At 65.4% G+C, this 56,315-nt stretch carries 54 protein-coding genes (1 of these 54 running past the window's edge); 33 read left to right on the top strand and 21 right to left on the bottom strand.

The window, feature by feature from the left end; genetic code table 11:
* Positions 1-57, top strand: the 3' end of a protein-coding gene (locus tag AC1DV8_RS11860) for a TfoX/Sxy family protein (RefSeq protein ID WP_477149584.1). It extends 273 nt beyond the left edge of the window; the window shows 57 of its 330 coding nt (coding positions 274-330); its start codon lies beyond the left edge, outside the window; it ends in the stop codon at positions 55-57.
* The gene (locus tag AC1DV8_RS11855) at positions 54-398 is read left to right on the top strand and encodes a TfoX/Sxy family protein (protein WP_477149585.1); all 345 of its coding nucleotides are present in this window, start codon (positions 54-56) and stop codon (positions 396-398) included. The genes AC1DV8_RS11860 and AC1DV8_RS11855 overlap by 4 nt, the downstream gene beginning before the upstream one ends.
* 18 nt (positions 399-416) lie before the next feature.
* On the opposite strand, the gene fabF is transcribed toward AC1DV8_RS11855, so the two are convergent.
* Both fabF and AC1DV8_RS11845 read right to left on the bottom strand, forming a co-directional pair.
* Positions 417-1,688: a beta-ketoacyl-ACP synthase II gene (fabF, locus tag AC1DV8_RS11850; RefSeq protein ID WP_477157603.1), complete on the bottom strand. Its 1,272-nt coding sequence runs from the start codon at positions 1,686-1,688 to the stop codon at positions 417-419.
* Positions 1,689-1,750: 62 nt separating this feature from the next.
* Positions 1,751-2,245 carry a MarR family winged helix-turn-helix transcriptional regulator gene (locus AC1DV8_RS11845; protein WP_477157602.1) on the bottom strand — a complete coding sequence of 165 codons (495 nt, stop codon included), beginning with the start codon at positions 2,243-2,245 and terminating at the stop codon, positions 1,751-1,753.
* Between the two features lie 354 nt (positions 2,246-2,599).
* Here AC1DV8_RS11845 and AC1DV8_RS11840 point away from each other — a divergent pair, with 354 nt between their 5' ends.
* From AC1DV8_RS11840 to AC1DV8_RS11820, 5 genes are all read left to right on the top strand, one after another.
* On the top strand, positions 2,600-3,814 hold the full coding sequence (locus AC1DV8_RS11840; protein WP_477149588.1) for an NADP-dependent isocitrate dehydrogenase: 1,215 nt from the start codon (positions 2,600-2,602) through the stop codon (positions 3,812-3,814).
* 20 nt (positions 3,815-3,834) lie between these two features.
* Positions 3,835-4,791, top strand: coding sequence for a glycosyltransferase family 8 protein (locus AC1DV8_RS11835; protein ID WP_477149589.1), 957 nt, complete (start codon positions 3,835-3,837; stop codon positions 4,789-4,791).
* A 119-nt stretch (positions 4,792-4,910) separates the two neighbouring features.
* The gene (locus tag AC1DV8_RS11830; protein WP_477157601.1) at positions 4,911-5,312 is read left to right on the top strand and encodes a DUF6855 family protein; all 402 of its coding nucleotides are present in this window, start codon (positions 4,911-4,913) and stop codon (positions 5,310-5,312) included.
* A 129-nt stretch (positions 5,313-5,441) separates the two neighbouring features.
* Positions 5,442-6,419 (top strand): DMT family transporter, encoded by a 978-nt coding sequence (locus AC1DV8_RS11825; RefSeq protein ID WP_477157600.1) that lies wholly within the window; start codon positions 5,442-5,444, stop codon positions 6,417-6,419.
* Positions 6,420-7,379, top strand: coding sequence for a DMT family transporter (locus AC1DV8_RS11820; protein WP_477157599.1), 960 nt, complete (start codon positions 6,420-6,422; stop codon positions 7,377-7,379).
* Here the strand turns inward: AC1DV8_RS11820 and alaS are convergent.
* Together alaS and recA are read right to left on the bottom strand one after the other, a co-directional pair.
* On the bottom strand, positions 7,376-10,018 hold the full coding sequence (gene alaS / locus AC1DV8_RS11815; protein ID WP_477157598.1) for an alanine--tRNA ligase: 2,643 nt from the start codon (positions 10,016-10,018) through the stop codon (positions 7,376-7,378). The two genes, AC1DV8_RS11820 and alaS, sit on opposite strands and share 4 nt — an antisense overlap.
* 435 nt (positions 10,019-10,453) lie before the next feature.
* On the bottom strand, positions 10,454-11,533 hold the full coding sequence (recA, locus tag AC1DV8_RS11810) for a recombinase RecA (protein ID WP_477157597.1): 1,080 nt from the start codon (positions 11,531-11,533) through the stop codon (positions 10,454-10,456).
* A 254-nt stretch (positions 11,534-11,787) separates the two neighbouring features.
* Between recA and araD1 the strand changes: the two genes are divergently transcribed.
* The 5 genes from araD1 to AC1DV8_RS11785 all read left to right on the top strand — a co-directional run bounded on the left by araD1 (position 11,788) and on the right by AC1DV8_RS11785 (position 19,676).
* A complete protein-coding gene (gene araD1 / locus AC1DV8_RS11805) occupies positions 11,788-12,780 on the top strand; it encodes an AraD1 family protein (protein ID WP_477157596.1) in 993 nt (330 codons plus the stop codon).
* A 267-nt stretch (positions 12,781-13,047) separates the two neighbouring features.
* Positions 13,048-15,147, top strand: coding sequence for a calcium-binding protein (locus AC1DV8_RS11800; protein ID WP_477157595.1), 2,100 nt, complete (start codon positions 13,048-13,050; stop codon positions 15,145-15,147).
* A gap of 235 nt (positions 15,148-15,382) precedes the next feature.
* Complete coding sequence (locus AC1DV8_RS11795) at positions 15,383-17,101, top strand: type I secretion system permease/ATPase (protein ID WP_477157594.1); 1,719 nt, start codon at positions 15,383-15,385, stop codon at positions 17,099-17,101.
* Positions 17,094-18,392: an HlyD family type I secretion periplasmic adaptor subunit gene (locus AC1DV8_RS11790; protein ID WP_477157593.1), complete on the top strand. Its 1,299-nt coding sequence runs from the start codon at positions 17,094-17,096 to the stop codon at positions 18,390-18,392. The genes AC1DV8_RS11795 and AC1DV8_RS11790 overlap by 8 nt, the downstream gene beginning before the upstream one ends.
* A 237-nt stretch (positions 18,393-18,629) precedes the next feature.
* Positions 18,630-19,676, top strand: a complete 1,047-nt coding sequence (locus tag AC1DV8_RS11785) for an aldo/keto reductase (RefSeq protein ID WP_477157592.1) — start codon at positions 18,630-18,632, stop codon at positions 19,674-19,676.
* On the opposite strand, the gene AC1DV8_RS11780 is transcribed toward AC1DV8_RS11785, so the two are convergent.
* From AC1DV8_RS11780 to flgB, 8 genes are all read right to left on the bottom strand, one after another.
* Positions 19,673-20,887: a class I SAM-dependent methyltransferase gene (locus AC1DV8_RS11780; protein WP_477157591.1), complete on the bottom strand. Its 1,215-nt coding sequence runs from the start codon at positions 20,885-20,887 to the stop codon at positions 19,673-19,675. The two genes, AC1DV8_RS11785 and AC1DV8_RS11780, sit on opposite strands and share 4 nt — an antisense overlap.
* A gap of 7 nt (positions 20,888-20,894) precedes the next feature.
* The gene (gene cckA, locus AC1DV8_RS11775) at positions 20,895-23,459 is read right to left on the bottom strand and encodes a cell cycle histidine kinase CckA (protein WP_477157590.1); all 2,565 of its coding nucleotides are present in this window, start codon (positions 23,457-23,459) and stop codon (positions 20,895-20,897) included.
* A gap of 146 nt (positions 23,460-23,605) precedes the next feature.
* Positions 23,606-24,694, bottom strand: a complete 1,089-nt coding sequence (gene flhB / locus AC1DV8_RS11770; RefSeq protein WP_477157589.1) for a flagellar biosynthesis protein FlhB — start codon at positions 24,692-24,694, stop codon at positions 23,606-23,608.
* Entirely contained in the window at positions 24,695-25,465 is a 771-nt protein-coding gene (gene fliR, locus AC1DV8_RS11765; RefSeq protein ID WP_477157588.1) for a flagellar biosynthetic protein FliR, read from the bottom strand.
* A 2-nt stretch (positions 25,466-25,467) separates the two neighbouring features.
* Positions 25,468-25,734 (bottom strand): flagellar biosynthesis protein FliQ, encoded by a 267-nt coding sequence (gene fliQ, locus AC1DV8_RS11760; protein WP_477149604.1) that lies wholly within the window; start codon positions 25,732-25,734, stop codon positions 25,468-25,470.
* Positions 25,735-25,763: 29 nt separating this feature from the next.
* Complete coding sequence (gene fliE, locus AC1DV8_RS11755) at positions 25,764-26,090, bottom strand: flagellar hook-basal body complex protein FliE (protein ID WP_477149605.1); 327 nt, start codon at positions 26,088-26,090, stop codon at positions 25,764-25,766.
* Between the two features lie 23 nt (positions 26,091-26,113).
* Positions 26,114-26,527 (bottom strand): flagellar basal body rod protein FlgC, encoded by a 414-nt coding sequence (flgC, locus tag AC1DV8_RS11750; RefSeq protein ID WP_477157587.1) that lies wholly within the window; start codon positions 26,525-26,527, stop codon positions 26,114-26,116.
* Positions 26,528-26,530: 3 nt separating this feature from the next.
* On the bottom strand, positions 26,531-26,929 hold the full coding sequence (flgB, locus tag AC1DV8_RS11745) for a flagellar basal body rod protein FlgB (RefSeq protein ID WP_477149607.1): 399 nt from the start codon (positions 26,927-26,929) through the stop codon (positions 26,531-26,533).
* A gap of 190 nt (positions 26,930-27,119) precedes the next feature.
* On the opposite strand from flgB, the gene AC1DV8_RS11740 reads away from it, so the two are divergent.
* Entirely contained in the window at positions 27,120-27,737 is a 618-nt protein-coding gene (locus AC1DV8_RS11740; RefSeq protein ID WP_477149608.1) for a hypothetical protein, read from the top strand.
* Complete coding sequence (fliP, locus tag AC1DV8_RS11735; protein ID WP_477149609.1) at positions 27,688-28,482, top strand: flagellar type III secretion system pore protein FliP; 795 nt, start codon at positions 27,688-27,690, stop codon at positions 28,480-28,482. Before AC1DV8_RS11740 ends, fliP begins: the two co-directional genes overlap by 50 nt.
* Here the strand turns inward: fliP and AC1DV8_RS11730 are convergent.
* From AC1DV8_RS11730 to AC1DV8_RS11710, 5 genes are all read right to left on the bottom strand, one after another.
* Complete coding sequence (locus tag AC1DV8_RS11730) at positions 28,479-31,853, bottom strand: hypothetical protein (RefSeq protein ID WP_477157586.1); 3,375 nt, start codon at positions 31,851-31,853, stop codon at positions 28,479-28,481. The genes fliP and AC1DV8_RS11730 overlap by 4 nt on opposite strands.
* A 114-nt stretch (positions 31,854-31,967) precedes the next feature.
* Positions 31,968-32,972, bottom strand: coding sequence for a MotE family protein (locus AC1DV8_RS11725; protein ID WP_477157585.1), 1,005 nt, complete (start codon positions 32,970-32,972; stop codon positions 31,968-31,970).
* The gene (locus AC1DV8_RS11720) at positions 32,972-33,403 is read right to left on the bottom strand and encodes a DUF6468 domain-containing protein (protein ID WP_477149612.1); all 432 of its coding nucleotides are present in this window, start codon (positions 33,401-33,403) and stop codon (positions 32,972-32,974) included. The genes AC1DV8_RS11725 and AC1DV8_RS11720 overlap by 1 nt, the downstream gene beginning before the upstream one ends.
* On the bottom strand, positions 33,403-34,560 hold the full coding sequence (fliM, locus tag AC1DV8_RS11715; RefSeq protein WP_477157584.1) for a flagellar motor switch protein FliM: 1,158 nt from the start codon (positions 34,558-34,560) through the stop codon (positions 33,403-33,405). Before fliM ends, AC1DV8_RS11720 begins: the two co-directional genes overlap by 1 nt.
* A complete protein-coding gene (locus AC1DV8_RS11710) occupies positions 34,560-35,051 on the bottom strand; it encodes a flagellar basal body-associated FliL family protein (protein ID WP_477157583.1) in 492 nt (163 codons plus the stop codon). Before AC1DV8_RS11710 ends, fliM begins: the two co-directional genes overlap by 1 nt.
* A 276-nt stretch (positions 35,052-35,327) precedes the next feature.
* Here AC1DV8_RS11710 and flgF point away from each other — a divergent pair, with 276 nt between their 5' ends.
* The 10 genes from flgF (at position 35,328) to AC1DV8_RS11660 (ending at position 46,716) form a co-directional block, all read left to right on the top strand.
* Positions 35,328-36,065: a flagellar basal-body rod protein FlgF gene (gene flgF / locus AC1DV8_RS11705; RefSeq protein ID WP_477157582.1), complete on the top strand. Its 738-nt coding sequence runs from the start codon at positions 35,328-35,330 to the stop codon at positions 36,063-36,065.
* A 14-nt stretch (positions 36,066-36,079) separates the two neighbouring features.
* A complete protein-coding gene (flgG, locus tag AC1DV8_RS11700; protein WP_477157581.1) occupies positions 36,080-36,865 on the top strand; it encodes a flagellar basal-body rod protein FlgG in 786 nt (261 codons plus the stop codon).
* Positions 36,866-36,879: 14 nt separating this feature from the next.
* On the top strand, positions 36,880-37,827 hold the full coding sequence (gene flgA, locus AC1DV8_RS11695; RefSeq protein WP_477157580.1) for a flagellar basal body P-ring formation chaperone FlgA: 948 nt from the start codon (positions 36,880-36,882) through the stop codon (positions 37,825-37,827).
* A 20-nt stretch (positions 37,828-37,847) separates the two neighbouring features.
* Entirely contained in the window at positions 37,848-38,588 is a 741-nt protein-coding gene (flgH, locus tag AC1DV8_RS11690) for a flagellar basal body L-ring protein FlgH (RefSeq protein WP_477157579.1), read from the top strand.
* A 198-nt stretch (positions 38,589-38,786) separates the two neighbouring features.
* On the top strand, positions 38,787-40,295 hold the full coding sequence (locus AC1DV8_RS11685; RefSeq protein ID WP_477157578.1) for a carboxypeptidase M32: 1,509 nt from the start codon (positions 38,787-38,789) through the stop codon (positions 40,293-40,295).
* Positions 40,296-40,309: 14 nt separating this feature from the next.
* Positions 40,310-41,938, top strand: a complete 1,629-nt coding sequence (locus AC1DV8_RS11680) for an MFS transporter (protein ID WP_477149620.1) — start codon at positions 40,310-40,312, stop codon at positions 41,936-41,938.
* A gap of 118 nt (positions 41,939-42,056) precedes the next feature.
* Positions 42,057-43,637, top strand: coding sequence for an ABC-F family ATP-binding cassette domain-containing protein (locus AC1DV8_RS11675; RefSeq protein ID WP_477149621.1), 1,581 nt, complete (start codon positions 42,057-42,059; stop codon positions 43,635-43,637).
* A gap of 120 nt (positions 43,638-43,757) precedes the next feature.
* Positions 43,758-44,735: an ABC transporter substrate-binding protein gene (locus AC1DV8_RS11670; protein ID WP_477149622.1), complete on the top strand. Its 978-nt coding sequence runs from the start codon at positions 43,758-43,760 to the stop codon at positions 44,733-44,735.
* 80 nt (positions 44,736-44,815) lie between these two features.
* Positions 44,816-45,946, top strand: a complete 1,131-nt coding sequence (locus AC1DV8_RS11665; protein ID WP_477149623.1) for an ABC transporter permease — start codon at positions 44,816-44,818, stop codon at positions 45,944-45,946.
* Positions 45,943-46,716, top strand: coding sequence for an ATP-binding cassette domain-containing protein (locus AC1DV8_RS11660; RefSeq protein ID WP_477157577.1), 774 nt, complete (start codon positions 45,943-45,945; stop codon positions 46,714-46,716). Before AC1DV8_RS11665 ends, AC1DV8_RS11660 begins: the two co-directional genes overlap by 4 nt.
* On the opposite strand, the gene AC1DV8_RS11655 is transcribed toward AC1DV8_RS11660, so the two are convergent.
* Positions 46,713-48,275, bottom strand: coding sequence for a Na+/H+ antiporter NhaC family protein (locus tag AC1DV8_RS11655; RefSeq protein ID WP_477157576.1), 1,563 nt, complete (start codon positions 48,273-48,275; stop codon positions 46,713-46,715). The two genes, AC1DV8_RS11660 and AC1DV8_RS11655, sit on opposite strands and share 4 nt — an antisense overlap.
* Before the next feature lie 228 nt (positions 48,276-48,503).
* Between AC1DV8_RS11655 and AC1DV8_RS11650 the strand changes: the two genes are divergently transcribed.
* A complete protein-coding gene (locus AC1DV8_RS11650) occupies positions 48,504-48,956 on the top strand; it encodes a hypothetical protein (RefSeq protein WP_477157575.1) in 453 nt (150 codons plus the stop codon).
* A 10-nt stretch (positions 48,957-48,966) separates the two neighbouring features.
* Positions 48,967-49,551, top strand: coding sequence for an SH3 domain-containing protein (locus AC1DV8_RS11645; RefSeq protein WP_477157574.1), 585 nt, complete (start codon positions 48,967-48,969; stop codon positions 49,549-49,551).
* Positions 49,552-49,598: 47 nt separating this feature from the next.
* Here the strand turns inward: AC1DV8_RS11645 and AC1DV8_RS11640 are convergent, their stop codons facing one another.
* Positions 49,599-50,570: an alpha/beta hydrolase gene (locus AC1DV8_RS11640; RefSeq protein WP_477157573.1), complete on the bottom strand. Its 972-nt coding sequence runs from the start codon at positions 50,568-50,570 to the stop codon at positions 49,599-49,601.
* Between the two features lie 156 nt (positions 50,571-50,726).
* Between AC1DV8_RS11640 and AC1DV8_RS11635 the strand changes: the two genes are divergently transcribed.
* Positions 50,727-51,377 carry a TetR/AcrR family transcriptional regulator gene (locus AC1DV8_RS11635; RefSeq protein ID WP_477157572.1) on the top strand — a complete coding sequence of 217 codons (651 nt, stop codon included), beginning with the start codon at positions 50,727-50,729 and terminating at the stop codon, positions 51,375-51,377.
* On the top strand, positions 51,374-51,883 hold the full coding sequence (locus AC1DV8_RS11630) for a GFA family protein (protein ID WP_477157571.1): 510 nt from the start codon (positions 51,374-51,376) through the stop codon (positions 51,881-51,883). The genes AC1DV8_RS11635 and AC1DV8_RS11630 overlap by 4 nt, the downstream gene beginning before the upstream one ends.
* Before the next feature lie 67 nt (positions 51,884-51,950).
* On the opposite strand, the gene dksA is transcribed toward AC1DV8_RS11630, so the two are convergent.
* Positions 51,951-52,364 carry an RNA polymerase-binding protein DksA gene (gene dksA, locus AC1DV8_RS11625; protein WP_055882371.1) on the bottom strand — a complete coding sequence of 138 codons (414 nt, stop codon included), beginning with the start codon at positions 52,362-52,364 and terminating at the stop codon, positions 51,951-51,953.
* A gap of 115 nt (positions 52,365-52,479) precedes the next feature.
* The gene (locus tag AC1DV8_RS11620) at positions 52,480-52,896 is read right to left on the bottom strand and encodes a flagellar assembly protein FliX (RefSeq protein WP_477157570.1); all 417 of its coding nucleotides are present in this window, start codon (positions 52,894-52,896) and stop codon (positions 52,480-52,482) included.
* Between the two features lie 268 nt (positions 52,897-53,164).
* On the opposite strand from AC1DV8_RS11620, the gene AC1DV8_RS11615 reads away from it, so the two are divergent.
* The 5 genes from AC1DV8_RS11615 to AC1DV8_RS11595 form a co-directional block, all read left to right on the top strand.
* Complete coding sequence (locus AC1DV8_RS11615; protein WP_477149745.1) at positions 53,165-54,250, top strand: flagellar basal body P-ring protein FlgI; 1,086 nt, start codon at positions 53,165-53,167, stop codon at positions 54,248-54,250.
* Positions 54,250-54,606, top strand: a complete 357-nt coding sequence (locus AC1DV8_RS11610) for a rod-binding protein (protein ID WP_477157569.1) — start codon at positions 54,250-54,252, stop codon at positions 54,604-54,606. The genes AC1DV8_RS11615 and AC1DV8_RS11610 overlap by 1 nt, the downstream gene beginning before the upstream one ends.
* On the top strand, positions 54,607-55,080 hold the full coding sequence (locus AC1DV8_RS11605) for a hypothetical protein (protein ID WP_477157568.1): 474 nt from the start codon (positions 54,607-54,609) through the stop codon (positions 55,078-55,080).
* A 98-nt stretch (positions 55,081-55,178) separates the two neighbouring features.
* On the top strand, positions 55,179-55,502 hold the full coding sequence (locus AC1DV8_RS11600; RefSeq protein ID WP_477149634.1) for a hypothetical protein: 324 nt from the start codon (positions 55,179-55,181) through the stop codon (positions 55,500-55,502).
* Positions 55,503-55,752: 250 nt separating this feature from the next.
* The coding region (locus tag AC1DV8_RS11595; RefSeq protein ID WP_477157567.1) for a flagellin N-terminal helical domain-containing protein at positions 55,753-56,315 on the top strand (563 nt) is incomplete at its 3' end.

The raw sequence follows: 56,315 nt of genomic DNA, 5'->3' as shown, positions 1-56,315 counted from the left end.
CTCGGTGGCTGGATCGCCTACGCCATGCAATTCGCGGAGACCCTGCCCCCGAAATGAAATCCACCTCGACTACCATGACCCACCTCGCCGAGCGCATCCGCGACATCCTCGACGGCGATCCGCGCATCACCGAGAAGACCATGTTCGGCGGCCTGACGTTCCTGCTCAACGGCCACATCCTGGTCGGCTGCAAGAAGGACGGCCGTATCCTGCTCAGCGTCGGCAAGGACAACAACGAAGCCGCCCTCGCCCGCCCCGGCGCCACGCAGATGATCCACGGCGACAAGGCGATGCGCGGCTTCATCTGGGTCGATGCCGACGCCATCGAGGACGACGACGACCTGCGCGACTGGGTGGAAACAGCCGAGCGCTGGGTCGCCGCCATGCCGGTGAAATAGCCCGGCGCCGCCTCCGATCTAGATCGCCGAGAACACCAGTGAGGCGTTCACTCCACCAAAGCCGAACCCGTTCGAAAGCACGTGCCGCAGCGCCTTCTTCTTGGCCACCTTCGGCACCAGGTCGAAGCGCTCGCCGACATCCGGATCATCGAGGTTGAGCGTCGCCGGAACGATGCCGTGCCGGATCGCCTCGATCGAATAGACCGCTTCGATCGCGCCTGCGGCGCCCATCAGGTGGCCGGTCGAGGACTTGGTCGAGGAGATCGCGAGATCCTTGCCGCGGTTGGAGAACAGCGCGCCAATGCCGGCCAGTTCTGCCGCGTCACCCACCCCGGTCGAGGTGGAATGCGCGTTGATGTAGTCGATTTCGCCGGTCGAGAGCCCGGCCATCCTCAGCGCATTGGCCATTGCCACCTGCGCTCCCGCGCCAGTCGGCTCGCCGGAGGTGAGATGATAGGCATCCGCCGACGTCCCGTAACCGGAGAGTATCGCGAGCGGCGTCGCGCCGCGCGCCACGGCGTGGCTCAGCCGCTCGATCACCAGCACCGCCGCACCCTCGGCCAGCACGAAGCCGTCGCGCCGGCGGTCGAATGGCCGCGACGCTGCCTGTGGATCGTCGTTGAACGCGGTCGCCAGCGCCCGTGCCGCGCCGAACCCGCCCACCGAGATCATGTCCACCGATCCCTCGGCGCCCCCGACCACCGCCACTTCGGCCTCGCCCGTCAGGATCAGCCGCATACCGTCGCCGATCGCCTGGGCCGACGCCGCGCAGGCGGTGACCGGCGCCCCGATCGGCCCCTTGAAGCCGTAATTGATCGAGATCCATCCCGCTGCCAGGTTCGGCAGGAACGCCGGCACGGTGAACGGTGACAGCCGCCGCGGCCCCTTCTCGACGATCGTTTCGACCGCATGTGCCATCACCGGCGAGCCGCCGACGCCCGAGCCGATGATCGTTGCCGTCGCCGCCTGCTCTTCCGGTGTCGTCGGGTGCCAGCCAGCCTGGTCCAGCGCTTCCTGTGCCGCCACCAGTCCGTACTGGATGAACAGCCCCATCTTCTTGATATCCTTGGCGTCAATCGCCACCAGCGGATCGAAACCCTCCGGATCATCAGCCTTCTCAGGCACCAGCCCGGCGATCTTGGCGCCGTAGTCGGTTACGTCGAACCGGGTATTTGGCCCGATCCCACTCCGCCCTTCGATCAATCGAGTCCAATTGACGTCTACGCCAACCCCTAGAGGACTGACGGCGCCCATGCCGGTGACGACGATCGGATCAGCTTGAGAGGTCATCGGGTTCTCCGTTCAAGTGTAGATACACGGGCAGCGCCGGAACCGGCCCGCCTAAAGGGAAATCAAACGGCGGCAAGCCGCTTCAGCGTCTTCAGTGTGTCGTCGAAGCCATCGGCGCCGAGTTCCTCGCGGATCTCCGCCTGCGCCTTGCGCCACAGCGGCAGCAAATCGTTGACCAGGGCCTGCCCTTTGTCGGTCAGCCCGCAGATCCGGCCGTTGCCGTGCTCCGCCGCCCGCGAACTGATCAGCCCCATCTTCTCCAGCCGGTCGAGGTTGCGCGTCAGCGTTGTGCGCTCGAACCCACGAGCCTCGGCAAGCTCGCTCACCGTCTGCTCGCCCGCCGCCACGATCGTCCCCAACAACGAGAACTGCGTCGACGTAATCCCGAATGGCCGAGCATAGGCATCATAGCGCCGGGTTATTGCCCGCGCCGCCATCCGGCTGTTCGAAACCATGCACTGGGTGAAATCATCCATGGGCGGATAGATAGTGTGTATATGCACGGTGTCAACTGATCCGGAAATCCGCACCAACTTATCCCCGTGCTCCTCACCCATGCGATCCTCTTCCCGTCACCCACACGGGCGCGGTCGCGTACGGACGGCTGGTGGGGCGACTTCGGTGCCGGGGGAGCCGTCTCCTGGCGGCCGCGGCTATGGGCACCCGTCCACCGTTTCCGTGCTTGGCGCACGGCGTGCGAACGCTTCCTCATGGTCCCCGCAAAAACTCCGAACAGTTCCGGCGTGGCGACGGCCTTTCATCTGCGGACTACCCGCGTGGTCGAAACCCACGCCGGAACCGCCCGACCACCTCAAATCCTGGAACCGAAAGGCCGCCGGGCGCTTCCGCTCGGCCGATTTCATGCTATTAGCCCCCGCATCATATTTTCCGCGCCGCTGAGGAGCTTACGCATGGCCAAGATCAAAGTTGCCAACCCGGTCGTCGATCTCGACGGCGACGAGATGACCCGCATCATCTGGCAGGCGATCAAGGACAAGCTGATCCTCCCCTACCTCGATCTCGACATCGAGTATTACGACCTCTCGGTGCAGAACCGCGACGCCACCAACGACCAGGTGACCGTCGATGCCGCCAACGCCATCAAGAAGCACGGCGTCGGCATCAAGTGCGCCACCATCACCCCCGACGAGCAGCGCGTCGAAGAGTTCAAGCTCAAGAAGATGTGGAAGTCGCCCAACGGCACCATCCGCAACATCCTCGGCGGCGTGATCTTCCGCGAGCCGATCATCTGCTCGAACGTGCCGCGCCTCGTCCCCGGCTGGACCCAGCCGATCATCGTCGGCCGTCACGCCTTCGGCGACCAGTACCGGGCCACCGATTTCACCTTCCCGGGCAAGGGCACGCTGACCATCAAGTTCACCGGCGACGACGGCAAGGTCATCGAGCACGAAGTGTTCCAGTCCCCCGGCGCCGGCGTCGCCATGGCGATGTACAACCTCGACGAGTCGATCCGCGATTTCGCGCACGCCTCGTTCAACTACGCCATCAACCGCAAGGTCCCCTGCTACCTCTCGACCAAGAACACCATCCTCAAGGCCTATGACGGGCGCTTCAAGGACATCTTCCAGGAGATCTTCGAGAGCGACTACAAGGCCAAGTTCGACGAGCTGAAGATCTGGTACGAGCACCGCCTGATCGACGACATGGTCGCCTCGGCGCTGAAGTGGTCCGGCGGCTATGTCTGGGCCTGCAAGAACTACGACGGCGACGTGCAGTCCGATATCGTGGCCCAGGGCTTCGGCTCGCTCGGCCTGATGACCTCGGTGCTGATGACCCCCGATGGCAAGATCGTCGAGGCCGAGGCCGCCCACGGCACCGTCACCCGCCACTACCGCCAGCACCAGCAGGGCAAGGAGACCTCGACCAACTCCATCGCCTCGATCTTCGCCTGGACGCGCGGCCTGCAGCACCGCGCCAAGCTCGACAACAATGCCGAACTGGCGAAGTTTGCGCTGACCCTCGAGAAGGTCTGCGTCGACACTGTCGAAGCGGGCCAGATGACTAAGGATCTCGCCCTGCTGGTCGGCCCGGACCAGAAATGGCTCTCGACCCTCGGCTTCCTCGACGCCATCGACGCCAACCTGCAGAAGGCCATGGCTGCCTGATCGGCGCCTGCGAAGCGACGATGACCAACCCAGCTCCGATCGTCGTCGCCAGTGCCGTCGATCGGAACTTCCTGCCCATGATCGAGGTCGTCGCGACCTCGATCGCCGCCACGGTAAAGACCGACCGTCCGGTTGAGTATCACGTGCTCTACATGGGCCCGGCTACCCGCCTGAGCCGGCGTCTCCGGGGCTGGCAACGTGGTGCCGTAACGATCCACCTGCACCCTTTCGCAAATCCCTGGGACCGCTTCGGCCGGGTGAGCGGTCTTCCGCCTTCGACGCTTGGCAGGTTCTCGCTGCCGGAAGTGCTGGCCGACAAATCCCGGGTCATCTACCTCGACAGCGACGTGGTCGTTGAAGCCGACCTTGCGGACCTCTTTGATGCTCCCCTCGATGGCAGGCCGGTCGGCGCCGTCATCGACCGCCACGTGATCGAGGAGGCCCTGAAGCCGGTTGCTGGCAAGGATCGGCACCGTGCCGATTTCTTTGCGTATCTGACAGACTTCCTCGAACTCGAAACCGAGCAGCAGATACGCGACTATCGTCAGGGCGGCGTCCTGCTGATGGACCTGGACGCAATGCGCGCGATGAACTTCGCTACCCAGATGGGCCAGGTGCTCGAGCAGAAGGCGCACGGTCTGCGCTATGCCGATCAGTGCGCGATCAACCACCTGCTGTCCGGCCAGATGGCAGTGCTTGATCCTCGCTGGAATGTGCTGGCGCACAGTATGACGCCGGACGAGTCAGTCTCTGTCCTCCCCGGTTTCGAAGACTATGTCGCCTTGCAATGGAGCCAGCCCTTCATTGTCCATTTCGCCGGCAAGAAACCGTGGCTCAGGCGGCGGATACCCGGCGCCGAGCTGTGGTGGCGGCGCGCCCGGGAGTCAGGTCGCGGTACACAATTCTACCTTGGTTATGTCCAGGAACGCGTGAAGCGACTCGTCGACCTCTCCAAGCGCAAGCTCTTGGGTACCTAGATAATTCCTGGTTGCGCCCGTGGTCCCGAACGGTCCGCTCCACCTCACCAAATTGTGCAGAGAAACTAACTCCCCTGTCGTCCGGCAAAGATATGCTCCGGTCAACGAGGGCAGGTGCGATGGCTGCAGGTACCAAAGACGATCCGTGGTTGCTCAAGACTCCACCCGGTTCGAGCGATATCACGCTCTATCGTGCGCCCGACGCGGTGCCGCCGGCGCTTGTCTGCGTCGCCGGGGGCACCGAACTCCGCTACCAGCTTCGCGCCATCGAAGACCTCCACGCCATGCTGAAACAGCACGGGGACTGGATGGAACTCGGCAACGCTGATGAACAGAAGGACGCCAAGCCCGGCACCGTGGAGGCTTGGGCCCGCTCACCCGACAATCCGGTCGGCGGCTGGTATGGGCTGAAGAAGGGCTTTCGCGGGCGTTTCGCCAACTACGTCACCCCGGTCCTCGAGGCCCTCGGACTGGTCGAACTGGAACACGGACCGCGCAACAACCGGGTGCGTGCAATCTAGTACGACTGCTCCAAAATAGAGACGAAATAATTAGCCGATGCGACCTTGGCGCCCATCGACGCCCCGATAAGCGCGTCGTATACGATCTGCCATACCAGCCGCGTCCCTCCCCCGTTTGGATATCCGAAGATGCCCTCCGGCGTCGCTTTTTCGCTCATTGCCTATCTGCTCTATTCCTGCTGCGACGCGATCATCAAAGGGTTCGGTACGAGCCTGTCGGTCTTCGAGATCGCCTTTTGGACGGCGCTGTTTTCCTTCCTTCCGGCCATCTTCACCAAGCCCAAGGGCGAGCACTGGCGGCAGTTCCACCACATGCGCCATCCGTGGCTGGTGCAGCTGCGCAGTGTCACCGGCGTCATCGGCAACCTCTGCATCATCTACGCCTTCACCCACATCCCGCTGGCCGAGGCCTATTCGATCGCCTTCCTCGCGCCGATCTTCGTGGTGGCGCTGTCGAGGACCATCCTCAAGGAAGACGTCACCTGGCAGCGCTGGCTGTTCCTCGGCGCCAGCTTCCTCGGCGTGCTCTTGGTGGTGCGGCCCGGCTTCCGCGACCTGCAACTGGGTCACCTGCTCGCCCTCGGCGCGGCGCTGATGGGCGGCATTACCACCACGACGCTGCGCAAGGTCGCGCCGGTCGAAAAGCGCGTCAGCCTGCTCGGCTGGCCGCTTGGCTACATCGTGCTGGTCAACGGCATCCTGATGCTGCCGACCTTCCACTGGCCGACGTGGGAAGAGTTCGCCCTGCTGCTGGCCATCGGCGCGCTCGGCGGCACCGGCAACATCTTGTTCATCGCCGCCACCCGCCGCGCCCCGGTGAGCCAGATCGCGCCGGCACAGTACAGCCAGATCGCCTGGGCGGTGGTCTTCGGCGCCATCTTCTTCCACGAGTTCCCCGACACCATCGCCTATTGCGGTCTGGTGGTCGTGGCCTTCGGCGGCATCCTCAACGTGATGTCGGACGAGACCCGCATTCGCATCTTCTCCCGCCTCTCGGTGTTCGGCCCGGCCAGTGCCATCTCCGAAGTCAGCGCGCCACTCGGCGACGACGCGAAGCTGCCGCGCCGCGGCGATGCGGACGAGCAAGCGCCGGCGACGGGCAAGTAGATGCTACGCAGCCTCACGCCCGCCTCGCTCGGGGTACTTTGCGCCCTCATCGCCTATGGCGTCTATTCCACCGCCGACGCCATGATCAAAGGCCTGGGCGCCGACCTCAGCGTGTTCGAGATCGGCCTCTTCACCACCGTGTTCTCGATCATCCCGGCGCTCTTCTCCAAGCCCAAGGCCGAACGCTGGCGCGATACGTTCAAATTCAGGCGCCCTTGGCTCATGGTGCTCATCGCTGTCTGCCGCACGGCGAGCTCGATGCTGATCACCTATTCGTTCGTCACCATCCCGTTGGCCGAGGCCTATTGCCTCGTCTTCCTGATCCCGGTGATGACCATCATCCTCTCGGTGTTCATCCTGGGCGAACGGGTCGCGCTCGATCGCTGGGCACTGGTGATCATCAGCTTTCTCGGCGTGCTGCTGGTGGTGCGTCCGGGCTTCCGCGAGCTAGAACTCGGCCACCTCACGGCGCTCGGCTGCGCGGTCAGCGCGGCCATCTCGGTCACCGCCATGCGGCTCATCTCGGGCGAGGAGCGCAAGGTCAGCCTGTTCGCGCTGCCCGGCCTCTTCACGCTCGCCGCCAACGCCATCGGGCTGGTGATCTTCGGCTTCGTCTGGCCCGGTTGGATGCTGCTCGGCGCGCTCCTGATCTGCGGCATTCTCGGCGGGATTGGCTACCTGCTGCAGATCGCCGCCGTGTCGCTCGCGCCGGCCAGCCGCGTCGCGCCGATGCAGTATAGCCAGGTGGTGTGGGCGCTGCTGTTCGGCGCGCTGTTCTTCGCCGAAGTGCCCGATGCGCTCGGGCTGGCGGGGCTCGGCGTCGTGGTTGCCGCCGGGCTTGCCAATGTGTTCAGCGATGGGGCACGGGCCCGCATCGCCGGCCGCTGGGCCGAGTATCGGGCGCGCCGGGACAACCCGTCGCCCGATACCTTCAAGGGCCCGGGACCGGACCCCGTCTAGAGCGCCGCGCGCACCGCAGCGATCGCCGCGTCGGCCTTGCCGCCATCCGGGCCGCCGCCCTGCGCCATGTCGGGGCGGCCGCCGCCGCCCTGCCCGCCGAGTGCCACGGTGGCGAACTTCACCAGTTCACCCGCCGCATACTTCCCGGTCAGGTCGTCGGTGACGCCAACGGCAACGGTGCCGCGGCCGTCCTCCCCCTTCAGCACAACCGTAACTACACCCGAACCGATCCGCTTCTTCTCGGTATCGACCAGGCCCTTCACGTCCTTCGGCGAAATGCCCTCGACGGCGCGACCGACGAAGGTGACACCATTGACGCTATCATCGGCTGCCGGGGCGCTGGCGCCCTGTCCACCGCCCAAGGCCAGCTTCTTGTTGGCGTCACTCAGCGCCCGCTCGGCCTTCTTGAAGTTGTCCTGCAGCGTCTCGATGCGCTCGAGCACTTCATGTGGGCCGGAGCGCAGCAGGTTCGCTGCGGTCTCGACGATCCGCACATTGTCGTTGCCGCGATGCCGCGCTGCCTTGCCGGTGACCGCCTCGATGCGGCGGACGCCGGCGGCGACGCCGCCTTCGGCCACTACCGAAATCAGCCCGATATCACCGGTGCGGCGCGCATGGGTGCCGCCGCAGAGTTCCACCGACCACCCGAGCCCGTTGCCCGTGGGGAGGCCCATCGACACGACGCGCACTTCGTCGCCGTACTTCTCGCCGAACAGCGCCCGGGCGCCCGACGACTTGGCGTCTTCGACGCTCATCAGCCGGGTTTCGACCGGAGTGTTCTGCAGCACGATATCGTTGGCGATGTCCTCGATCTCGGCAAGTTCCTGCGGCGAGATCGCCTTGGTGTGGACGAAGTCGAAACGCAGGCGGTCAGGCGCGACCAGCGAGCCGCGCTGCGCCACGTGATCGCCGAGCACGATGCGGAGCGCCTCGTGCAGCAGGTGTGTAGCCGAGTGGTTGGCGCGGATCGCTGTGCGGCGCCCATGGTCGACATGCAGCGCCAGGCCGAGGCCGCGCTTCAGCGTGCCCTCGTCGACCTTCACATGGTGCGCGAACACGCCGTGATGCTTGGTAGTCTCGGTGACGGTCACCGCCACGCCTTCGGCTACCAGCCGGCCGGTGTCGCCAACTTGGCCACCACTCTCGCCGTAGAACGGCGTCTGGTTGAGCACGACGAAGCCTTCGTCGCCGGCCTTGAGGCTGTCGACTTCCTTGCCGTCCTTCACCAGGGCGACGATCTCGCCCTCGGCGTCCTCGGTTTCGTAGCCGAGGAACTCCGATGGGCCGACCTTGTCGGCGATCGAGAACCACACTAGGTCGGTCGCGGCTTCGCCCGAACCGGCCCAGCTCTTCCGCGCCTCGGCCTTCTGCGCGGCCATCGCGGCATCGAAGCCGACGGTGTCGACGCTGATGCCACGGGTACGCAGCGCGTCCTGCGTCAGGTCGAGCGGGAAGCCGAACGTGTCGTAGAGCTTGAACGCGGTGCCGCCGGCCAGCACGCCGCCTTCGCCGAGGTCCTTGGTCTCGTCGGCGAGAATCTGCAGGCCGCGGCCGAGCGTCTTGAGGAACCGGTTCTCCTCGAGCTCGACGGTCTCGGTGATCATCGCCTCGCCGCGCACCAGCTCCGGATAGGCCTGGCCCATCTCGCGCACCAGCGTCGGCACGATCTTGTGGATCACCGGCTCGCTGGCGCCGAGCAGCGTCGCATGACGCATGGCACGGCGCATGATGCGGCGCAGCACGTAGCCGCGACCCTCGTTCGAGGGCAGCACACCTTCGGCGATCAGGAAGCTCATCGAGCGCAGGTGGTCGGCAATGACGCGGAGGCTCGCATTGCTGCTCTCGCCATTGAAGCCGATGGCCTGCTGCGCCGACGAAATCAGCGCCTTGAACAGGTCGATCTCATAATTGTTGTTGGTGCCCTGCATCACCGCGGCGACGCGCTCGAGCCCGGCGCCGGTATCGATCGAGGGACGCGGCAGCCCGGTGCGGGAGCCGTCAGCAGCCTGCTCGAACTGCATGAACACGAGGTTCCATATCTCGACGAAGCGATCGCCATCTTCCTCGGGCGAGCCCGGAGGGCCGCCCCAGTACTTGTCGCCGTGGTCGTAGAAGATCTCCGAGCACGGGCCGCACGGGCCGGTGTCGCCCATCTGCCAGAAGTTCGACTTGGCACCGAGCCGCACGATGCGCTCCTCAGGCAGCCCGGAGATCTTCTTCCAGAGTGCCATCGCCTCGTCGTCGTCCTGGTAGATCGTCGCGGTCAGCTTCTCCTTGGGCAGGCCCCACTCCTTGGTCAGGAGGTTCCAGGCCAGCTCGATTGCATGCTCCTTGAAGTAGTCGCCGAACGAGAAGTTGCCGAGCATCTCGAAGAAGGTGTGGTGCCGCGCGGTGAACCCGACATTGTCGAGGTCATTGTGCTTGCCGCCGGCACGCACGCATTTCTGCGAGGTGGTCGCCGTCGAATACGGGCGCTTCTCGACGCCGGTGAAGACGTTCTTGAACTGCACCATGCCGGCATTGGTGAACATCAGGGTCGGGTCATTCCGCGGCACCAGCGGGCTCGAGGCAACTTCCTCGTGACCGTTCTTGGCAAAGTAGCCCAAGAAGCTCGACCGGATATCGTTCACGCTCGTCATGACGGGTCTCTTACAGACAAATGGCGAGGCCGCGGCCCCGCCAAGAACAACAGGAAAGGCCTTCTATCGCGGGGGTCGCGGTTGTGTCCAGCGCAGGGGTTGCAGGATGCCACATATTGGCGGCCGAAGCCGCTTCAGCCATGCCCGCTTCCGCCACCGGCCGTCATCCCCGGCGAAAGCCGGGACCCAATGCTCCGGCCGTTCCACTCGCGCTGATCTGTCCCCTTGCTGTGATGGACCGGCGCGGCCCGTGCCAACCCAGCCGTCAGAGCAGTGGGTCCCGGCTTTCGCCGGGATGACGGCTGGTGGGTGGGTGAGATTGGGACACGAGTAGGGTCTAGCGGACGGCCCGTGGGTAGGCGGCAATGAGGCCAGTCCCAAATGAAGAAGGGCGCCACCTGGGCGCCCTTGAACTCGTTGTGCAGCGGGAACCGATCACGCCTCGCCGTCGTCAGCCTCATCGCCTTCGGGGCCGGCCAGGAGGGCTTCGGCCAGGACGCCGGAGCTCTCGCGGACGCCTTTTTCGATCTGGTCGGCGATCTGCGGGTTGTCCTTGAGGAACTGGCGGGAGTTCTCGCGCCCCTGCCCCAGCCGCTGGCTGTCGTAGGAGAACCAGGCGCCGGACTTCTCGACGAGGCCCGACTTCACGCCGAGATCGAGCAGTTCGCCAGTTTTCGAGATGCCTTCACCATACATGATGTCGAATTCGACCTGGCGGAACGGCGGGGCAAGCTTGTTCTTAACCACCTTGACGCGGGTCTGGTTGCCGATGACTTCCTCGCGCTCCTTGATCGCGCCGATACGGCGGATGTCGAGGCGGACCGAGGAATAGAACTTCAGCGCGTTGCCGCCCGTCGTGGTCTCGGGCGAGCCGTACATCACGCCGATCTTCATGCGGATCTGGTTGATGAAGATCACCATGGCCTTCGACTTCGAGATCGAGCCGGTGAGCTTGCGCATCGCCTGGCTCATCAGGCGGGCCTGCAGGCCCGGCATCGAATCGCCCATCTCGCCTTCGAGTTCGGCCTTCGGCGTCAGCGCGGCAACCGAGTCGACCACCAGAACGTCCACTGCGCCGGAGCGCACCAGCGTGTCGGCGATTTCCAGCGCCTGCTCGCCGGTATCGGGCTGCGAGATCAGCAGTTCGTCGACCTTCACCCCAAGCTTGCGGGCGTAGATCGGGTCGAGCGCATGCTCGGCGTCGATGAACGCGGCGATGCCGCCCTTCTTCTGGGCCTCGGCTACCACGTGCAGCGCCAGTGTCGTCTTGCCCGAGCTTTCCGGCCCGAACACTTCAACGATACGACCCTTGGGCAGCCCGCCAATGCCGAGCGCGATATCGAGCCCGAGCGAACCGGTGGAAATCGCTTCGACCTGGGCAATGGCGCCCTCGCCGAACCGCATCACCGTGCCCTTGCCAAAATTCCGCTCGATCTGGCTCAGCGCTGCAGCCAGCGCCTTGTCCTTATCCATCGATCCCTCAATAACCCGCAGTGGCGTCACAGCAGCAGCCATAACCGTCTCCCCTTATTCCACTTCGGTTCGCGCCGCGCAAACCGATATCTGTCCATCTAATGTACGCAGTTTGTTCTCATTTCGTTTCCAAAACGTCAAGGGGGTAAATTCGTTGTGCCTTACGCACCGATGCAGCCCGATTCGCGCCGTACGCCCCCTGGGCATCCGCAAGTGCGATCTACATCCAAAATCCAAATGCAATCGTCCGGCGCTCGCGCTATAGGGCGGCAACGAAAACCGAGAGAATGGGCTTCATGCATCTCATCCAGTTCGAGGACGACAAGGGCGCCCGGGCCGTCGGCGCTACCGAAGGCGGCGTGACCAGCGTCGTGACCGGAGCTACCAGCGTCTATGCGCTGGCCAGCGAAGCCGCCGAACGCGGCCTGTCGCTGCGCGCCGTGGTGATCGAGAAAGGCCTTGGCGCCAAGCTCGATCGCGAAGCGCTCGCCAAGGAAGGCCGGCTGCTGGCCCCTGTCGACCATCCCGATCCGGCGCACCTCTATGTCACCGGCACGGGCCTCACCCATCTCGGCTCGGCCTCGACCCGCGACGCCATGCACAAGTCGAACCAGCAGCAGGCCGAGGCGCCACTGACGGATTCGATGAAGATGTTCCGCATGGGCCTGGAGGGCGGCAAGCCCAAGTCGGGCGAGACCGGCGTGCAGCCGGAGTGGTTCTACAAGGGCAACGGCTACGTCGTAGCGGCGCCCGGCAAGCCCATCCCCTCGCCTGCCTTCGCCAAGGACGCCGGCGAAGAGCCCGAGATCGCCGGCATCTACTATATCGGCAAGGACGGGACGCCCTTCCGGCTCGGCTTTGCGCTCGGCAACGAGTTCTCCGACCATGTCACCGAGCGGGTGAACTACCTGTTCCTCGCGCATTCCAAGCTCCGCTGGTGCTCGTTTGGGCCGGAGCTGCGCGTCGGCGAGCTGCCGCGCAACGTCTCGGGCATGTCGCGCATCCTGCGCGACGGCAAGGTAGTGTGGGAAAAGCCGTTCCTCTCGGGTGAGGACAACATGAGCCACACCATCGCCAACCTCGAGTACCACCACTTCAAGTACGACCTGTTCCGCCAGCCGGGCGACATCCACGTCCACATGTTCGGCACCGCGACGCTGAGCTTTGCCGACGGCATCAAGACCGAACCCGGCGACGTGTTCGAGATCGAGGAAGCCCAGTTCGGTCTGCCGCTGCGCAACGCGGTGGCCTGGAACAAGGACCGGCCGGTGGAAATCCGCCAGCTCTAGGCGGCCCGACCGCCGATCGATGACTGCTTCAGAGCCGGGCCCAGTGCCCGGCTCTTGCATATCGGCAACTTTTCCACAGCGTGCACATTTCGGCCCCCTCACCGCCCAGATTGGCGGGCGAGGTTGGGCACGTGTTCCCTGCGGCTTTTGACGCAAATCTTATCGATCGGCCTCAGCCGGGGTTAGCGCCAAGCGGGAACACTGCCGTCGCGGTGCAAAAGGGAGGCATTCGCGTCCACTCCACTAGTTGCGAAAGGTACTCCCCCAATGATCACCGTTTCCGCCTCGACCTCTGCGGCCGAGTTGCAGGCCATTGTCAACTCAGCACCAGCCGGCGAAACCATCCTGCTGGGCGCCGGCGCCTTCGAGTTCGACCAGACCGTCGTCATCAACCGCGACGACATCACGGTGATGGGCACCGGATCGGGGGCGACGACCATCGACCTCGTCGGCAATGCCCGGGCCGGCGGCGCCTTCCAGGTGGGCGGCGTCATCGACGTGCCGAGCTACTCGGGCGCGTTCTCGCTGAGCGAGGCGGCGAGCAAGGGCTCGATGTACCTGCATATGGACGATGCGTCCGCGCTGCAGACCGGCGATCACCTGTGGATCGAGCTCGAGAACACCGACGCCTACCTCGACTCGATCGGCGACACCCAGTGGCGCGAAGACAAGCCGCTGCGTACGTCGATGGTCGAGGTCGCCTCGGTCAACGGCAACACCGTGCGGCTCACCAACGGGCTGGCCTTCGATTTCTCCACCATTGCCTCGGTGCAGAAGATCGAGGTGGCGGAGAACGTCAAGCTCGGCGGCTTCACCGTGCAATCGGGGTTGGCCGAACAGGATCCGGGCAATTTCAACAACGTCTCGTCGGCCTTTGATCGCTCGAACGTCATCTCGCTGTCGGCCACCAGCCACGTGAAGCTGTTCGACATCGACATCGAGAACGCCCCCTCCAACGGCTTCACTTTCTCGCAATCGATCTTCCTCGATGCCTCGAATCTCTCGGTCGATGGCGCGGTGAACAAGGGGGATGGCGGCAACGGTTATGCCTTCCAGCTCAAGGCGCTCTACGACAGCGGGCTGGTCGGGCTCGAGGCCTTCGACACCCGCCATGCCCTGCTGTTCGCCAGCTGGACCAGCGAGGCCAACAATTCCATCCAGGTGCGCGAGACCAACCGCGACATCAACTTTCACGGCGGCGACGACCATGACAACGTGGTCGAGGTGCTGAGCTCGGTACGCACGGCCCTCGAAGCCACGTACCTTTCGCCCACGCTGTTCGTGAACGACGAGGGCACCAGCTACGGTGCCCCCACCGACCGCGACGCCAACACCGTGACCTTCGCCAACGTCGCGGGTACGACCAAGGCCGAGATCATCGTCGCGGACGATTCCGGCGTCGAGTTCCATGCCAATTCCGGAGCCGACACGCTGATCGGCGGCGCCGGTTGCGACCGCCTGTACGCCGACAAGGGCGACGACCTGGTGGTTGCCTCGAAGGGCAACGATCTCATCGACGGCGGCCTCGGCACAGACGTCCTGTCCTATGCCGGCGATCGCGACGATTACACGCTCACCCGCGACCTCTCGGGCCGTTTCGTTGTCCACAAGGCCGGCGGCAGCTACGACATCATCGGCGGCATCGAGGCCTTCCGCTTCGCCGACGGCACCGTCGCCACGTCGACCCTCACCGACCTGCCGACCACCTATTTCGGCACCGACGACGCCGACCGGATCGTCATCAGTTCCGTCCACGACGTGGTGCTGTCCGGCGCCGGATATGACCGTATCATCTCCGCCAATACCTACGTCCTTGGCGCAGAGAACGAGGCGCTGGAGCTGACCGGCACCCGCGACGTCAACGGCTTCGGCAACGCGCTCAACAACAGCTTCACCGGCAACGACGCGGCCAACGAGCTCTTCGGTTTCGGCGGCAATGACCGCTTCTTCGGCCGTGCCGGGAACGACTACCTGTCGGGCGGCGATGGCGATGACGACCTCTACGGCCAGACCGGCAACGACCGGCTGTTCGGCGGCGACGGCATCGACCTGCTCAATGGGGGCTCGGGCGCTGACACATTCGTGTTCTCGGCCGGCCACGACACGGTCGAGGACTTCTCGCTCAAGTCTGGCGACCGGCTGGATATCGGGCTGACGGGCTTCTCGTCGCCTGCTGCGTTCCTCTCGGCATTCCGCGAGGCGGCGGCCAGTGGCGGCGACACCTATGACAGCCTCGGCATCGACGTCGACGGCAGTGGTTATCACGTCGAGATCCGCGTCGCCGATGCCCACGGCGATGCGCTCGCCATGGGGCTCAACGGCGCCACGCTCGATTCCCTTCTGGCATCGTCGGACTGGATCGTCTGACGCTGCCTCTCAATTCAGCACCGGGCGCCCCAAGTCCCGGCTGCTGAAAATTGCGGCACCAACCCCGCAATACCTAAGCCCCGGAACCCCCGTGTTCCGGGGTTTTTTCATTCCCGCCCAATCCCGGATATGCCGTTTCAGCATGGCTGCTATCCGAGGGCGCCGGTTCATGCATGGCTCCCGGGCACAGAGACTCCACGGCACTCGCCCAACCGGGCAGCGACGAGGTACCGAAATGTCGAACGGCGCCCGGCGCGAAAGCGTCGTCCGCGCCCTCCTGAGGCGCACCGGGTTCCCGCTGCTGGCGCTCGGCATCGTCAGCCTCTGCACCAACCTCCTGGTGCTGACCGGCCCGCTGTTCATGCTGCAGGTCTATGACCGCGTGCTGGCCAGCCGCTCCGTGCCGACGCTGGTGGCGCTGTTTGCGCTGGTCGCCGGGGTCTACGCCTTCCTCGCCCTGCTGGACCTCTTGCGCTCGCGCATGGCCTCGCGCTTTGCCGGCGCACTGGAGGCCTCGGTGGCCCCCGATGTGTTTCGCGCCTCGCTGCGAGCCGGACTGACGCCGTTGGGCGCAGCGCGCCCCGATGCCGTGCGCGATCTCGATAGCATCCGGCAGTACGTCGGCGGGTCCGGTCCGCTGGCGTTGTTCGATTTACCGTGGCTGCCGGTCTACCTGCTGATCGTCTTCCTGTTCCACCCTGCGTTGGGCTGGCTGGCGACGGGCGGCGCGTTGGTGGCGACCACGCTGCTGTTGATCAACGAGCGGCTCTCCGGGCGGCCGACGGCCGAGACCGCGGCGGCGCTGACCCGGCGCCAGTCGCTGGGAGAAGATGCCCGCGCCAACGCCGAACCCGTGTTCGCCATGGGCATGCTCGACGACGTAACGGAGCGTTGGCGGACCCGGTCAGAGGCGCTGTCGGCGGTGCAGAACCGGGCCGGCGATGTCGGCGCGCTCTACTCATCAGTAACGAAGTCGTTCCGCTTTCTCCTGCAATCGGCCGTGCTGGCGCTGGGCGCCTACCTCGTGATCCGCGGCGAGCTTTCGGCGGGGCTGATGATCGCTGCCTCGATCGTCACCTCGCGAGCCCTGGCGCCGGTTGAACAGGTGGTCGCGCAATGGCGTGGCCTCGCAGCCGCCCGTCAGGCCTTGCAGCGGACAGAAGTGCTGCTGGCGGCGCAGCCGGCGGAAGCGCCCCGCCTGAGCCTGCCCGACCCCCAATTCACCCTGCAGGTCCGCCAGTTCGCCACTGGACCAGTGTTGCAGGGACCTCCCCTTATCTCCGGCGTCAACTTCACCCTCGCCGCTGGTGAGGCGATGGGCGTGCTCGGCCTTTCCGGTTCGGGCAAGACCTCGCTGGCGCGTGGATTGGTCGGCATCTGGCCGGTGCTGCAGGGCGAGGTGCGGCTCGATGGCTCGGAACTGGCCCACTACGACCCGATGCAGATTGGCCGGCGGATCGGTTACCTGCCGCAGAGCGTGGGGCTGTTCGACGGCAGCGTTGCCGAGAACATCGCCCGGTTCCGGCCGGATGCCGACAGCGACGGCGTGCTGAAGGCGGCGCGGCTTGCCGGTGTGCACGAACTGATCACCGGCCTGCCCGATGGCTACGACACCCGCATCGGGGCTCGCGGCGCGGCTCTTTCCGCTGGCCAGCGCCAGCGCATCGGCCTCGCCCGGGCGCTCTACGGCGATCCGTTCCTCTTGGTGCTGGACGAGCCGAACGCCAATCTCGACTTCGCCGGCGACACCGCCCTGACCAATGCGCTCACGGCGGCAAAGCATCGGGGTGCGGTGGTGATCGTCATCGCCCACCGGCCGAGCGCCATCGCCGTCTGCGACAAGCTGATCTACGTGGTGAATGGGCGGCAGAGCGCCTTCGGCAGCAAGGACGAAGTGCTGCGGCAGGTCACCGCCCCTGCCCCACGCATCGAGGAGGTGCGGGTCCATGGCTGACCCGATCCGTAGCCTCCGGCGCCACGCCCTTGCCGGCCTCGGCGCCATCGCGCTGTTCATCGGCGCGCTTGGCGGTTGGGCCGGCACCACCGAGATCGCCGGCGCGGTAATCGCGCAGGGCACCGTGGTGCCGCTTGAAGGTACCAAGCGCGTGCAGCATCCCGAAGGCGGCGTGGTGGCGGCGATCCTGGTGAAGGACGGCGACCCGGTGACCGCGGGACAGCTGTTGCTGCAGCTCGACAGCACGACGGTCTCCGCCAACCTCGCGGTGATCGTCTCGCAGTTGAGCGCCGCCTTTGCCCTGGAAGCGCGGCTGACCGCCGAGAGTATTGGCAACGACCACCTGACGCTTCCCGCCAGCCTCGATAGCTGGCCGGATCGCGCGACCCTCGACCAACTGCTCGCCGCGCAGGAGGGACTGCGCCAGAGCCGTGCCGATGCGCAGGCCGGGCTCGCCACGCAACTCGAGGAGCAGATCGGGCAGCTCGGCGAGCAGATCGTCGGGCTGGAGGCGCAGCAGGCCGCGGTTACCCGGCAGGTCGCCATCCTCTCCGATGAAGTCGGCGACTCCGAGACGCTGTTCAAGGACGGCCTCGTCGAGGCGAGCCGGCTGAACAGCTCGAAGCGCGAGTTGGCGCGGCTCGAAGGCGAGGCGGGCAACCTCACCGCCGAGATCGCTTCGGCGCGAACCGCCATTGCCGGCAGCCGCGCCAAGATCGCCGAAAACACCGCCACCTTCCGCGCAGGCGTGCTGGAAGACCTGCGCGACGTCGGCCTGCAGATCGCCGAGCTGCTGCAGCAGAAGATCGCCGCCGAGGACCGGCTGGCGAAGCTCGAGATCCGGGCGCCGCAGGCCGGCATCGTGCACGAGTCGATCGTCCGCACGGTGGGCGGCGTGGTGTCGGCGGGCGAGACGCTGATGCAGGTGGTGCCGCGCTCCGACCGCCTCGCGCTGGAGGCGCGCGTCTCGCCGCTCGATGTCGACAAGCTGACGGTGGGCCAGGCGGCATCGGTGCGGCTGGTCGGGCTGGACGCGCGGACGACGCCGGAACTCGCCGCCAGCGTCGAATCCATCTCCCCCGATCTGTCGCGCGACCCGACGACGGGCGTCGCCTATTTCTCGATCCGCCTGAAGCTCGCGGAATCCGAACTGGCCCGCCTGCCGCACCAGCAACACCTCGTGCCCGGCATGCCGGCGGAGGCGTTTTTGCGGACGGCCGACCGCACGGTGCTGTCGTACTTGCTGGGGCCACTGGCGGCGCAGTTGAGCCATGCTTTCCGCGAGGATTGAACCTCCTGAAGCCAACCGCCCCCCACCCCTGTCCCTCCCCTGAACATGGGGAGGGAGACGCTCCCAGCTGCTCCGGTACTTTCGTCTCGCTCCGCTTCTTCCAGGGCAGGAGTCAGGGGTGGGGGTCCACGTGCAACGGCGCCACTTGGGGCTTGCCCTAAGCCCTTTGGCTGGTTTACCCGATGCCACTGACATGTCAGTGTCCGCCGCCGTTGGGCCCAGGGAGTAGAGCAGTAGATGAGCGCCACCAGTTTCAAGAAGCGCCAGGTCGGTCGCACCCGCCTCGAGTTGACCGAACTCGGCCTCGGCGGCGCGACGCTCGCCGGCATGATGGGCAACGAGGTCTCGGACGACCAGGCGCGTGCGCTGGTGACCGCCGCTCTTGATGCGGGCGTCGGTTACTATGATACGGCGCCTCACTATGGCGACGGGCGCTCCGAGCACCTGATGGGCGATGCCCTGCGCTACCGGCACGATGACGTCGCGATCTCCACGAAGGTGGGCCGCATGCTGCGGCCGGTGCGCTCGGAAGCGACGCGTTCGGTGCCGCGCGGCTGGACCTACCCGTTCCCGTTCGAGATTGCCTACGACTACACCTACGATGCCGTGATGCGCTCCTATGAGGACAGCCTACAGCGGCTGGGCCTTGGCCATGTCGAGATCCTGCTCGTCCACGACATCGGCACGAAATCCCACGGCGAAGAGGGCTACAAGAAGCACTGGGCCGACCTGGCCGGCGGCGGCTATCGGGCCCTCGACGAGCTGCGCCGCAACGGCGACATCAAGGCCATCGGCCTCGGGGTCAACGAAGTGCCGATCCTGCTGCAGTCCTTCGACATCGGCGATTGGGACGTGTTCCTGCTCGCCAACCGCTACAACCTGCTCGAGCAATCGCCGCTCGAAACGCTGTTCCCCACCTGCGCCGAGCGCGGGACGTCGGTGATCGCGGCAGGCCCCTTCGCCGCCGGCATCCTTGCGGGCCTCAACATTTGGGGACCCGACACCGGCCGCTACCAGGAAGCGCCGCCTCATATCGTCGAGAAGGTGAAGGCGCTCACCGCCCTCTGCGACGCCCACAAGATCCCGCTAGGGGCCGCCGCCCTCCAGTTCGGCGTCGCTCACCCGACGGTCGTCTCGGTGCTGACCGGCCCGAAATCCCCAGCCGAGCTCGACGGCATCCTCAAGTGGTGGAACACCCCCATCCCCGCCGCCTTCTGGGACGGTCTGGCCGACCAGAAACTGGTTGATCCGGGCACGCCGTTGCCGAACGGGCGGGTGGACTAAAGCCCCACCGCATCCTCGAGGTAGTGCCGGCGGATGCCAAAGAAATCCTTGGCGTCCGCCAGTTTCCTGAGCGGCGCCGCATCCTTGCCGCGCTTCGTTTTCGTCGCCACGATCAGCACGTTCTTGGGCGTATGCACGTCCGAGATGAACTCGAACACCTTGGTCGAGTAGCCGAAGTGCTCGAGGATCATGGCGCGCATCGCGTCGGTGACCATCTCGGCCTGGCGCTCGAGGAAGATGCCGTGGCGGGTGACGAAATCGAGCGCATTGCCGTGGTTCGAGGTCTCCATCTCGCGCCGGATCTGCTTGTGGCAGCACGGGGCGACGACGATCAGCTCCGAGCCGGCGGAGATGCCCTTGGCGATGGCGTCGTCCGTGGCGGTGTCGCAGGCGTGCAGCGCGATCAGCACATCGGTTCCGGCAGAGTCGAAATTCTCGATGGTGCCCTGTTCGAAGCTGAGATTGCCCACGCCGGTAGCTGAAGCAGTCTCGTTGCAGAATTTCACGAGATCGTCGCGGAATTCGACGCCAACCACCTCAGCCGAACGCTGCAAGTTCTGCCTCAGATAGTCGGCCACGGCGAAGGTCAGGTAGCCCTTGCCCGCCCCCATATCCACCACCCGCTTCAGCCTATCCTCCGGGATCGCCTTCAGCAGCGGCCCGAGGATTTCGACGTAACGGTTGATTTGCCGGAACTTGTCGCCGGCCGCCTTCAGCACCGTGCCATCGGCGCCGGTGACACCCAGTTCGGTGAGCCAAGCCTTGCCCGCAGCCGGGATCGGCCGGGCCTTGGCACGATCGTGCTCAAGCGAAGCCGGAGCCTTGCTGGTCGCCTCGGTCTGCTTCAGGCGGGGCGACTTGCCCTGGCTGTCGAATTGCAGGTCGAACGCCGTGGTGAACAGGAAGGCCTGGTGAAAGTCCTTTTCCATCAGCCGCTTGAGCTGGCCGATCGCGCCGGTAGGCGGATGGTTCTGCGTCAGGTCGCGGGTCTGGTGGTGGAAGGTGAAGCTGAACTTGATGTCGCCGCGAATGGTCGCGGGCTTGATGTCCACACTCTTCAGCGTCTCGTCTGCGCCGAACGGCAGGCGCAGCGCCAGGCGCACGAAGCTGCCATCGGCGACGGCGCTTTCGAGGGCGGCGAGGAACTGGTCGATCTTGGGGAGGCTGGTATCCATCACCGGCATATAGGCCGAGCCGGGCGAAAACGCCACCGCGGAGCTACTCCTGCCCCTGCTCCACCTTGCCGAGCACGTCCTTGACCTTGGTGTTGATCTGGTCGAGCGAGTACGGCTTGGGCAGGAACTCGACGCTCTGGTTGTCGGCAATGTCCTGCCGGACATTCTCCTCGGCATAGCCTGAAACGAAGATCACCTTCAGCTCAGGCATCCGCTCGCGCACCTTGGTGAGCAGCGTCGGGCCGTCCATCTCGGGCATCACCACGTCCGAGATCATCAGGTCGATCTTGTAGTCGAGCTCCTCCAGCACATCGAGCGCCTCGTCGCCGGAATCGGCCTCGAACACCTCATAGCCGGTAGTGCGAAGCGCGCGGGCGGAGAAGGCGCGCACGCTATCCTCGTCCTCGACGATGAGGATGCGCTCGTGGCCGGTGAGGTCCTTGACCTGTGCCACCACCTGCTTGACCGGCGTCTCGCCCTCGTTGGGGATGTAGCGCGGCAGGAAGATGCGGAAGGTCGTACCCTTGCCGACCACGGAGTCGGTGTAGATGAAGCCCGACGACTGCTTGACGATGCCATACACCGTCGAAAGGCCGAGGCCGGTGCCCTTGCCGAGTTCCTTGGTGGAGAAGAACGGCTCGAAGATCTTCTCGAGGATTTCCGGCGGCATGCCGGTGCCGGTGTCTTCCACCTCGATCAGCACGTAATCGGCCGGCGGCATGCCGGTATAGGTGAAGCCCTGCGCTTCCTGCTCGGTGACGTTGCGGGTGCGCAGCGTGATGGCACCGCCGTTCGGCATGGCGTCGCGGGCGTTGACCACGAGATTGACCACCACCTGCTCAAGCTGCACCAGGTCGGCCTTCACTGGCCAGACAGCGGCAGAGTGCTCGACGTCGAGGGTGATCTGTTCGCCGATCAGGCGCTTCAGCAGCACCGTCAGGTCGTCGAGGTGGCCCGGCACTTCCAGCACCTGCGGCCGCAGCGTCTGGCGGCGCGAGAACGCCAGCAGCTGCCGGGTTAGGCCGGCGGCGCGGTTGGCGCTGTTCTTGATCGACATCAGGTCGGCGAAGGACGGATCGCCCGGCTTGTGCTTCAAGAGCAGCAGGTCGGTGAAGCCGATGATGGCGGTCAGCACGTTGTTGAAGTCATGCGCGACGCCGCCGGCGAGCTGGCCGACGGCCTGCATCTTCTGGCCCTGCGCGAACTGCGCCTCGAGCTTGCGCTGCTCACTCATGTCAAGCGCGTACACATTGATCCGCTCGGCGGCGCCTTCGGCTTCCTCGGAGCTGGAGACGTAGAGGCGCACGGCGTGATCGCTGCCGCGCGTGAGCGTCGCGTCGACCGGTTCGATCTCGGAACGGCTAGCGAGCGCCGCGTTCACCGCCTTGGCGAAGGCCTCGCGGCTGCCCTCGGCGATGAGGTCGGCCATCGGTTCCATGTCGATGGACTTGTCGTTGCCCGACCAGTCGAAGATGCGGCTGAACGGCGCGTTGGTGCGGATGATCCGCCCTTCCTTGTCCAGCGTGGCGATCGCGAACGGGGTGTCGTTGAAGAAGCGCGAGAAGCGGACTTCCGAGGCGCGGAGGGCCTCTTCCTTGTCAGCGCCCTGACGGCGATCGAGCACCAGCGTGCGGGTCTCGCCGAGTTCACCGTCGGCGAGGCGGGCGGCGCGGTGCATCAGGCGTACCGGGAAGCTGGTGCCGTTGCGGCGGACGAGGTCGATATCGATGATCTCAGTGCGGATTTCGCCGTCGGAGCGGCCGCGCATCAGGAGGCTTGCGCCGTCGCCGCGCACGATGTCGTCGAGCCGGATGGCGGTGGATTCGAACTCCGCGAGGTCGTAGCCTAGCCAGTCGGCGAGGGTGGAGTTGAGGTACTGCACCCTGCCCTTGGCGTCGGCGGAGAAGAAGCCGGCCGGGGCGTGGTCGAGATAGTCGATGGCGCGCTGCAGCTCGAGGAAGGCGTTGTCCTGCCGCTCGCGGTCGCGGGTGATATCCTCCACGGTCCACAGCACCAGCGGTTTGCCGCCTTCGTCGATGGTGGGGAGCGCGCGCACGCCGACCCGGTACCAGAACGGCTTGGTCGAGCCGCCAACCGAGCCGCCGAGGCCGCCAATGATGCGGATGTCTTCGATGGCCGGGCGCCCATCACGGGCGGCACGGGCGAGGCGATAGACCGCCTCCGACGCCTCGGGCTCGCCGGCGAACAGCCGCGGCACCGAGACGGGAACGCCATCGGTGAGGCCGCCGGCGAACTCGCCGTAGTGGGCGTTGACGTAGCTGATCTTGCCTTCGCGATCGGTGACCAGCGCGCCGAACGGCAGGCTGTCGACCACGGCGCGGCTGAGGGTCTGGGTGTCCTCGCTGGCCGAGAAGCGGAACAGGCCCGCCGCGATGGCGAAGAGGCAGAAGACGCCGACGACAGCGAGCAGACCGAGGAACACCAGGATCAGGTCGGCAGGAATGCGATCGCCCATCGTCGCCAAGAGGATGGCGCCGGCGATGAAGAACGCCGCGAGCGCGACGACGCGCCACAACCCGGCGCTGCTGCGGCCGCGGTTCATCAGCGGGTTGGGATAGTTATCCTCGTCGAGCGGCAGAGGTGCCATGCGCTTGGTGGTGCCCCGGGGAAAAACGCGCCGAATCGGCCTTCTCAAGGTCTAGCAAAGCCACAAGTCGGTTGGGTAGCGACAAAGGTGTTATCCCCGATGCGCAGGGCAGATTTGTGGAGGATGCTCAAGCAACTCGCTTGCGGCTAGCCCGCCGGCTTCCAGCCGCCCTTGCCCTGCTTCAGCCGCAGCACGAACCCGATGACTTCGGCGACGGCCTTGAAGTGCTCGGCGGGGATGGTGTCGTCGATGTCCATCGAAGCGTAGAGCGCACGGGCGAGCGGTGGGTTCTCCACGATCGGCACGTCATGTTCCTTGGCCAGTTCGCGGATGCGGAAGGCGATGGCGTCGGCACCCTTGGCCACACATTGCGGAGCGGCCATGTCGCTGTCGTATTTCAGCGCCACCGCGAAGTGGGTCGGGTTGGTGATGACCACCGTCGCCTGCGGCACGGCGGCCATCATGCGCTTGCGGCTGCGCTCCATGCGGACCTGCCGGATGCGGCCTTTGACCTTGGGATCGCCTTCCTGCTGCTTGTATTCGTCGCGCGTCTCCTGAACCGTCATCTTCAGCCGGTTCCACCAGCGGCTGCGCTGGTAGACGTAATCGGCGATGGCAACGATGGTGACCACCGCCAGCACCGCGCCGAAGATGCTGAGGCTCAGGTCCATGAACTCGGCGGCGATCATCGCCGGCTCGAGCTGGATCATCATCTCGAGGCTGTCGATCTTGGGCGCCAGCACGAACCACAGGACGGCGGAGACCACAGCCAGCTTGATCAGGCCCTTGACGAAGTTGACCAGTGCTTCGGTCGAGAACAGGCGCCTGGCGCCCTCGAGCGGGTTGATCTTGGAGAATTTCGGCTTCAGCGGATCGAGCGAGAGCAGCGGCCGGTGCTGGATCAGGTTGGCAGTTATGCCAAAAGCCGCGATGACGATCGACGGCAGGATCGCCACCATCAGGATCGAGCCCGAGAGGTTCCCCCAGAACGACGCAAGCGCCTGGCTGCCGACCTCGAACTTCTCGGCGTTGCCGAGCAGCACCTTGAGGGTCTCGACGAGGCTGGCGCTGGTCGGCCCCGCCATCATGGCGAAGACCAAGGCGGAACCCGACAGGATGAACCAGTTGTTGACCTCCTGGCTCTTGACCACATCGCCCTTCTCGTGGGCGTCGCGCAGCTTCTTTTCCGAAGGATCTTCGGTTTTTGATGACTGTTCCGGGGCCTCGTCGCTCATCTAGCGAACGCCGCGCAGCATGGCGAGCACGCCCTCGAAGTGCATCAGATAGAGGCCCATCATCATGGTCAGCAGCAGCGCCATGAGGATTAGCCCGACGCCGACGGTCGCCGGCATGGCGATGAAGAACACCTGCAGTTGCGGCATCAGCCGGCTGAGGATGCCCATGCCCAGGTTGAACACCAGCCCGAACACGATGAAGGGCGCCGACATCTGTACCCCGATGACGAAGGCGCCCGCGACGGTATCGACGACCGTTTGCGCCGCGTCACCGAACATCAGCGGCTCCTTGGGGGTGAAGATCATGTAGCTGTCATGGATGGCCGACAGAGCCACGTGATGGAGGTCGGTAGCAAAGATCAGCGTGACGCCGAGGAAGCTGAGGAACGCGCCGATCAGCGCCCCCTGCATGCCGCCATTGGTGGGATCGGCGGCCTGTGCCACCGAGAGGCCCGACGAGGAAGCGATGACGGCGCCGGCAGTCTGCGTACCGGACACGGCGAGCCGCGCGATGGCGCCGAGGATCAGCCCGACGGCGATTTCGTGCATCACCACCACGACGATTTCGGGCAGATTGGTCGGCAACCCCGGCAGTTGGGCCGAGATCAGCGGATAGAGCACCGCCGACATGGCCAGCGCGAACCCCAGTCGCATGCGAGCCGGGATGGCGGTTTCGCCGAGCGCAGGGATCAACATCAACATGGCGCCGACGCGGGCGAAGATCAGCAAGTAGAAATAGGCCGTTTCGGGCAGCCAGTTGAGCGAGATCATCGTCAGCTGCCGGCGATGATCATGTCGGCGAGCTTGGTCATGTAGCCGCTGAGGATCGCGCCCATGAAGGGCAGCGCCAGGAGCATGGTGACGAAGATCGCAAGAATCTTGGGCACGAACACCAGCGTCATTTCCTGGATCTGGGTCAGGGCCTGGAACAGCGCAATGACCACGCCCACGACCAGCCCGACGATCATCATCGGTGCGGCAACGAGGATCATCACCCAGATGCCCTCACGGGCGAGATCGAGAACTGTGGCGCCGGTCATTCGCTACTCCTACCGCGAGTCGCGAACCGTCAGATCGGCATCCGCATGATTTCCTCATAAGCCGAGATCACCCGGTCGCGGACCGTGACCATGGTGTCCATGGCGAGTTCGGTCTGGCTGATGGCGGTGACCACGTCGACCATGTCGCCCTTGCCGTTGACCATCTCCATCGCCTTGGTGTCCGCGACCTTGCCGCTATCGACCACGCCTTGCACGGCCTGGCCGAGCATCTTGGCGAAGTCCTGCCCGCCCCCCAGGTCGGCGACCTGGTTGAGTAGCTGTGGCTTGCCGCCCTGCCCCATGAGCTTGGCCGCGTTCGAATAGGCAGCCGTGGCGGCGTTGATTGGAATGGCCATCTGGGAGGCTCCGGAAAGGCGCGTCAGCCGCGCAGGATATCGAGGGTGGAACCCAGCATCTGCCGGGTGACGGTGACGACGTTGAGGTTGGCCTCGTAGCTGCGCTGCGCCTCGCGCATGTCCATCGTCTCGATCAGCGAGTTGACGTTGGGATAGCGGACATAGCCGGTGGCGTCGGCGGCCGGGTGACCGGGCTCGTAGCGTGAGGTGAAGTCGGACTGGTCGTAGGCGATGCGGCCGATCTCGACCTTGGTGGCGCCGAGCTCGTTGTCCATCACCGCCTTGAAGGTCGGGATCTTGCGCCGGTAGGGGTCCTCGCCCGGCGTCTTGCCGGCAGAATCCGCGTTGGCGAGGTTTTCGGCGATGACCCGCATGCGGGCCGTCTGGGCGTGGAGGCCCGTCGCCGCGATCTTCAGGGACGAGAGAAAGTCGTTCATCGCTTAGGCCTGCTTGCCGAGGGCGGTTTTGATGAGCTTGACCGAGCGCGTATAGAGCGCGGTGATCGCCTGGTAGTCCATCTGGTTGCCGGCAACCTTCATCATCTCGTCCTCGAGCGTGACGCCGTTGCCTTCGGGGGTGATCTCGAAGCTGTTCATCGAGCGGGCACCGAACCCGTCCGAGTCGGTGCCGGCAACCGAGATGTGACCGGGCTGGGTCGCCACGGTCGCGATCTTGGTCGTCGACAGGTTCTTCATGTGCTCCTCGAAGCCATAGGCCTTGAGGTCGCGACCGCGGTAACCGGGCGTGTCGGCATTGGCGACATTTTCGGCGAGCAGGCTCTGGCGCGCCTGGTGCCACCGCATCTTTTCGCTGATGGCGTCGAGCAGTCCTAATTTCATGGTGAGGTGGGTCCGGAATCCCCTTAAGAACTGGGCAAATCCTGCCTACCAGACGTTAACGAGACATTAACCACGAGCTTCTTCACGGCCAGATGTCTCGCATTTTGCATAATCTTGGCGCATTACTCGGCAAGAAGTTCCACTGATTTGCGTTCGGATGGCCACCCCGAGCGGACAGGGAGTCGGCACCATGCAGTTCATGACGAGTTTGCTCGGGGAATCGGGGGGAACGATCGTTACTTCGGTGCTGGCGCTGGGCATCGTCCTGGTGCTGATCGTCCTCGGCCTGTGGGCCCTGAAACTCGTCACCCGTACGGGTACCGTGGTCGGCCGCGGCCGCAACCGGCGGCTCAGCGTCATCGACCACATGCAGGTCGACGCCAAGCGGCAGTTGCTGATCGTGCGCCGCGACAATGTCGAGCACCTGATCCTGACCGGCGGACCGCAGGATGTCGTCGTCGAAACCGGCATCCCGGTTGAGCGCCCACCCATGCCGGCGCATCGTCCGGCGCATCTCGAAATGCCGCCGCCGCCCACCCCCACGCTCACCAAGTCCGAAATCGAGAAGCTGCGCGAGTTCGTCCGCCCCGGCGGGGCGCGCAAATCGACCTCGCTGCGCCATACCGGCCTGCTGCGCCCCGTGAGCACCATGGAGCCCGCGGTGATTCCGATGCCGCCGATGACTGGGGATAACTCCGGCCGCGGCAAAGCCGACTCAGCTACAACGCCCGCAGGCATGGACAACGGGCGGGCTGCGCTTGGCGCTCAACGCAATCTCGGGGACGAACCCAAGGCGGAAACCCGGTAACCGCCCGGCGCTTCGGCGCGTCCTCACACTCGTCGCATTTTTCGCAGCCCTGATCCTCCCGGGTTTTGCCTTCGGGCAGGACATCTCGATCGATTTCGGCAACGATGCGACGATCACCGAACGGGCGGTTCAGCTCGTCGGGCTGATCACGTTGCTGTCGCTGGCCCCGTCGATCCTGGTAATGGTGACGAGCTTCACCCGCATCGTCGTGGTGCTGTCGCTGCTGCGGACCGCCATCGGGCTGCAGAGCGCGCCACCCAACTCGGTGATGGTCAGCCTGGCGCTGTTTCTCACCATCTTCGTGATGGGGCCGACGCTGCAGCAGAGCTACGACAACGGCATCGCGCCCCTGGTGGCAGGCACCATCCCCATCGAAGAGGCCTTCACCAGGGCTTCGGGGCCAGTGCACGACTTCATGGCCGCGAACGTTCGGCCCGCCGACCTGCAGTTGTTCTTCGACATGTCGTCGACGCCCCCGCCCGCCGACAGCGCCGCGATCCCGCTGCAGGTGCTGATCCCGGCCTTCATGATCTCCGAGTTGCGGCGCGCCTTCGAGATCGGGTTCCTGTTGTTCCTGCCCTTCGTCATCATCGACATGGTGGTGGCGTCGGTGCTGATGTCGATGGGCATGATGATGCTGCCGCCGGTGGTGATCTCACTGCCGTTCAAGCTGATCTTCTTCGTGCTGGTAGACGGCTGGCACCTCGTCGCCGGCTCGCTGATCCGCAGCTTCGTGAGTACCTAGGCCGCTCCGGGCGCCGACTTTTCGGGCACCATGGTCTCCGCGCTGCCGTAGAGCTCGCGGTACGAGGCGAGGAACGCATCGAGTGAATCTGCGCTCGCCACCTCACGGGCCACCTTGCGGAACTCCACCGACTGCGGGGCGATGTCGCGGGTGACGTATTCGAACAGCGGCCACTCGGCCGAGTTCGCCATCTGCTCGGCGAACTTCGAGCGGATGCGCGACAGGCCGAGTTCGTCGCCGGCGAGGACGAAACCGACGGCCGCCTTGACCACGCTCATGCGGGCCGGCTGCGGCAGTTGCGTGACCCCGGGAGCCGGCGCGTTCAGCACTTCCAGCAGTTCGGACGCCATGGCGTAGTTCTTCGACTTCCAGTAGCCGTCGACGCGCAGGATGTCGGCGTCCTTACCGTCGAGCTTGGAGATCAGGTCGAGCGCCAGCTCCTGCCGGCCGGCATCGATCAGCGCGCGGGATTCGAGGATGCGTCGCTGCCGCTCGAGCTGCGGCGGCAGGTCGGCGAGACGGGTGCGGTTGAGCACCCGGAGCGCGCTCTCGGGGTTGCGGTCGGCGATGCGGATCAGCGCCAGGTCGGCCGCGACCTGCGCCTGCGCCACCCCGGTGAGGCGGCTGTCGATCTGGTATTCGAGCAGGTCCGCCGCCTGCGTCAGCAGGTCGACTTTCACCAGCCGGCGGGCAAGATTGCGGATCATTTCGTCGCCGCGCGCACCGGGCGGCGTGAGCTGGCGGAAATCGTAGTAGAGCGACAGCGCGTCGAGATCGCTCAGGGTATCGGCGGCGCCGTTGAGGTAGAGATCCTCGAAGGTCGACTGGGCCTCGCTGAGCAAGGTGTCGGTCGAGGCGCTTTCGGGGAAACTGGCGGCAGCCTGCTTCACCGCATCGAAGCCGTCGCGATAGTCGCGGTTGGCGAAGTAGAGTTCGGCCAACAGCTTCTGCATGTCGGCTTCGAGCGCCGTCCCCCGCCACATCAGCGCTTCGGCGGAGAGCGTGTCCGTGGCCTTGGCGAGGTCGACCTTGCCTTCCTTGCGCAGCAGCAACAGCGTTCGGTAGACGGCCTCGGCGCGGGTCGGGCGGAAGTCGTAGGCGATCACCTGGCCATAAGTGTCGACGGCGTCCTGGTCGTGCCCTTCGAGCTCGGCAACGCGACCCTGCATCAGCTGGAAGTAGCTGACCTGCTCCGGGTCGAGCATCGGGAAATCGACCTCTGCGACTAGCCGCAGCGCCATTGGGGTATCGTTCGTTTCGACCGCCGCCCGCAGCGCCGCGAACAGGAACTTGATCTGCACCCAGGAGGGATAGGTGTCGGCGATGCCTTCGGCAGCCAGCGCATCTAGCCGCGCGCCGCGGAAATCGCCGGCGTCGGTGCGGGCGATGGCGCGCCACAGCAGAGCATCGCTCTCCTCGGGGAAAGTGCCGCTGTTGAGCGCCGACAAAGCGTCGCGCCAGCGTCCGGCCAGCGTATCGGCAATGGCGCGCACCAGCTTGGTCTTCTTGCGCAGGTCTTCGCTCTTTAACTCCGCATCGAGGACACCGAGCACGCCGATGGCCTCGTAGGAGAGATCGTTGCCGACATAGAGCTGCGCGAGGTCGAGCCGCGCCACATCCCTGAGGCGGCCTTCGGCACCGGCGGCCCGGGCCATGGCCTCTTCCTTGCGGGCGGTGAACTTTTCCGGGTTGTCCTCGCGCCAGACGCTGAGATCGAGATAGCTCTGGCGGAACTCCGGGGAATTGCCGGCATCGAGCTTGCGCGAGGTTTCGAGCGCCGAAAGCGTCAGGCCGGATTTGGCGGAGATCACCGCCACCTTCTCTTCGATCTCGACGTCGAGATCGTCGTTGCGCGGCTTGATCACCAGCCCATGGGCCGAGCGCAGCGCATCGAAATCGACGAACTGCAGGTTGCGGGTCAGGCCACGGGCCGGCGGCATGACGGTAACAACGCGGAGCGTGTCGCCGACAACGGGGTCGCGCAGCACGTGCACCTTGCCCGGGCGCTCGATGTCGGCGGTCATCTCGAACCGGCCTTCCTCGTCGCGCTCGCGGTCGAGCGTCATCGGCTCGGTAGCGCTGAGCAGCGCGTCGCCAAGCGACAGCACCCAGGCCCGGCCCTCTGATCCCAGCGTCGCCAGCCGGTCGACCGCCAGGTCCATGCGGACCACCTTGGTTTCACCAGCGCTGACCGTCTCGACGCTCGTGGCGATGCTCGACAGCGCATCGGAAGGCGGCGGGGCAACGACGGACTGCGGGGTGTCGAAGACCATCCACACCGTGTCCCCGCGGCGGAACACCGCCGCCGGGGTATCGGCATCGAACGGGAAGGCGACGCGGACGGTATTGCCAACCGTCGTCACCGACGGCGTCACCACGCCACGCGTGGTGGGATAGAGATCGGTCGTATCGTCCTTGCCGGTCTCGAGGCCGAGGCGCGCGGCGCGCCGCTCCTCCTGCTCGGCGGCGGCCACCTCGAGATCGAGGCGCGCCTGCTTGGCCTTCTCCTCGGCGGCGAGGGCTGCCTTAAGCCCCTCGGCCGGAGCGATATCCACGTCGATGACGAACTGGCGTGGCGACAGTTGGTAAAAGCGCGGCACCACGCCCTCGGCGACCGCGAAATCGATCACGGAGCCGGCGGGGCTGACGGCATTGGTGGCGCCTTTGAATTCCCCCGGGAGATCGGCCTTCAACGCGTAGAGATCGATGGGCACCGGCCAGTCGAAGCCGAGGGAACCTTTGGTCCCCTTCAGCGCGAACTTGGCCTTGGCATCGACGTTCCAGTCGAACTGGATGCGGAGGAAAGTCGGGTTGCGCCCGACTCGCACGGAGGCCACCGGCTTCAACGCCTTAGCCTCTTCTTCCTTGCGCTTCTGCTCGGCAAGCAGAGCGGCGCGCTGCGAACGATCCGCAAGCGCCGCGACCACTTCGGGCGGCAGGGACGGCGGAAGGCCGACCCAATTGGTGGGAAGCAGGTCGATATAGAGCTTCTCGCCGGCATCCATGCGGTTGATGTTGAAGGTGGTGCGCAGACCGATGCGGATGCCGCGCTGGTCCGGATCGACCCGCGCAATCGTCGCGTATTCGGGCATGGCGAGCGAGATGTCGGGAAGGAGGATGCTGATCGGCTGCTCGAACTCGATGGCGAGCACGCCGTTCTCGTACTTGACCTTGTACTTGGGCAGATCCATCCGGTCGGGGAAGGCGATGATCAGCCGGCCAAAACCCTTTTCGGGCGTGGCGAAGATCTGCGCCTTTTCCTGCGCCGATGCGAGGCTGGGCCACAGGCTGCAGGCGATCAAGAGCGCCAGCGCAACCCAGCGCCACGGGAACGCAAGCGTCCCTCGCCGATATGCGACCCGTGATGTCATGCCGGCTTCTGCCCGCCCTACACTCTTCTAGTGTGGCGAGCATAGGCAGGCGGGCTTAACGGGGGCCTAACCGGCACCGTCAGAAACGAGGAGAAATCGTGGCTTCAGCGGGAGTTACTGCCCGACGATCTGCGGCAGGCTGTTGAGGTCTTCGGCCGCGACGTCGAGGGTCGGCTCGGCCTCCTCGAGGGCCAGGCCGGACGTCAGGCTTTTCGCCTTCATCGGATCCATGCGGGCGAGGATCGGCGCCATCTTGCGCGGGTTCATGGCGCGCGCAACGCGCAGCAGCACCGGCATATCGAGCTGGTTGAAGATGGTCGCCGCTTCCTTGGGCTTCATCGTCTCGTACATGGCGACGATGCTGGTGAACTGCTCCTTCTCAGCAGACTTCTTCTCGTCGACCAGGGCATTGATCTTGGCCTCGATGGCCTTGAGCGTGGCGGTGCGCTCGTCCAGCCGCTTCTCGGCGGCCTGGACCAGCGCCATGCGCATATCGAGTTCCTTTTCGCGCGAGTCGAGGGCATCGCGGCGCTCGCCGAGCCGGCCCAGCAGGTCGGCCTCGCTACCGGCATCGACCGCCATCGGTGCCATCACGCCGGCGCTGTCCACCTCCATCGGCAGGGCGTCGCCGTGCTCGTTGACCGCGGCCGCGGGTGGGCATTCGAGGACGCCGGCATCGGCTGCCGGGGCGGCTTCTGCGGGCGGCTCCTGGCCGGCAGCTTCGGCGGGAGCGTCCGGCGGACAGGCGACTTCCACGGGGGCCGCGGCATGGTCCGCAGCAGCGGGCTCTTCAGTGGGTTCGGTGGCGGCTACTTCGGTACCGTGAGCGCCGCCCTCAGCCGCATCCTCGGGACCCAATGGCAGCACCGGCGCGCCGTCGTCGAGCGTCGGGCTGGTATCGGCCATCGTGGCGTCGGCTGGCAGCGCCATGGTCGGATCGGTGCCAGCTTCTGCCGTTGCCGCGCCACCGCTGTGCCCGCCACCAGCACCCCCGGCGGCAATCGCGCTGCCCGTGCCGGTCAGCACATAGCCGCCAGTCGTCACCAGCCCGATGCCCTTGAAGAGCAGGAGCGCGGTGGCGGCAGCTATGACGACCGGGAGCAGGCGCGGCGTCTTCATCAGGCTGCGTTGCCCCTGATCCGTGGGCGCATCGAGAGTTGCTGCAGCGCCGACTGCACCTTGTTGGGTTCATCGAGGCGATCGTCGAACGGCTGGGTGCCACGCGCGGCGCTTGTGATGCGGGCCAGCCGGTCCATGATCTGCTGGCCGGCACTGACATGGTTGGCGAGTTCGACCCCGAACCGCTCCGCCTCGCCCAACCGGCTTTCGAGCACCGTCTCGGCCTCCTGCGCTGTGTGCTTCAGCTCCTGGATCGCTGCGTTGGCGAGACCGGTGGCCTGCACCAGGTCGGCGACCATCTGCTTGAGCTCGCCGCGATCGGAGTGCAACCGCTTGAGGCGCTGGTTGAGGATCACGCAATATCCGATTGTCGTAGCCAGCAAAATCGTGACCAGCGTTTCGATCACGAGACCCAGTGGCAAACCGAACATCAGCGCCCCTCCCGTTTGTTTTCATCGATGGCCTCGAAGGCCGCCATCGTTACCTTCGGCCCGTTGAGCGGGCGCGACACGCGCACCGACACGTGGTTGCCGATATGCCCCATGATCGCTTCGGTGAGCTCGACATCGCCGCAGCGCAGACCGATCGGGTCGGAGGGCGTACGATCGAACATCACCGTGTCGCCCGGCTGCATCGTCAGCACCCGGCTCAGCGGCAGGTCCATTTCGTGGAGGATCGCGTCGACCTCGACGTCGGCAGCAAATATCTCGGTGGCGAGGTGGCCTTCCCAGATCGGATCGCGGCCGAACTTCTCGCCCATATACATCTGCAGCAACTGCTCGCGGATCGGCTCGATCGTCGCGTAGGGCAAGAGGATTTCGATCTTGCCGCCGCGATCGTCCATCTCGATGCGCAGTTCGATCAGGATCGCCGCATTGGCCGGGCGCGAGATAGCTGCGAAGCGCGGATTGGTCTCCAGCCGCTCGACCTTGAAGTTCACCTCGGTCACCGGCTCGAAGGCGCGGTGCGTGTCTTCGAGGATCACCTCGATCATCCGGCGGGCCAGCGCCATCTCGATGGTGGTGTACGGCCGGCCCTCGACGCGGATGGCGCCGCCGACCCGTCGACCGCCGAGCAGCACGTCGATCATCGAGTAGATCAGCGCCGAGTCGACGGTGAGCAGGCCATAGTTCTCCCATTCCTCCGCCTTGATCACCGAGAGGATCGCGGGCAGCGGGATGGAGTTGAGATAGTCGCCGAAACGCACCGAGGAGATCGAGTCGAGCGCGACTTCGACATTGTCGGAGGTGAAATTGCGGAGCGACGTCGTCGCCAGCCGGACCAGCCGGTCGAAGACGATTTCGAGCATCGGCAGGCGTTCGTAGCTGACCAGCGCCGAGTTGATGAGCGCCTGCACGCCGGTGAGTTCGGCGCCGCCGCCGGCATTGGGATCGAAACCGAGCAGGCTGTCGATCTCGTCCTGGTTCAGGACGCGATCGGCCGCGCCGGCATCGCCCTCGTTCTCGAGCATGGCCGCCCACTCGGCGCCCAGCTCGTCCTCGCCGCCTGCCGCAGGCGTCGCAGCCGAACTGCCGCCGTCGAGGCCCCAGTCGTCAGTGAGTTTGTCCTGCTCGCCCGGTCCGGCCATTACTGCACCAGGATTTCCTTGAAGAGGATCGAGTCGACCTGCGCCGGGAAGATCGCGATGTTGACGCGCCGGCGCAGCTCTTCCTTCAGCCGGTAGATGCCGGCCGAGCCTTCGAGATCGCTCTTGCGCAGTTCGCGCAGGTACACTTGGAAAGCGTCGACCACCTTGGCCATGCGCGGCTGGATCTCGGTCATCACCTCTTCATTGGCGACTTCGAGCGCCACGGTGAGCTTCATGAACTGCTCACGCTCGCCGTCGCCGCGCAGATTCACCGTCATGGTGGGCAGGTTGAAGATGAAGGTTTCGGGCACGGCCGCGAGGTGCGCCTCGGCGCTGGCATCCTTGGGGGCAGAGAACAGCAGGAAGTACGCAGCCGCACCGCCACCCAGCAGCACCACGGCCGCTACGATCATGGCGATCAGCATGATGGGCAGCTTCTTCTTTACGGGAGCGGCGACTTCGCCACCCTCGATATCGGCTTCAGCCGCCATGCCCCAAACCCCTGCCCCACCGAACGATTCCGGTCAGGATCGAGCTAATCGCCCGAGGGTTAACGATTAGTTACGAACTGACCCGAGGCGGCACAAATTGCCGGGCAGTTTTTGCCACACGTCGTGCCGGGTGGAGTGCTTTGCCGAGCTGGCTTTCAGGCTAACTTGTTGATTTTTCTAATGATCGCGACTTGGCATGGTTGCTGCACTGTTAACAGCGAGCCTGACGGCCTGGGGAGGTCGGACGGCTCTGGGACTTAACGGGGACTTGGCGCCATGGAAAATGCGCAGCTTATCGGCCTGTCGCGGCAGATTGCCTTGCAGCGGCAAATGGACGTGGTGGCGAACAACATCGCCAACATCAACACCACCGGCTTCAAATCCGAACAGCTGCTGTTCGAGGAATACCTGATGCCGGTCGCCAAGGACCGCGACTTCCCGACCCTCGACCAGCCGCTGAGCTACACCGAGGACTGGACCACCATCCACGACATGGCCGGTGGCGCCCTGGTGCAGACGGACAATCCGCTGGACGTGGCGCTGGACGGCGAAGGTTTCCTCGCCGTGGAGACCCCACAGGGCGAGCGCTACACCAAGTCCGGCTCTCTCGCGATCGATGCCACCGGCACACTGGTCGATCTCAACGGCAACCCGGTGCTCGGCAATGGCGGGCCGATCCAGTTCGCTGCCGGCGAGACCGACATCGCCATCGGCGAAGACGGCTCGATCTCGTCCAGCGCCGGCCAGAAGGGCCGCCTGCGCATCGTTGAGTTCGCCGACCCGCAGGCCACCGAGCGCGAAGGCAGCAACCTCTGGTCGGGCACCGATCCGATCGACGCGACTGCCACCCGCGTCCTGCAGGGCTCGATCGAAAAGTCCAACGTCAACGGCGTCGGCGAGATGACCGAGATGATCCGCGTGCAGCGCGCCTACGAGAGCGTCGCCTCGCTGATCTCCAAGCAAGACGACCAGCGCCGCACGGCGATCCAGAAACTCGGCACCCTCAACGGCTGATCGGAGCACATAAGATGAAAGCCCTCTACATCGCTTCGACCGGCATGGCTGCCCAGGAACGAAACGTCGAAATCATTTCCAACAACATCGCGAACATGCGCACCACCGGCTACAAGCGGGCGCGTGCGGAGTTCCAGGACCTGCTCTACCAGTCGCAGCGCCGCGCCGGCAGCTCGACCTCCGAGACGGGCACAATGGCGCCCGTCGGCATCGAGATCGGCTCGGGCGTCCGCACCGCTGCCACGCCGCGGGTGATGAGCCAGGGCACGGTGGCGCCGACCGAGAAGGAACTCGACGTCGCCATCCGCGGCGAGGGCTTCTTCGTGGTGCAGATGCCCGACGGCCGCACCGGCTACACCCGCGACGGCTCGTTCGAGCGCAGCCCGGAAGGCCAGCTGGTCAATGTCGACGGCTACGAGATCCAGCCCGGCATCACCATCCCGGGCAACGCCAACTCGGTCTCGATCAGCCCGGACGGCACCGTGGAAGTGTTCCTCGACAACGACACCACGCCGACCACCGTCGGCCAGCTGCAGCTGGCGCGCTTCGTCAACAAGGCGGGCCTTTCCTCTGCTGGCAACAACCTGTTCCTGGAAACCGCCTCGAGCGGCCCGGCGCAAGTCGGCACACCCAACCAGGACGGCATGGGCGACCTGCTGCAGGAATATCTCGAAAGCTCGAACGTCAACTCCGTCACCGAAATCGCCGACCTGATCGCCGCTCAGCGCGCCTACGAGATGAACGCCCGTGTCATCTCCGGTGCCGACGAGATGATGCAATCGGCAAGCCAGCTGCGCTGACTGGGAGAACCTAGATGCACAAGCTCATCCTCCCTGCCCTGATCTCCCTCCTCGCCAGCTCCACCGCCTTTGCGGCGCCGGTGCTCAAGGCGGAAGTCTCGGTCAACCATCCGGTCATCACCGTCGGCGACATGTTCGAGGACGCGGGGCTCTTCGCCGAGCGCGCGCTGTTCCGCGCGCCAGCACCGGGCACCACCGGCATCGTCAGCCTCGATGCCGTGCGTGCCGCGGCGGCCAAGGCGGGCGTCGGCGACTACAGCCAGGATGGCCTGCTCAATGTCCGCGTCGAGCGCCGCGCCGCGGTGGTCGATGCTACGACGCTCTCGGATCTCATCTCCGCCGACTTGGCACAGCGTGGGTTGCTGCCGGCCGGTGCCGAGCTTCACGCCCGCTTCGCCGATCCGGCGCTCAGCTTCAATGCCGAGGCAGTCGAAGCGCCGGTGACCCTGCTGGCGCTGCACTATCAGCCGGGCGCAGCGAGCTTTGTGGCCCGCTTCCAGATCGCCGGCGTCGAACTGCCGGTCGATGTATCAGGCAGCCTCGACATGCTGGTTGAGGTTCCGCACCTCGCCGCCTCGCTCAAGGCGGGCGCGGTACTCGGCCCCAACGATATCGAGATGAAGCGCGTGCCGCTGGACTACGCCGACCAGTCCGGCATCGAGAACCTCGACGACCTGATCGGCAAGCAGCTGCGCCGCAACTCGCGCGCCGGCGTGATGCTGAAGGCCGCCGACGTGACCGAGCCGCTGGCCGTGCACCGCAATACCCAGGTGACCGTGCTGCTGCGCACCGGTCCGATGACTCTCACGGTGGTCGGGCAGTCGCTAGCCGATGCCGTGGTCGGCCAGCCGGTGCAGGTGATGAACACCGTTACGCGCAAAATCCTCAACGGCGTCGCGACCGCCAACGGCGCGGTGGAGATCACCACCGCTGCCACGAAGCTTCAGGTCGCCGGGCTGTGATGGGCGAAAGGACAAACGAAATGAACCCGATGAAACTCTTCGCCGCTCTCGCCCTCACCGCGCTCCTCGCCGGGTGCTCGACCTTCGACCAGCTGGCTTTGGTGGGCGAGCAGCCGCGGCTGACCGCCATCGCCGATCCCACGGCACAGGCGGGCTACCGCCCGGTGCAGATGCCGATGCCGGAACCGGTGGTGGCCTCTTACCAGCCGAACTCGCTGTTCTCCAACGAAGCCCGCGGCTTCTTCAAGGACCAGCGCGCCCACAAGATCGGCGACATCCTGACGGTTATGGTCACCATCGACGACAGTGCCAAGATCTCCAACTCCACTGACCGCGAGCGTAACTCGTCATCGGAAGGCAGTGTCGGCGGTGTGCTGGGCTCGATCTTCGGCGGCAAGGTGCCGCTGGCCGATGTGCAGGCCTCGGGAAAGATCACGACATCGGGCGACATGGCCGACGGCGGCTCGGGCTCGGTGAACCGCAAGGAAAGCCTCGCCACCCAGGTCGCGGCGGTGGTGGTGCAGGTGCTGCCCAACGGCAACCTGGTGATCGAAGGCCGGCAGGAAGTGCGGGTGAATTTCGAGGTTCGCGAACTTATCGTCGCCGGTATCGTACGGCCGGAAGACATCCACGCCGACAACACCATTCCCTCGTCCAAGATCGCCGAAGCCCGCATCTCCTACGGCGGCCGCGGCCAGATCACTCAGGTGCAGCAGCCGCGCTACGGTCAGCAGATCGCCGACGCGATCCTGCCCTTCTAGTTCCCTTCCCCCCTCGCCGACCGCGCAATCCCCCATTGGTGCGATCGGCCCCGGCAGGTTCCAGAATAGAGCCCGCCATCAAGGGCGCAGTCTCCCCGGCTGCGCCCTTTCCCCATTCAAATGCAACGATCGTTTGGGCGTGACCTCTACGGTCCTATTCGCTACTCACTACTCGCCACTCGCATTTCGGAGACTCTGATGTCCGCCAATTCCGCCTTCTCCAAACTCGATGCCCTGAGCCGCAAGCTCGAAGCCATCGAGCACGCGCAGTCGATGCTGGGCGTCGACGAGGCGGTGATGATGCCGGTGGGCGGTGGCGAAAAGCGCGCCGAAACCATGGGAACGCTGGCGGGCATGTACCACGAGATGGCGACCGCGCCCGAGGTCGGCGACTGGCTGGGCGATGCCGAGGCCGAGCCGCTCGATGAGATGCAGACGCTCGCGATCCGTGAGTTCCGCCGCGTCCATACCAACATGACCTGCCTCTCGGCCGATTTCGTCCGCAAGCAAGTGAACGCCCGCATTCGCGCCGAGCAGCTCTGGCGCGAACTGCGGCCGACCGGCGACTGGGCGGGCTTTCTGCCGGCGTTCGAAGGGCTGGTGGCGACAGCGCGGGAAGAGGCGCAACTGCGCGCCGATGTACTGGGCCTGTCGCCTTACGACGCGCTGATGGAGCAGTACGACCCGGGCAACCGCGTTGCGGACGTGGCGCCGGTGTTCGCCGACCTCAAAACGTTCCTCAGGGATTTCGTCCCGGCCGCACTGGCGCATCAGGAAGAAAAACTGGCCAAGCGCCCGCTGAAGCCGCTGAACGCGCCGTTCGCCATAGATAAGCAGAAGGCCCTCGGCCTCGTGATGATGGAGGCCGTCGGCTTCGACTTCGAGCATGGCCGGCTGGACGTCTCGCACCACCCGTTCTGCGGCGGCGTGCCGACCGACATCCGCATGACCACCCGCTACACCGAGGCCGAGTTCCTTACCTCGCTGATGGGCATCCTGCACGAGACCGGGCACGGCCTCTACGAGCAGGGATTGCCGAAGGAATGGACGCACTGGCCGGTCGGCCGGGCGCGCGGCATGGCGATGCACGAGAGCCAGAGCCTGTTCGTCGAAAAGCAGATCGCCCGCTCGCCCGAGTTCTGGGAATGGGCCATGGCGCACGTGCGCGAGAAGCTCGGTGAGGAAGCGATTGCCGGCTGGGATCTGGAGGACGTGCTGGCGCATGTCCACTTCATCGAGCGCGGCCTAATCCGCGTCGACGCCGACGAGGCCACCTACCCGCTGCACGTCATCCTGCGCTTCGAGATGGAGCAGGACCTGATCGGCGGCAAGCTCGCGCCCAAGGATGTGCCGGAGGCCTGGGACGCCAAGATGCGTGAGTACCTGGGTCTCTCGACCATCGACAATATGAAGGATGGCCCGATGCAGGACGTGCACTGGCCGTCGGGCGCCATCGGCTATTTCCCGAGCTACACGCTGGGCGCCATCATCGCGGCACAGCTGTGGAGCGCCATCGAGCGCGACCAGCCCAGCGCCCGCGAGGACATGCGCAACGGCCGCTTCGTCGGCATCAACGACTGGCGGCGGGAGAAGATCTGGAGCCAGGCGAGCAAGTACTCGACCCCGGACCTGCTGCAGCGCGCGACCGGCGAGAAACTGAACTCCAAGCACTTCCAGGAGCACCTGACGCGCCGCTATCTGGGCTGATCGGGAGGACGGCTATGGCCAAGGATCGACAATCGGTCCTGCAGCCTCTGCAGCACGGCACATTCCGGAATATCTGGATCGCCAACCTCGTCTCGAGCTTCGGCGCCCTGATCCAGGGCGTCGGCGCGGCCTGGATGATGACGGCGCTGACCAACTCGGTTGATCTGGTGGCGCTGGTGCAGGCTTCGACCTCGCTGCCGATCATGCTGTTCTCGCTGCTCGGCGGGGCCATTGCCGACAACTTCCCGCGCCGCCGGGTGATGCTGGCGGCGCAGTTCTTCATGCTGGCGGTGTCGGCGCTGCTGACCATCACCGCGCTGATGGGGCTGATCACCCCGTGGCTGCTGCTGACCTTCACCTTCCTCATCGGCTGCGGCACGGCCATGAACAACCCCTCCTGGCAAGCCTCGGTGGGCGACCTGGTGCCGCGCTCCAGCGTCGGCTCGGCGGTGGCGCTCAACTCCATCGGCTTCAACCTGTCGCGTAGCCTCGGCCCGGCGGTCGGCGGCATCATCGTGGCCGTCGCAGGAGCGGCAGCGGCGTTTGCGGTGAACCTCTTCAGCTATCTCGGGCTGCTGTTTGTGCTGTTGCGCTGGAAGCCGGCACCGACCCCGGCCGGCCTGCCCCGTGAGGCGGTTGGCGCGGCGATGTTTGCCGGCGTTCGCTACATGGCGCTGTCGCCGCAGATGGGAAAGGTGCTGGTCCGCAGCTTCATCTTCGGCCTCACCGCCAGCTCGGTGCTGGCGCTGCTGCCGGTGGTGGCGAGCCAGATCCAGGACGGCGGCCCGCTGGTCTACGGTCTGCTGCTTGGCGCCTTCGGCCTTGGCGCCGTGGGCGGCGCGCTGGTCAGCGCCCGGCTGGCAGAGCAGTTCTCCAGCGAAGCGATTGTCCGCCTGGCATTCCTCGGCTTTGCCGCCTGCGCTGCGACCACCGGGCTCAGCCCCTCTCCCTGGTTGACGGGCGTTGCCCTGCTGCTCGGCGGCGCTTGCTGGGTGCTGGCGCTGACCCTGTTCAACGTGACGGTGCAACTCTCGACGCCGCGTTGGGTGGTGGGGCGTTCGCTGTCGCTGTACCAGACGGCGACCTTTGCCGGCCTCGCGGCTGGTAGTTGGCTGTGGGGTCTCGCCGGCGAGGAGTTCGGCGTGAGCACCGCCCTTCTGGCCTCGGCGATCGCCCTGGTGGTCGGCGCTGCTGTCGGGCTGGTGCTGGCAATTCCGCCGCGCGTTATGCTCGACCTCGATCCGGCGAACCGCTGGCAGGAGCCGCAGATCAGCCTGCCGATCGAGCCGCGCTCCGGTCCGATCGTCATCAGCATCGAGTACAAGATCCGGCCGCAGGACGTGCGTGAATTCCTGCGCGTGATGGCGGACCGGAAGCGGGTGCGGATGCGCGATGGCGCTCGCGAATGGGTGCTGCGCCGCGATCTCAGCCAGACTGACGTCTGGATCGAGAGCTACAAAAGCCCGACCTGGACCGAGTATGCGCGGCACAACCAACGCCTCACGCACGCCGATGAGGTGATCGGCGAGCAGTTGCGCAACCTGCATCAGGGGCCGGAACGCCCGGTGGTGCGGCGGATGATCGAGCGCCCGCCCAACTGGTTCGCGGCAATCGCCGCCAACCGCACCATCGATCCGCCCTGAGGTTGACATCCGGGCCGACGTACCTATTTTCCGGCCATCCGCAACTCAACAGGCTGGTGCCCGATGGACGACCGACTGACCGATCAAAACACCCTGATCCGTCACCCGGAGTCCAACTATGCCCGGTTCTATTTCGCTCAAAGCAGTGAGCTACAAGACGCCTAGTGGCGTCACTCTCTTCTCAGACCTCGACCTCTCGTTCGGCCCCGTCCGTACCGGCCTGATCGGCCGCAACGGCACCGGCAAGACCACGCTGCTCAAGCTGCTGGTTGGCGAACTCGCGCCGTCGCGCGGCGAGATTGTCGTGTCGGGCACGCTCGGCGTGCTGCGGCAAGCGGTACAGCGCTCGGACGCCAGCGTCGCCGAGGCCCTTGGTTGTGCCGAACAACTGGCACGGCTCGACCGGCTGGAGGCCGGCGCCGGTACGGTGGATGATGCCGCCGAGGCCGATTGGCTGCTGCCCTCGCGCATCGAGGCGGAGCTTGCCGAAGTCGGCCTGCCGCCGCTGACGCTCGACCGCTCGATTGCGACACTCAGCGGTGGGCAGCACACGCGGCTGTCTCTGGCCGCCTTGCTGCTTGACCAGCCGGACATGCTGCTGCTCGACGAGCCGACCAACAATCTCGATCGTGACGGGCGAGCTGCGGTGGCAGAGCTGCTGCGGAGCTGGCGCGGCGGCGCGATCGTCGTCAGCCACGACCGGGCTTTGTTGAGGGAGATGGACGCGATTGTCGAACTGACGACGCTCGGCGCCCGCACCTATGGCGGCAACTGGGACCTCTATCGTGAGCGGAAGGACGCCGAACTAGCGGCAGCGGAGCATGGCCTCGCCACAGCGGGTCGCACGCTTGGCGAACTGGACCGCAAGACGCAGATGATGCGCGAGCGCAAAGCCAAGAAGGACGGAGCCGGCGCCCGAAAGGCAGCCAAAGGCGATATCCCGCGGATCATGCTGGGCGGCATGAAAGACAACTCGGAAAAGACCGGCGGCGAACAGGCCAAGCTCAGCGAACGCCGTCGCGCCTCGGCCAGCAGCGCGCTGGTCGCCGCCAAGTTGGAGATCGAAGTGCTGCAGCCGATGGCGGTGAAGCTGGAGCCGAGCGGCCTCTCGAACGGCACGACCGTGCTGCAGCTCGACCGGCTAACCGGCGGTCCGGTGCTCGAGGCTCCGCTGATCCGCGATCTCAGCCTTGCGATCACCGGGCCCGAGCGCGTTGCGATCACTGGGCCGAATGGGTCGGGAAAAACGAGCCTGCTGCGGCTGATCACCGGTGCGCTTGCGCCGGTGAGTGGCGCGGTGCGGATCGCCCGGCGGCACGCCCTGCTCGACCAGGAGGTGAGCCTGCTCGATCCGGGCCAAACCATCCGCGAAAACTATCTGCGGCTGAACCCGGACGATGCCGAGAACGCTGCGCGCGCCGCCCTTGCCCGATTCATGTTCCGGGCCGATGCGGCACTGAAGCCGGTGAGCCAGCTGAGCGGCGGCGAGATGCTGCGCGCGGGGTTGGCCTGCACCCTCGGCAGCGGACGTCCGCCCGAGCTGCTGATCCTCGACGAGCCGACCAATCATCTCGACATCCACGCCATCGAGGCGGTGGAGGCCGGGCTGAGCGCGTACGACGGCGCCCTGCTGGTGGTGAGCCATGATCGCGATTTCCTCGGGGCGATCGGAATCCAGCGCGAAGTGGCGCTCGGCTAAGTGACGGTCAAGAATTTATCCAACCAGTTTACAAATATGACTGTGCGGGCCTATCGTTAGCCATCCGGCGGTGGAGTTCTAAGGAGCCGCCGGGCCATAACAATAGAGGGGAGGACTGCGATGCGTCGTGCGTCGACTATGACTGCTGCCCTGTTGGGCACGCTTCTGCTCTCAACTGCCGTCGTTTCGGCCGCCGATATCAAGATCGGCTTCCTGCCGGGCGTGGTCGACCCATTCTACCAAGTGATGCAACTTGGCGTCGAAGCCGCGGCCAAGGACCTCGGTGTCGAAGTCGTCACCCAGGTGCCGCCGACCTGGGGCGTCGAGGCGCAGACCCCGATCCTCGATGCGCTGGTCGCCCGCGGCGACCTCAACTACATCATCACCGCGCCAACTGATAAGGACCAGATGGTGGCGCCGCTGCAGGCAGCGCTCGATGCCGGCATCAAGATCATCACCGTGGACACCTTCCTCGGTGATGGCGACTACGCCAACGGCCCGGTGAAGTTCCCGATCAGCTATATCGGCTCGGACAACGTCGAAGGCGGCCGCATCTCGGCCCGCGGCCTCGCCAAGGCGATCGGCGGCAAGGGCACGGTCTACATCAACTCCACCAACCCCAACGTCTCGTCGGTCGAAGGCCGCGAGCAAGGCTTTGCCGAGGTGATGAAGAACGAGTTCCCCGACATCAAGGTGCTGGGGCCCGACTACAACCTCGACGACCAGAACAAGGCCGCGCAGCAGACCGCTGCCGTGATCGAGCAGAACCCCGACCTCGCCGGCGTTTTCGGCACGAACGTGTTCAGCGCCGGTGGCGCTGGCAATGCGGTGGTGAATGCCGGGCTCGGCGGGCATGTGCAGGTTGTGGCCTACGACGCGACGGCCGAGGCCATCGAGCTCATGGGCAAGGGTGTGGTGTCGCTGGTGCTGGCACAGAAGCCATTCGACATGGGCTACATGGCCGTGCAGTTCGCGGTTGCCGATGCAGCGGGCGTGACCAGCTTGCCCAAGCGCGTCGAGACCGGTTTCGCGATCCTCGACAAGGACAACGTCACCGATCCGAACTTCTCGCGCTTCATCTACAAGACCGGCAACTGACGGTACCCCAGCCTAGCCGTGCCGAGGACGCTGCGGCGCCCTCGGCATAACCTGTCGTTTCGAGCGTTTTCGGGGGCCACGTGGCGGACACCAAGGCAATGGCGGGTTTCGAGGAGCCAACCCTCTCGGCCGGCAAGCGCTTCATCCTGATGGCGAGCCGGCTCTGGGCGTGGGTCTTCCTCGCCCTGATGATCCTGTTCTTCATCGTCGCGGTGCCGCTGTTCGGCGGGGCAACATTCCTTTCCGTTCGCAATAGCCAGAACATTCTCGTCGCTATCGTGCCGGTGCTGCTGCTCGGGCTGGGCCAGACCTTCGTCATCATTTCCGCCGGCATCGACCTCAGCGTCGGCTGGGTGATGAGCCTTGCCTCGGTCCTGTCGGCCCATGCGATCCGCGCCTCGTACAATGCCGGCGTGCCTTTGTTCCTGTCGGTGGTGCTCGGCTTCATCGCGGCGGTCGGCGGTGCGGCGGTGGTCGGGCTCTGCAACGGGCTGATCATCGCCAAGCTTAAGGTGCCGGCCTTCATCGTCACGCTCGGCACCTCGTTCATCGTCCGGGGCATGGCGCTGCTGTTTTCCGAGAACACCACGGTCATCGGCCTGCCCGCCGAAATCCGCGACTACGGCAACGAGTCGCTGTTCTACTGGGTGCGTGGCGAGGGCGGCGGCTTCTACGTGCTCGACAGGCCCGAGGTCACCGGCGAACTGTTGCGCCAGATGGACCGCATCCTCCCCTGGCCGGTGGTGATCACCGCGATCGTGGTGATGCTCTGCATTTTCCTGCTCCGCCGCACCCAGTTCGGGCGTCACACCTACGCCATTGGCGGCAACATGCAGGCGGCTTTGCGCACCGGCATCCCGGTCGATCGCCATATCATCAAGCTCTACATGCTGAGCTCGGCCACCGCCGGCGTCGCCGGGTTCCTTTCGACGCTGCGGTTCACCGCCGGCTCGGCGGTGATCGGCGACGCACTGCTCCTGAGCTCCATTGCCGCGGTGATCATAGGCGGCGTCAGCCTATTCGGCGGCGCCGGCTCGATCATCGGCACCGTGATCGGCGCGCTGATCATCGCAGTGCTGACTACCGGTCTGGTGATGCTCAACGTGCCGGCGTTCTGGCAATTCATCGTCGTCGGCGCGGTGGTGATCATCGCGGTGCTGATCGACCAGTCGCGCGACCTGATCCTCGGCCGCCGGGGAGGCCGCTCATGACCGAGCCCGTCCTCTCGATCCGCAACATGGTGAAGCGCTTTGGCGGCCTCACCGCCGTCAACGACGTCAGCCTCGACATCAATCCCGGCGAGGTGGTGGCGTTGCTGGGCGACAACGGCGCCGGCAAGTCGACGCTGATCAAGTGCGTCTCGGGCGTGCATCTGGCCGACGGAGGCGAGATCCGCTTCGAGGGCAAGCCCGTGAGCTTCCCCCGCCCGATCGACGCACGGCGCGTGGGCATCGAGACGATCTACCAGGACCTGGCGCTGGCCAACAATCTCGACGTTCCGGCCAACATCTTCCTCGGCCGCGAGATGAAGCACCGCTATCTGGGCGGCCTCATCAGCACGCTGAACGACAGGCAGATGCTGGTCGAGGCCGAAGGCAGCCTTGCGGCGCTCGACATCCACTTCCCCAGCCTGACCCAGCCGATCGAGAGCCTCTCCGGCGGCCAGCGCCAGGCGGTGGCGATCGCCCGAGCCATCTACTGGAAGGCGCGCCTGATGATCATGGACGAGCCGACCAATAACCTGGGCGTGCCCGAGCAGCACAAGGTGCTTGAGCTGATCCGACGCCTCCGCGACCAGGGTGTCCCGGTGATCCTCATCACCCACACCATGCCGGACGTGTTCGCAGTCGCCGACCGCATCGTGGTGATGCATCGGGGGCGCAAGGTAACCGAGAAACGGACCGGCGAGACCAATGCGTCCGAGCTGGTGCAGTACATGGTGGGGGCTCTGGACGACACGCCGCGCGCCGCTGTCGCCTAGGGCGTTGGCACCACTTCGGTGGGCGCGTCCGTGTGCTGCGGGTCGATTCGCTCGATCTTGATGCCGCTGAAGCCGTAGAACATGGTGATCAGCGGGCTCGCGATGTTGAACAGGCAGAACGGTAGGTAGACCAGCGTTGGCACCCCCAGTACGGCGGCCATGTAGGCGCCGCACGAGTTCCATGGAATCAGTGGCGAGGTGACGCTGCCGCCATCGGCCACCGCACGCGACAGGTTGGTCGGCGCCAGGCCGCGCTTCCTGAACTCGGCCCGGAAGATACGCGCCGGGAGCACGACGGCGACATACTGGTCGCCCGCCACGACATTGAGCCCGAAGGCGGTGCCGACCACAGTGGAGACCAGTGAGCCGGTGCTGCGGGCCCGCATCAGCACCGGGGTCACCAGCTTCAGCAGCAGGCCGAACTCGTCGAGTAGCGTGCCGTAGACCAGTGCGCCGAGGATCAGCCAGATGGTGAACAGCATGCTCGCCATGCCGCCGCGCGACAGCAGGCCGTCGACCACCTCGATGCCGGAATTGGCCCGGAAGCCGGACGACATCGCCTCCCAAGCCGCCTTCATGAATGCAGCGGGGAGCGGCAGTGAGGGCTCGTTGACGAAGCGCAGCACCGCCTCGACCTGCAGGAATGGGGCCAGCGCCGCGGCGCACAACGCCGACCCGGTGATGGCGAGCGATGGCGGCACGCGTAGGATCGACAGCACCACCAGCAGCACTAGCGGCAGGAGGCTGAGCGGCGTGATGTTGAACAGGTGCGAAAGCGCCGACAGCTCGGAGGCGATAACGCTGTCGCCTGCGCCACTGGAACTGTCCGCCCAGCCGAGGATGCTGAAGCCAAGCACCGCGATGACCAGCGCAGGTACCGATGTCCAGATTTGCGCCCGCAGGTGGTCGTAGATCGTCGTGCCGGTGAGCTGCGCGGCGAGAATGGCGGTCTCCGACAGCGGGGAGAGCTTCTCGCCGACATATGCGCCGGAAATCACGGCGCCGGCCGTGATGGCGGGCGACACGCCCGCGAGGACCGACAACCCGACGAGCCCCACCCCAATCGTGCCGGCGGTGGTCCATGAACTTCCGATGCCCATGGCAATGGCGGCGCAGACCAGCACCGAAGCGAGATAGAACCAGTCGGCGTTGATCACCTGGATGCCATAGTACACCAGCGTCGGGATGGTGCCGGACATGTTCCAGGTGCCGATCAGCGCCCCGACGGCGAACAGGATGAAGATCGCGCTGACCACCGAGGAGACGCCCTTCCGTCCGGCCTCGGCCACCTCCTCCCAGCTATGGCCGTTCTTCATGACAATGAACGAGGTGAACATCGCGGCGAGGATGATGGCGACCTGCAGCGGCCCATCTGTTGCATCGAGCCCGAACAGCATGACGGCGCCGGCAATCAGCACCGCCAGCACCACGAGTGGGGCCAAGGCGTCGAAATAGGAGGGTTCGCGGATCTGTCGCGGCGCGGCGGGCTGCTTGCTCAACGTCGCCCCCTCACCTGCCTCGGGGTGGCCAAGCTCTCTGGGCAGCCTGCTGCGGGCCATATCGGCTCTCCGCGTAAACGCGCCATCAGTAATCTCAGGCATTGACTAAGCTTCCGCTCGCCGCGCTCGTCCATGTGTCATCAAATGAATCTCAACAATTTGACGACTAGCTTCAGTCATTTTGAACCGATAAGGTCAGTTATCGTACTTCATATCGCCGTCACTTGATATCAACAACGACATAGAGCTAGCCGACAACTCTCCATCATCTTTGTACGGGAGCGTACATTGCGCAATCTCCTCACGTTGCTTGTTTCCGCATGCTTCGCGCTGACGCCGGTGCTGCCAGCACCGTCAGTTGCGCAGGAGCCCTTCGTCATCGTCCCCGATCATCCACAGGGCGTGCCAGTCAACGGCTGCTACCGGGCCAACCAGACACTGTTCGGCCCCTACCAGTTCAACTTCTGCCTGACCCGGCCGGGCTCCTACACTGTGCGTGGTGGAGGCGTCCGCTGCGACGGCCGGCTGACCTGGCGCGCCAATGGTCGGGACATCCACGCCGACATCCAGCGCGCATCGTGCGGCGGTGGCGTTGCGTGGGAGCGCGCGACGATGGATTGCCGGCCGGCCGGCCGCATCTTCGGACGGATCGGCTCGCTCTTGATCCAGTCGCTGCGCTGCACCTATCGCCCCAGCGTCCGCTTCAAGGGACCGCGGGTCTTCACCGCCAGCCGCATGTGAGGAGATCGAAATGCTGAAAGTACTGTTCCTGGCGGCCGTTATGGTCGCCGGCCTGGGGGCGTTCACCCAGGCATCTGCCCAGGAGACATTCGTCATCGTCCCGGACAATCCGGGTGGCGGCAGCGGCGTCGGCAACGCCGTAGCGACTGCCAATGTGAATGTCCGGCGCGGGCCAGGAACCAGCTACGCCGTCGTCGACGTGCTACGCAGCGGCCAGAGCGTGCGGGTGAGCAACTGCACTGGCGGCTGGTGCTGGGTCAATCACGGCGGTCCCAGCGGCTGGGTATCGCAGAACTTCCTCTCGCGCACCGGTGGCGGCGGTGATAGCGGTGGTGGCTCGGCCATCGGCCGCGGCGCGTGCTTCTACGAGAACGTCCGCTTCCGCGGCCGCAGCTTCTGTGTCCGGCCCGGTGACAGCAACAGCAATCTCGGCGTCTGGAACAACCGCATTTCCTCGATCAGCATCCGCGGCTTCATGACCGTGCAGGTGTGCGAGGATCGCAACTTCCGCCGCTGCGAGGCCTTCAATCGTGATGTCGCTAACCTGCCCTGGTGGCTGGATAGCAACATCTCGTCCTTCCGCGCTTTCCACTAGGCGAGCGCCGACGAAGATCCCGGCCGGGGCCGGGATCTGTAGGTGGTTCAGTTGGCGCTGAGCGTTTGATGCAGCGCTTCGGCGAACTGCGGTGCCTGCGGACCGAAGCCCATGTGGTCGCCTGGGAACGGCACCGGCGCCACGCTCAGCTTGCGGGCCAAGGCCAACCCCATCTCCTCGATCGGCTGTCCCTTTGACATCTCGCCGATGGCAACGACGATCGGCGGATCGCCGCTGCGGAGCGTGTCGACCTCCGGGCGATACAGCGACAGCGGCATCAGGCCGTGCGCCAGCCGGTACTCGAAATTGCCGCTGACCCGGGCAAAGGTCTCGACCTCTTCCGGCGGCATCGCGAACTCGGGAGGCGCGTCGTCCATGTTAGCGGACGCGTCGAGGCCATTGTCGGCGAAGAACTTGCCCATCGCGGCGTCGACGCCATCACGCTTGTAGGTAGCGTAGAGGTCCTGATCGACGGCCATCGCCTCGGTCGGATCATCGAGCAGCATCACCGTCGGCGGCTCATGCGCGACCAGCGCCTTCACCAGCTTCGGATAGCGCGCCGTGAGGTTCAGCCCGATCTGCGCGCCGCCGCTGGTGCCGAACACATAGGCCGAGCCACCGCCAACCACCTCGATCAGCCGCGCCGCATCATCGGCCTGCTCGTCCATCGACAGGGCCTTCACCTCGCCGTCGAATGTACTGCGCGAGTTGCCGCGCGGATCGTATGCGACGACGGTGTAGTGGTCGGCGAGGTGCTTCGAGAGCTCCGCGAACACCCCAGCATCCTGCGGACCGCCGGCGATGATGAGCAGCATCGGGCCGGTTCCCTGCACCTCGTAGTAGAGGGTGGCGCCGGGAACCTTGAGCGTGGCTGACCTGGTCGACTGGGTCATGGTGACGTCTCCTGTGGATTGCACATCGGAATGAGGTTTGATCGTGGTCTGCGCCAGGACCGGCGGCGCTGCGGGGGCCACCGAGCCTGCTACTGCGACGGCCAGCATGAAGCTTCTGTTTGGCATCCAACTCTCCGCTTCTGATCGGCGCCCCGTCTGCCGGCAGGTCGCCAGCTAGAACTGGACCGTCCAGTTCTGTCTATTGTCAGAAACTAGACTGTCCAGTACTGTGCGGTCAATCCGGGCTGTGGGACGTTTTGGAAGTGGGCGATGGGATCTGAGGTGACCGACCAAGCGACGGACGCGGAAAGCGACGGGCGCTCCGCCCGCAAACGGCGGGCGATCCTCGATGCGGCAACCGAGGTGTTCCTGAAGAGCGGCTACCTCGGCACCAACATGGATGAGATCGCGGCGCTCTCAGCGGTATCCAAGCAGACCGTCTACAAACATTTCTCCAGCAAGGAGGCGCTGTTCATCGAGATCGTCAGCGGCATGACGACCGGCGCGGGCGACCTGGTGCACAACGATGTCGAACAGCTCCCCGAAGGCGACGACCTTGCGGCCTATCTGGTCGAATACGCCCTGCGGCAACTCACGGTTGTACTGACGCCCCGGATCATGCAGTTGCGGCGCCTGGTGATCGGCGAGGTAACGCGTTTTCCCGAACTGGCAAAGGTGCTGTACGAGCGCGGACCGGCGCGGGCCATGGCGATGCTTGCCTCGGTCTTTCAGGGCCTTGCCCAACGCGGCCTGCTGAAGATCGACGACCCCGCGACCGCCGCTTCCCACTTCAACTGGCTGATCATGTCGGCACCGCTGAACCAGGCCATGCTGCTCGGCGACGCTGCAATACCCTCGCCAGCGGAACTCAGACGCAATGCCGAGGCCGGTGTCCGCGTATTTCTGGCCGCCTACGGCAACCCTGGGAGATGAGTCGGACGCCCCGGTATGTGGCACGCTGCGTGTGCGGCCAGGTGGAGGTCGAGATGAGCGGCGCGCCGGTCATCAGCGTCGTCTGCCATTGCGACGACTGCCAGACCGGCTCCCGCATGATCGAGGCCCTACCCGGCGCGCCCGCGATTCTGGATGCCGGCTCTGGCACGCCCTACGCACTCTACCGCAACGATCGCATCCGATGCACAAAGGGCGCGGAGCTTCTGGAGAGCTACAAGCTCAAGCCAAGCTCGACCACGAGCCGCATGGTGGCCAGTTGCTGCAACTCCGCCATGCTCGTGCAACTGGCCCCGATCCTGCACTGGACGCCGATCTATCGCGACCGGTTCGCGGCTGAAGCTCCGCCGCTGGAGATGCGAATCAACACCAGGTTCACGCCCGATGACGTCGCGCTGCCCGCGGACATGCCGAGCGTCAGCGGCGTGCCATTCACGTTCGTGGCCCGGCTGGTCGCCGCCAAGATCGGCATGCTGCTCGGCCGCTGACTGAGCGGTCTGTGCAACCGGCTGAAAGCCAAAACAAGAAGGCCCGCATCGCTGCGGGCCTTGCTTATCACTCGTCGCGGTACACCTTCTCGCGCCGCTCGTGCATTTCCTGGGCTTCCAGGGAGAGCGTGGCGATCGGCCGGGCGTCGAGCCTGGCGATACCAATCGGATCGCCGGTTTCTTCGCAGTAGCCGTAGGTGTTGTCCTCGATCCGCTTGAGCGCCGCGTCGATCTTTGAAATCAGCTTACGCTGCCGATCGCGGGTGCGGAGCTCAAGGGCACGATCGCTCTCCGAGGAGGCGCGGTCGGCCATGTCCGGATGGTTCTGGCTTTCTTCCTGCAGGTTCTCGAGCGTTTCGCGGCTTTCTGCGAGGATCTCGCTCTTCCACCGCTCCAGCTTCTGCCGGAAGTACTCCCGCTGCCGCGGGTTCATAAATGGTTCGTCCTGAGTAGGTCGGTATTCAAGAACTTCAGTCGACATTCTGACTCGATTCCAAAACGCCCCTAATGGCGGGCCTTATAGTGGCGTAAGGGTATGTTCTGCAAGCGTTCAAAAGCTTGGTGATTAACACGTGAGCAGGTAGTTCCCGACTGTGTCAGGCGAGGTACAGTCCGCGTTTGGCCAGCTCGACGCGGGCCCTGAGCTCGATATCGTCGAGCAGCGCGTCCAATCCGGGCTCGCTCTGCTCCCGCGCCTGGGTCAACACAGCCATGAGCTGGTTGAGGCGCCCCTCAGCCATCCGGCCGACCAGCAGGTCGCTGCGCAGCCCCTCGAGCGTATCGATCAGCTGAGCGCCGCGGCGAACCACTTTCTTGCGCTTCAGCAGCGGATCCTCGACCGCCTGCAGCGCCAACAGGGCGTCAAGCGACGTGGCGGCGGCGATCGTGGCGGTGGGACGAGCTTCCTGCGCCTGCGGCCCCTGCCCGATCTCGAACGCCGCGCCGGACGAACTGCGACCGGCCGCTGAGCGCCCCGCCACATTACCTACCCACGCATTGTTTTCGATCCGCACCGGACTCACCCGTCTCGTCGCCTGCCCGGCAAAATCTGCCGTCAGCGGTTAAGCAAACGTTAACCCGCCCGGCAGGACTTGCCGACCTGGCCTCCACCGGCACTCTGGTTTTCTGTTTTTATGTGCAATTTCAATACACTAGTTCCAACGAGCAAACTTGGCACGGTTCTCGCAACACCACTGGCAATCACGGCGCATGGGGATGTGCCGCACTTTCGGGGACTGCCAGATGGCTAAAATCAATCTCAAGCGCGCATTGCTCGGCCTGATGACCGCAGTGCTGCTCGTGCCGCAGCCGAGCGTTACCTACGCCGCCGCAGCCCGCATCAAGGACGTCGTCAACATCGAGGGCGTGCGCGACAACCAGCTGGTCGGTTATGGCCTGGTCGTAGGCCTCAACGGTACCGGCGACGGCCTCAACAACTCGCCTTTCACCAAGCAGAGCCTGCAGGCGATGCTGGAACGGCTGGGCGTCAACACCCGCGGCGAGAACATGCGAACCGCCAACGTCGCCGCTGTGATGGTGACGGCCAACCTCTCGGCCTTCTCCACCCAGGGCTCGCGGCTCGACGTCAACGTCGCCGCTCTCGGCGACGCCAAGAGCCTGCAGGGCGGCACACTGCTGGTAACTCCGCTGCTCGGGGCCGATGGCGAGGTTTACGCAATCGCCCAGGGCTCGGTGACCATCAACGGCTTCTCGGCCGAAGGCGACGCCGCTTCGGTGGTGTCGGGCGTCCCGACGACCGGTCGCATTTCCTCGGGCGGCCTGATCGAGCGCGAAATCGGCTTCGTACTCGGCGCGCAACGCACGCTGCGGCTGGCGCTCCGCAACCCCGACCTCACCACCTCGCGGCGCATCGCCCTCGCCATCAACGACTTCATCGGCGTGCCCTGCGCGACGCCTGAGGATCCGGCGACCATCCGGCTTAACCTGCCCCGCAACTTCAACGGCAACATTGTCGACCTGCTCACCGATATCGAGCAGTTGGTGATCGAAACCGACCTGCCCGCGAAGATTGTCATCGACGAGAACTCCGGCATCATCGTCATGGGCAAGGATGTGCGGGTCTCGACCGTCGCGGTGGCGCAATCGAACCTCACGGTGACCATCGCCGAGAGCCCGACGGTGGTGCAGCCCAATCCGCTGAGCCTGGGGCAGACCGCAGTCGAGCCGCGCACCGACCTCTCCGTAAACACCAGTGAGACCAAACTCGCGGTGGTGCCGGAATCGGTCAGCCTCCAGCAACTGGTCGACGGCCTCAACGCTCTAGGCATCAGCCCGCGCGATCTCATCGCCATCTTGCAGGCAGTGAAGGCCTCCGGCGCGCTGCAGGCCGAGATCGAGGTGCTCTGATGCTGAGTTCCGCCTCTGGCCTCGGCTACGCCAGCCAAAGCAAGACGACCACACTCTCGCCTGCCCAGGTTGGACATCTTCGCGAGCAGGCAAAGGACCTTGAAGGTGTTTTCCTCAACACTTTGATGAAGGAAATGTTCTCCTCGCTGAAGACCGACGAAAGCGCCATGGGCGGCGGCTTCGCCGAGGAGACATGGCGCGGCATGCAGGCCGAACAGATGGCCGACGTGCTGGCCCGCTCGGGTGGTGTGGGCCTCGCCGATGCCCTGCTGCCGGACCTCATCGCGGCGCAGGAAGCCGCGCAGAACTCGATCCCCAAGAACACGACGCCAACAAAAATCAGTGGAGCGCTGTAAATGATGAATGCTGCTGCCGAACGCCTCGCGGCTCTCGACTCTCTGCCCGCCGCGGAACTCTGCGGGCTCGCCATGGAAACGCTCGAGAGCCTGGTCGTGGTGCTGAACCAGGAAACCACCCTGCTCCGCGCCGGCCGCGCCAAGGATGCCGGCGAGCTGACTGCCGAGAAGACCCGGCTGGCGCAGGACTACATGGGCTTTGCCCGATCGGTGCAGCGCCAGGGGCCGCGGCTCCGGGCCGAGGCGCCGGAACTGGTGGAGGCGCTGCTCGGCGGCCATGACAAGCTAGCGATGCAGATGGCGGAAAACCTGCGCGTCATCGCCACGGCACGCTCCGTCACCGAGGACCTGCTCACAGACGTGGCCAAGGCGATGAGCGCCAAAGCACGCCCCAAGACCTACGGCGCCAACGGCGAGATCGCCGGCCAGCCGCCGCAGATCGCCAGCGGCGTGTCGATCAACCGGGCCCTTTGATCGCTACAGTTTTCTGAAAATTGTCCCGAGCCGCGAAAGCGGGACGAAAGCCGGGACCGGCATGCTTCCCAGCTAGTTGATAATTGGGAATGCCGGTCATGAGCGCCAGAATAGCGCCCGAACCGATCAGCACGGGACTCGGAGCTGTCGCGGACTATCGTTCGCGCTCGCTGCTGGGCGATTCCCGCGCCGGTTCTGACCAGCCCGACACCCCTCCCCCGCCGCCCTCGCAGAACAGCCTCGCGTCTTTGCTGCCGCCGCTGCCTGCGCCGCCACCGCCGCCGGGATCCGCGTTCGCAGCCGCACTGCTCTCAGGGCAGTTGCCGCCCAAGCCGACAAGCGACCGCGAGATCATCCTGCGGCTGGGCAGCGCCGACCTGCCCGCCCAGGGCTCGCTCGCGCTCCACGACCGACGGGTCTGACCGACCTCGATTCTGCCCCGCCGCATCTCGATTCCCTAACTCCGGGCCGGCGCGGCGATGCTGGGCAGGAATTGCCGTGGCGTCGCTTTTATCAGACAGACCAAGGCTTTACGTGTGACACAGCCGTGTCATGGAACACAAAATTAACTGCGTCAGGAAGCATCTCGTTAACCATTCTTAAGCCGGCCGAGGCTACGATCAGCTCAATCTCAGGACGAGATTATCGATTTAGCCAGAAGGGATTTCACCCATGCCGGAAGTTAACCTGTCAAAGGCGGTTCGCTCGAACCTCCTGAGCCTCCAGTCCACCGCTGCCTCCATGGCCAAGACGCAGGAGCGTCTCGCCACCGGCCTCAAGGTGAACACTGCGCTCGACAATCCGACCAACTTCTTCACTGCCGCGTCGCTGAATAGTCGTGCGTCCGACATGGCAAACCTGCTGGACTCGATGTCTAACGGCATCAAGACCATCGAAGCCGCCGACAACGGCGTGACTTCGATCACCAAGACCGTCGAGTCGATGCAGTCGGCCCTGCGTCAGGCGCGCCAGGACAAGTCGTTCAAGACCATGTCCTATGCGCTCGATGCGACCGCGATCGGCACCACCACTGCCAAGACGATCTCGTTCGAGGGCGGCGCCGTCGGCACTGCACCGGTCAGCATCAACCTGAACACCACCGGCGCCGGCTCTGCCGCTACCGCTGGTACCTTCACCTCGACCGCCAACTTCGCGGCCGTGACCTTCACCGACGCAGCCGACGATATCTCATTCGATATCGCCGTCGACGGCGGTGCCGCGACGACCGTCACCAT

The sequence above is a fragment of the Devosia sp. P3_B2 genome, assembly GCF_056402875.1.
Note: the sequence above shows the minus strand (reverse complement) of the source record. Positions and strands in the feature narration are given on the sequence as shown.

Coding starts and splice junctions, on each gene's coding strand:
- fliE (WP_477149605.1), bottom strand. CDS start 26,090: ATGGCCATTCCAATCAACGCCGCCACGGCTGCCTATTCGAACGCGGCC.
- AC1DV8_RS11660 (WP_477157577.1), top strand. CDS start 45,943: ATGACCGAGCCCGTCCTCTCGATCCGCAACATGGTGAAGCGCTTTGGC.
- AC1DV8_RS11835 (WP_477149589.1), top strand. CDS start 3,835: ATGACCAACCCAGCTCCGATCGTCGTCGCCAGTGCCGTCGATCGGAAC.
- AC1DV8_RS11730 (WP_477157586.1), bottom strand. CDS start 31,853: ATGACATCACGGGTCGCATATCGGCGAGGGACGCTTGCGTTCCCGTGG.
- AC1DV8_RS11630 (WP_477157571.1), top strand. CDS start 51,374: ATGAGTCGGACGCCCCGGTATGTGGCACGCTGCGTGTGCGGCCAGGTG.
- AC1DV8_RS11725 (WP_477157585.1), bottom strand. CDS start 32,972: ATGAAGACGCCGCGCCTGCTCCCGGTCGTCATAGCTGCCGCCACCGCG.
- AC1DV8_RS11800 (WP_477157595.1), top strand. CDS start 13,048: ATGATCACCGTTTCCGCCTCGACCTCTGCGGCCGAGTTGCAGGCCATT.
- AC1DV8_RS11830 (WP_477157601.1), top strand. CDS start 4,911: ATGGCTGCAGGTACCAAAGACGATCCGTGGTTGCTCAAGACTCCACCC.
- AC1DV8_RS11685 (WP_477157578.1), top strand. CDS start 38,787: ATGTCCGCCAATTCCGCCTTCTCCAAACTCGATGCCCTGAGCCGCAAG.
- AC1DV8_RS11610 (WP_477157569.1), top strand. CDS start 54,250: ATGCTGAGTTCCGCCTCTGGCCTCGGCTACGCCAGCCAAAGCAAGACG.
- fliR (WP_477157588.1), bottom strand. CDS start 25,465: ATGATCTCGCTCAACTGGCTGCCCGAAACGGCCTATTTCTACTTGCTG.
- flgH (WP_477157579.1), top strand. CDS start 37,848: ATGAACCCGATGAAACTCTTCGCCGCTCTCGCCCTCACCGCGCTCCTC.
- dksA (WP_055882371.1), bottom strand. CDS start 52,364: ATGTCGACTGAAGTTCTTGAATACCGACCTACTCAGGACGAACCATTT.
- AC1DV8_RS11820 (WP_477157599.1), top strand. CDS start 6,420: ATGCTACGCAGCCTCACGCCCGCCTCGCTCGGGGTACTTTGCGCCCTC.
- AC1DV8_RS11645 (WP_477157574.1), top strand. CDS start 48,967: ATGCTGAAAGTACTGTTCCTGGCGGCCGTTATGGTCGCCGGCCTGGGG.
- flgA (WP_477157580.1), top strand. CDS start 36,880: ATGCACAAGCTCATCCTCCCTGCCCTGATCTCCCTCCTCGCCAGCTCC.
- fliM (WP_477157584.1), bottom strand. CDS start 34,560: ATGGCCGGACCGGGCGAGCAGGACAAACTCACTGACGACTGGGGCCTC.
- cckA (WP_477157590.1), bottom strand. CDS start 23,459: ATGGCACCTCTGCCGCTCGACGAGGATAACTATCCCAACCCGCTGATG.
- AC1DV8_RS11605 (WP_477157568.1), top strand. CDS start 54,607: ATGATGAATGCTGCTGCCGAACGCCTCGCGGCTCTCGACTCTCTGCCC.
- AC1DV8_RS11740 (WP_477149608.1), top strand. CDS start 27,120: ATGCAGTTCATGACGAGTTTGCTCGGGGAATCGGGGGGAACGATCGTT.
- AC1DV8_RS11840 (WP_477149588.1), top strand. CDS start 2,600: ATGGCCAAGATCAAAGTTGCCAACCCGGTCGTCGATCTCGACGGCGAC.
- AC1DV8_RS11670 (WP_477149622.1), top strand. CDS start 43,758: ATGCGTCGTGCGTCGACTATGACTGCTGCCCTGTTGGGCACGCTTCTG.
- recA (WP_477157597.1), bottom strand. CDS start 11,533: ATGGCTGCTGCTGTGACGCCACTGCGGGTTATTGAGGGATCGATGGAT.
- AC1DV8_RS11825 (WP_477157600.1), top strand. CDS start 5,442: ATGCCCTCCGGCGTCGCTTTTTCGCTCATTGCCTATCTGCTCTATTCC.
- AC1DV8_RS11795 (WP_477157594.1), top strand. CDS start 15,383: ATGTCGAACGGCGCCCGGCGCGAAAGCGTCGTCCGCGCCCTCCTGAGG.
- flgC (WP_477157587.1), bottom strand. CDS start 26,527: ATGAACGACTTTCTCTCGTCCCTGAAGATCGCGGCGACGGGCCTCCAC.
- AC1DV8_RS11785 (WP_477157592.1), top strand. CDS start 18,630: ATGAGCGCCACCAGTTTCAAGAAGCGCCAGGTCGGTCGCACCCGCCTC.
- fabF (WP_477157603.1), bottom strand. CDS start 1,688: ATGACCTCTCAAGCTGATCCGATCGTCGTCACCGGCATGGGCGCCGTC.
- AC1DV8_RS11615 (WP_477149745.1), top strand. CDS start 53,165: ATGACCGCAGTGCTGCTCGTGCCGCAGCCGAGCGTTACCTACGCCGCC.
- flgG (WP_477157581.1), top strand. CDS start 36,080: ATGAAAGCCCTCTACATCGCTTCGACCGGCATGGCTGCCCAGGAACGA.
- AC1DV8_RS11710 (WP_477157583.1), bottom strand. CDS start 35,051: ATGGCGGCTGAAGCCGATATCGAGGGTGGCGAAGTCGCCGCTCCCGTA.
- AC1DV8_RS11640 (WP_477157573.1), bottom strand. CDS start 50,570: ATGCCAAACAGAAGCTTCATGCTGGCCGTCGCAGTAGCAGGCTCGGTG.
- flgF (WP_477157582.1), top strand. CDS start 35,328: ATGGAAAATGCGCAGCTTATCGGCCTGTCGCGGCAGATTGCCTTGCAG.
- AC1DV8_RS11845 (WP_477157602.1), bottom strand. CDS start 2,245: ATGGGTGAGGAGCACGGGGATAAGTTGGTGCGGATTTCCGGATCAGTT.
- AC1DV8_RS11680 (WP_477149620.1), top strand. CDS start 40,310: ATGGCCAAGGATCGACAATCGGTCCTGCAGCCTCTGCAGCACGGCACA.
- flhB (WP_477157589.1), bottom strand. CDS start 24,694: ATGAGCGACGAGGCCCCGGAACAGTCATCAAAAACCGAAGATCCTTCG.
- AC1DV8_RS11855 (WP_477149585.1), top strand. CDS start 54: ATGAAATCCACCTCGACTACCATGACCCACCTCGCCGAGCGCATCCGC.
- flgB (WP_477149607.1), bottom strand. CDS start 26,929: ATGAAATTAGGACTGCTCGACGCCATCAGCGAAAAGATGCGGTGGCAC.
- AC1DV8_RS11790 (WP_477157593.1), top strand. CDS start 17,094: ATGGCTGACCCGATCCGTAGCCTCCGGCGCCACGCCCTTGCCGGCCTC.
- AC1DV8_RS11675 (WP_477149621.1), top strand. CDS start 42,057: ATGCCCGGTTCTATTTCGCTCAAAGCAGTGAGCTACAAGACGCCTAGT.
- fliQ (WP_477149604.1), bottom strand. CDS start 25,734: ATGACCGGCGCCACAGTTCTCGATCTCGCCCGTGAGGGCATCTGGGTG.
- AC1DV8_RS11600 (WP_477149634.1), top strand. CDS start 55,179: ATGAGCGCCAGAATAGCGCCCGAACCGATCAGCACGGGACTCGGAGCT.
- AC1DV8_RS11720 (WP_477149612.1), bottom strand. CDS start 33,403: ATGTTCGGTTTGCCACTGGGTCTCGTGATCGAAACGCTGGTCACGATT.
- araD1 (WP_477157596.1), top strand. CDS start 11,788: ATGCATCTCATCCAGTTCGAGGACGACAAGGGCGCCCGGGCCGTCGGC.
- AC1DV8_RS11655 (WP_477157576.1), bottom strand. CDS start 48,275: ATGGCCCGCAGCAGGCTGCCCAGAGAGCTTGGCCACCCCGAGGCAGGT.
- alaS (WP_477157598.1), bottom strand. CDS start 10,018: ATGACGAGCGTGAACGATATCCGGTCGAGCTTCTTGGGCTACTTTGCC.